The following is a 57200-nucleotide window of genomic DNA, read 5'->3' on the forward strand; positions in this document are numbered from 1 at the left end:
GGAGGACGCGCAGAGCGCCGCCCCGGCCCGCCCGCGCCGCCGTGCCGTGCGCAAGGCCACCGCGCCCGGCGCGTCCGAGGAGGCGGCCGTCGTGGTCGTCCCCGCGGCCGAGCCGGAGGCTCCGGCCGCGGGGGAGGACGTCGAGGAGGCGGCCCCGGCCAAGAAGACGGTCCGCAAGACGGCCAAGAAGGCCACGGCGAAGAAGGCCGCCACCAAGAAGACCGCGGCCAAGAAGACGGCCGCCAAGAAGGTGACGGCCAAGAAGGCGGCCAAGACCGCCAAGACGGCGGCGGCCAAGTCGGCGGCGAAGAAGACCACGGTCTCCGCGGCCGCCGACGAGTGACGTCCGCCTGACGCGGGGTGCGGCCGGTCCGATGTGACCGGCCGCACTGCGTCGGGGGACCGGCCCGGTTTGACCCCTTCGGCGGCGGCCCCGTAACCTTGACCGTCGGCGTGTCCGTGGACAGAGGCGCGCCACATCCTCGTAAACCTCTTCCTCCGGCGCGTTCCGCGTCCCGGAGAGGCCGTCCGCGCGTCGGGCGGCTGGACTGCGAGGGTGCCGACTCCGAGCGAGAGAGTGAGATCCGCGTGTACGCAATCGTGCGCAGCGGTGGTCGTCAGCACAAGGTTGCTGTCGGCGACATCGTTGAGGTTGACAAGATTTCCACCGCCAACGTGGGCGACACGGTCGAGCTCTCGACCCTGCTCGTCGTCGACGGCGAAGCTGTGACCAGTGACCCGTGGGTGCTGGCCGGTATCAAGGTCCAGGCCGAGGTCGTGGACCACCACAAGGGCCAGAAGATCGACATTCTGCGCTACAAGAACAAGACCGGCTACCGCCGTCGTCAGGGCCACCGCCAGCAGTACACGGCGATCAAGGTCACTGCGATCCCCGCGGCTGCGAAGTAAGGGACTGAGGAGACATGGCACACAAGAAGGGCGCATCGTCCACCCGGAACGGTCGCGACTCGAACGCCCAGCGGCTCGGCGTGAAGCGCTTCGGCGGTCAGGTCGTCAACGCGGGTGAGATCCTGGTCCGCCAGCGCGGCACCCACTTCCACCCCGGCTCCGGCGTCGGCCGCGGCGGCGACGACACGCTGTTCGCGCTCCAGCCCGGTGCGGTGGAGTTCGGCACCAGCCGTGGCCGCAAGGTCGTGAACATCGTTCCGGTCGCCTGAGTCCTCCTGACTCACGGCTCGACCGAACGCTTCGCGAGGCGGACCTCACTTCCCGGTCGGGAAGGCGGGTCCGCCTTTCGCGTGTTATCGAGAAGACAGTAAGCACTCCCTCGGCCCCCCGGACCGAGCGGACTCCCAGGAGGCACCGAACCATGACCACCTTCGTGGACCGCGTCGAGCTGCACGCCGCCGCGGGTAACGGAGGCCACGGCTGTGCCTCCGTGCACCGTGAGAAGTTCAAGCCGCTCGGCGGACCGGACGGCGGCAACGGCGGGCGCGGCGGGGACGTGATCCTCACCGTCGACCAGTCGGTCACCACGCTGCTCGACTACCACCACTCCCCGCACCGCAAGGCCACCAACGGCAAGCCCGGCGAGGGCGGCAACCGCTCCGGCAAGGAAGGCCAGGACCTGGTGCTGCCGGTGCCGGACGGCACGGTGGTGCTGGACGGGGCCGGCAACGTCCTCGCCGACCTGGTCGGGCACGGCACCTCGTTCGTCGCCGCGCAGGGCGGGCGGGGCGGCCTCGGCAACGCCGCGCTGGCCTCCGCGCGGCGCAAGGCGCCCGGTTTCGCGCTGCTCGGCGAGCCCGGCGACCTCCAGGACATCGTCCTCGAACTCAAGACGGTCGCCGACGTGGCCCTGGTCGGTTACCCGAGCGCCGGCAAGTCCTCGCTGATCTCGGTGCTGAGCGCCGCGAAGCCGAAGATCGCCGACTACCCCTTCACGACCCTCGTGCCCAACCTCGGTGTGGTGACGGCCGGTTCGACCGTGTACACCATCGCCGACGTCCCCGGGCTGATCCCCGGCGCGAGCCAGGGCCGTGGCCTGGGCCTGGAGTTCCTGCGGCACGTCGAGCGGTGCAGCGTGCTGGTGCACGTCCTGGACACCGCGACACTGGAGTCCGACCGCGACCCGGTCTCCGACCTGGACATCATCGAGGCGGAGTTGCGCGAGTACGGGGGCCTCGGCGACCGGCCCCGCATCGTCGTCCTCAACAAGATCGACGTACCTGACGGCAGGGACCTCGCCGAGATGGTGCGCCCGGACCTGGAGTCCCGCGGCTACCGCGTCTTCGAGGTGTCCGCCGTCGCCCACACCGGGCTGAGGGAGCTGTCGTTCGCGCTGGCGGACCTCGTGGGCAGGGCGCGTGCCGCGAAACCCGAGGAGGAGGCCACGCGCATCGTGATCCGGCCGAAGGCCGTGGACGACGCGGGCTTCACCGTCACCCGGGAGGAGATCGGCGGGGAGCCGCTGTTCCGGGTGCGCGGCGAGAAGCCGGAGCGCTGGGTGCGCCAGACCGACTTCAACAACGACGAGGCCGTGGGCTATCTCGCGGACCGGCTCAACCGCCTCGGGGTGGAGGAGGAGTTGATGAAGGCCGGGGCCCGCTCCGGGGACGGCGTGGCCATCGGCGCCGAGGACAACGCCGTGGTCTTCGACTGGGAGCCGTCGGTGATGGCCGGTGCGGAGATGCTGGGCCGCCGCGGTGAGGACCACCGGCTGGAGGAGGCCCGGCCGGCCGCGCAGCGACGGCGGGACCGGCAGGCGGAGAAGGACGAGGCGGCACAGGAGTTCGAGGGCTTCGAGCCCTTCTGAGCAGCGCGGACCGGGGACGTCGGGGCAGCCCCTCGGCGTCCCCGTGAGCGGCGGCGGGCGGCGCGGCACGGGTCCTGAATCCTGACGTTGTCCGCGACCGTTGTCCGCGACCGTTGTCCGCGACCGTTGTCCGCGGCCGCTGTCCGCGGCCGCCGTTCGCACGGCCGGAGTCGCCGTGCCCCGTCGCAAGGGGCCGCCCGCCACCCGAGCCCCGGGCGTCGCCGTCGTCGCGCCTGGCGAGAACACGAACGCCGCCCTTTCCGTGCGGGTGTTCCGCCCCTCGTCCGCGGGCATCACTTCGAGCGGCTCGCTCGCCTTCGGAGCCGCCCCCCGCGGCACGGCCGCCGCGCACACGGAGCCGGGCCCCGCGTGCGCCGCCGATCCGGCCGGGTTCCCGACCGATCCGGCCGGGTTCACGCGCGAGACGTACGGCAGAGAACGTACGACGCAACGTACGGCAGAACGTACGGCAGAACGAACGACAGACCCGTTGTGGCAAGGGCGCGGTGCCGTGCCGCAGCGGGTCTTCTGTTGTCTCCCTACTTGTCATGCACGCGAAGCTCGTAGTTCAGCAGCGGGACCGCCCTCGGGCGTGAGCATCCGAAGTGTCCAAGAGGCCAGCGAGACAAGGGAGTTCGTCGATGACCGGTCTGTCCGGATCCGTATCGCCCGACCGCCGCCGCTTCCTCACCGCCGGGGCCGCGGTGCTCGGCGCGGCGGCCTCCGCGCAGCTGTGGCTCCCGGGCGCCGCCCGCGCCGCCGAAGCCCCGCTGCCGGACGGGGTGTTCAGCCTCGGCATCGCCTCCGGCGACCCGCTGCCCGACGGCATCGTGCTCTGGACACGCCTCGCCCCGGACCCGCTGAACGGCGGGGGAATGCCGGACCGGACCGTCTCCGTGGAATGGGAGATCGCCGCGGACGAGCGGTTCCGCGCCCGGGTGCGCCGGGGAGTCGCCCAGGCCCGGCCCGAGCTGGGGCACAGCGTCCACGTGGACGTCCGCGGGCTGCGGCCCGGCCGTACGTACTGGTTCCGCTTCCGCGCCGGCGGGCAGCTGTCGCCCGTCGGCCGCACCCGTACCGCGCCCCACCCGGCGAGTTCGGGCGGCCGGCTGCGCATGGCGCTGGCCTCCTGCCAGAACTGGCAGCACGGCTGGTTCACGCCGTACGCCGACATGCTGGACCAGGACCCCGACGTGGTGTTGTTCGTCGGCGACTACATCTACGAGTCCACGCCGTCCTCGACGGGGGTGCGCCGCCACGAGGGCACCGGGGAGCCGTACACGCTCGCGCAGTACCGCAACCGCTACGCCCAGTACCGCGCCGACCCCGACCTCGCGGCGATGCACGCGGGCGCGCCCTGGGTGGTCAGCTTCGACGACCACGAGGTCGACAACGACTTCGCCGGCGAGATACCGCAGGACCCGGACAAGCAGTCGCCCGACGCCTTCGTGGCCCGGCTCACCGCGGCCTACCAGGCGTACTACGAGCACATGCCGGTCAGAGCGAGCGCCATCCCGAACGGGCCGAGCATCCGGATGCACCGCCGCCTGGAGTTCGGCCGGCTGGCCCGGCTCAACGTGCTGGACACCCGCCAGTTCCGCAGCGACCAGGCCACCACCCAGCAGGGCGCCCAGGACCCCTCGCTCACCATGCTCGGCGCCGCGCAGAAGGCGTGGCTGCTCGACGGGCTGCGGCGCTCGCCGGCCCGCTGGAACCTGATCGGCTCGCAGATCATGATGGCCGAGACCGATCTCCAGGTCGGCGAGGGCAAGCTCTGGTACTACGACGCCTGGGACGGCTACCAGGCCGAACGCAACGCGCTGATGAGGGAGTTGAAGCAGGTCCGCAACCCCGTCGTCCTCTCGGGCGACCGCCATCTGACGATGATCAGCGACCTCAAGGAGGACTACGCCGACCCCCGGTCCGACGTCGTCGGCGCGGAGTTCGTCGGCACGTCCATCTCCAGCAGCGGAGACCAGGACCAGGCCGCCTTCCGCAAGGAGTGGGACCCGCGCATGCCGGACAACCCGCACTGGAAGCTGCTCGACGCGCACCGCGGCTACCACCTCTTCGACATCCGGCGCGACGGCATCGACGCCCAGGTGCGCGTCGTCGACACGGTCCGCCGGCCGACGGCGACGGCCAGCACGCTGGCGCGGCTGCGGGTCGAGGCGGGGCGGCCGGGCGTCGAGACCGTGTGACGCGGGTGACGTTCGACGGGTGAGCCCGGGGTGCTTCCGCGCCCCGGGCTCACCCGTCGAACGCCGCCCGTGCCGAGACCGGAATGCCGCGGAATTCGCGGGGGAATTCCGCGCCCGCGCGCCGCCCGGGACCGAGCGGGGCAAGCGGCTCGCCCGCGGGAATTCGCGCCCGCGCGCCGTCCGGAGAGCCCGCTCGCGGCTCGTTCCCGGCGGCGCCCGCCGCGCGTTGACGGAGAACGCGTGTGCCTCCGGCCGCGACGATGTGAAGAGGTGCGCCCGGGGCGCGACTTGGTCGCTGCCCGCGCCGCCCGCGCCGCCCGCGCCGTTCGCACGGTCGGGCGCCGCCCGCGGAAACCCTCCGGCCCGTCGCGCGCCCCCGCGCGGCAGCACCGCCGCCGCATGTCGCGTACCGTTCACCGGACGTCGTCCGGAGATCTCGTACGGTTCCCGGGTGCCGCCGTCACCGGCGGCGCCCCCGGTGACCCTGTGCCGTTACTCACAGCAATGACCGGGAACCTCCGGAGTCCCGCTCGGCAAGGACCATGGGTGCAAGGTGAATGACAGGTGGCGCGCACATTTGCGGCTGAGGACGCTCACCTTGCACTGCGGTAACCCCAAGTGGGACCATTTCGAAGTTCCCAGTCGCCACAAGGTAGGTCACCTGTGTCCCAGCACATAGCCAAGCCCCGTACCACCGCAGTGATCCTGGCCGGTGGAACCGGTCAGCGCGTGGGTCTGTCGATCCCCAAGCAGCTGCTGAAGATCGCCGGCAAGGCAGTCATCGAGCACACGCTGACCACCTTCGAGAAGGCCGACTCGATCGACGACGTCATCGTGCTGATGGCCCCCGGTTACGTCCCGGACGTCGAGAAGATCGTCGCCAAGGCCGGGTTCACGAAGGTCAAGAAGGTCATCGAGGGCGGCTCCACCCGCAACGAGACCACCGAGCGCGCCATCGAGGCCCTCGGCGAGGGCCTGGCCGAGGGCGAGGACCTCAAGGTCCTCTTCCACGACGCCGTACGCCCCCTGCTGTCGCGCCGCGTGATCGACGACTGCGTGACCGCGCTGGAGCGCTTCCAGGCCGTCGACGTCGCCATCCCGTCCGCGGACACCATCATCGTGACGCGCACGCACGGTGAGGACGGCGAGTTCATCACCGAGATCCCGGACCGCTCCCGCCTGCGCCGCGGCCAGACCCCGCAGGCGTTCAAGCTGTCCACGATCAAGCGGGCCTACGAGGTCGCCGCGGGGGACCCCAACTTCCAGGCCACGGACGACTGCTCGGTCGTGCTCAAGTACCTGCCGGACGTGCCGATCCACGTCGTCGCGGGTGACGAGTACAACATGAAGGTCACCCAGCCCGTCGACGTCTTCATCGCCGACAAGCTCTTCCAGCTGGCCTCCACCGCCGCTCCCGAGCAGGTGGACGAGGCGGCCTACCGCGAACTGCTGACCGGCAGGACCGTCGTCGTCTTCGGCGGCTCGTACGGCATCGGCAAGGACATCGCCGAACTCGCCGAGTCCTACGGCGCCGCGGTGTACGCGCTGGGCCGCTCCACCACCGGCACCCACGTGGAGAACCCGGAGGAGGTCGACGACGCGCTGTCCAAGGCGTACGGCGAGACCGGGCGCATCGACTACGTGGTCAACACCGCCGGGGTGCTGCGCATCGGCAAGCTCGCCGAGACCGACAACGCCACCATCGAGGAGGCGCTGAAGGTGAACTACCTGGCGCCGGTGCAGATCGCCCGCTCCTCGTACAAGTACCTCGCCGAGACCAAGGGCCAGCTGCTGCTCTACACCTCCAGCAGCTACACCCGCGGCCGCGCCGAGTACAGCCTGTACTCCTCGACCAAGGCCGCCATGGTCAACCTCACCCAGGCGCTGTCCGACGAGTGGGCCGGCGACGGCATCCGCGTCAACTGCATCAACCCCGAGCGCACGGCGACCCCGATGCGCACCAAGGCGTTCGGCCAGGAGCCCTCGGGCAGCCTGCTGTCGTCCGAGGCCGTGGCCCGGACCTCCCTCGACGTCCTGCTGTCCGAGCTGACCGGACACGTCATCGACGTCCGACAGCAGGACCCGACGGCCGCCGCGGGCAAGGCGTCCGGCTTCGAGCAGGCGCTGGCGAGTGTCCTGGACCGCCAGGACGGCGTGGCATAATCAGCACCCAATAGCCTTATGGAATTCAGGCCCCTGCGATTCTTCTTTCACGAAGAATTCACAGGGGCCTGAGTCCTTGCCCCTCCAGACCGGCCCCTCTCCCTGAGCAGGTTCTCCGTGATATCCACCGCTATTCGCGTCGCCCGGGTGGGCAGCGCGGCCGAGCTGGCCGCGGCGGCCCTCATGATGCTGGGATTCCCGGCACTCATGCTGGCCGCGCTCGTCCCGAGCATCCCCGCCTTCGCGGCGGCGGCCGCCGTGACGTACCTGGCGGACCACTATCTGCACCGCAAGGGCAGCTATCTGGTCAACCGCCTGAGCAAGGTCCGGGCCGGTCTGTCGATCCGCTTCCTCATCCGGCAGCTCCTGCTCATCCTGCTGCTGGCCAGGCTCGGCTTCGCGAACGACCTGATCTCCTACGGCGCGATCGCCTGCTTCATCGCGTTCTACGGCCTCCAGGCCCCGCACGGCGCGCTGTCCACCCTGATCCGCAATCGCCGCCGTATGCCGGTCGCCACCCGCAACATCGACCTCGCCTCGCGCATCCGCATCCCGGACGCCCCGCCGCGCCTGCTGCTGCACCGCTCCGCCGAGAAGATGCTCCACCTCGACCTCGCGGCCGTCGCCGGCATCCTCGTCTCGGCCGCCGTGGAGTCGGCCGTGGCCGGTTTCGTCGGCATCGGCATCACCGTCGGCGTGGGCTGCCTGTACGTCGCGGCGCTCGTGCCGTACGTCCGCGGCCGCAAGACCCCGCCGAACGCCGAGAAGGTGCTGGCCGCCGTCGACGACTGGCTGCGCGCGTACCGGCCCGAGACGGTGCTGTACTTCTCCGGCTCCAAGGACTCCGTCTACCAGGTCAACATGTGGCTGGAGACCATGGAGCAGCTGGACTCCAGGCCGCTGATCATCCTGCGCGAGCGCGTCATCCTCGCCGGTCTCGCGCCCACCACCGTCCCCGTCATCTGCGTGCCCGGCGGTGTGCACCTGATGAACCTGGACCTCACCGACGTCCGCGTCGCCCTGTACGCCGCCAACGTCGGCAAGAACATCCACCTGCTGCGCGTGCCCACCATGAAGCACGTGTTCATCGGCCACGGCGACAGCGACAAGCTGGCCAGCGTCAACCCGTTCAGCAAGGTCTACGACGAGGTGTGGACCGCCGGCCGCGCCGGCCGCGACCGCTACGCCATAGCGGACGTCGGCGTCCGCGACGACGACATCGTCGAGGTCGGCCGCCCGCAGCTGGCGCCCATCCGGACCCGGCAGGGCGTGCCGCACGGACGCGTCCCCACCGTGCTGTACGCGCCCACCTGGGAGGGCTGGGACGGCAACCCCGGCAACACCTCGATCGTGCTCGCCGGCGAGCGCATCGTCCGCACGCTGGTGCGGGCCGACCCGCCGGTGCGCGTGCTGTACAAGCCGCACCCCTTCACCGGCACCGTGAGCAAGGAGGCGGGCGCCGCGCACGCGCGGATCACCGCCCTGGTCGAGAAGGCCGCCGCCGAGCGCGCCGCCGACGCGCGCTTCACCGTCGACACCGCAGCCCAGACCGCCGCGCGGGCCGAACTGGCCCGCGTGGAGGCCCGGCTCGCCGAGCTCATCGGCACCGCGGCAGGCGGCAACGGCAACGGCGGCGCGGGCGGCAACGGCTACGGACGGGGCGACGAGGCGGAGGCCACCCGGGACGGCCTGGTCGACCTCGCCCGGCACGAGGAGGCCGCGCGGCTGCGGACCGAGTGGAACGAGGTGTACTGGCGCTCCTTCCCCGGCCACGAGCACCGCGTCATCAGCGGCGCCGAGCCCCGCCTGTACGACTGCTTCAACGTCTCCGACGCGATGGTCTCCGACATCTCCAGCGTCGTCTCCGACTTCATCGCCAGCGGCAAGCCGTACGCCGTCACGGACTCCGCCGAGCTCGGGGTGGAGGAGTTCAAGCGGCAGAACACCGCGGTGCGCGCCGCGACGATCCTGTCCAACGACGCGGGCGGGCTGGGCGAACTGCTGGACGCCGTACGCGACCCGGCCGCGGACCCGCTGGCCGAGGCCCGCGGCGACCTCAAGCGGTATCTGCTCGGCCCCGACGAGCCGGCCTCCATCGTCCAGTTCAACACCGCGGTCGCGAACCTCGCGGGCAAGGCCGACACCCGCAACCTGGGCCAGGAGTCACGGGCGGCGGCCGGAACCGAGCCCGCGACCGTCCCCGCGCCGCGGCTGGCGGCGGCCGGAGACGATGTGACGGCCTGACCCGCGCAACCCGCGCACCCCGCGCACCCCGCGCACCCCGCGCACCCCGCGCACGCGGCCCCCGAGGAGCGCTCCTCGGGGGCCGCGTCGTTTTCCGACCGCTTTCTCACGCCGCTCCGGCGGGGGTCTCTTACCTTTCCCCGGCAAAGTGTCCCCATGTCACCCCCTGTTGTGATCTGACTCACCAAATGATGCCTCCGAGGCAACCCCTTGCCAGGTACGACCGTCTAACAAGTAGTGAATGAGGCGATACGGGGGAAATATCATAGTGATGAGGGGGAAACGTGACCGTCACGCAGCCTGATGTGACTGTGATCATCGGGGCGTACGAGGCGATGCCTTACCTGGTCGAGTGCCTGGCGTCGGTCGAGGCGCAGACCATCGATCCGGGGCGCATCGAGGTCATCACGGTCGACGACGGCTCGACGGACGGAACGGGTGAGTACCTGGAGGAGTTCGCGGCCCGCGCGGCCATGCCGGTCACCGTCATCCGGCAGGAGAACTCCGGAGGGCCCAGCGGCCCGCGCAACGTCGGGCTGGGGAAGGCGGCGGGGCGGTACGTCTTCTTCCTGGACGCCGACGACCGGCTGGGCCCGGAGGCCCTGGAGCGCATGGTCGCGATCGGCGACAGGAACGGCACCGACGTGGTGCTCGGCCGCATCGAGGGCGTCAACCGCGGTGCGCCCAAGTCCATGTGGGGCAGGACGCTGGAACGCACCGACGTCTACTCGTCCAACATCAAGTTCACCCTGAGCGCGCAGAAGCTGTTCCGCCGCGAGTTCCTGACCAGACATCACATGCGGTTCGACGAGTCCCTGTGGACCGGCGAGGACGCGGTCTTCACCATGGAGGCGTACCTGCGGGCGGACGGCGTCTCCGTGGTCGCCGACCACACCTGCTACTACCTGGTGGGCCGCGACGACGGCAAGCACGTGACGAAGAGCGGCGGTTACGCCCTGCGCTTCGACTCGGCGCGCGCCCTGATGAACCTGATAGCCGAGCTGGTGCCCCCGGGGGAGCGGCGCGACCAGCTCATGCTCCGGCCCTTCCTGGTCACCCTGCTGCCGCAGTTCGGCCCCCAGTACGCCAAGGACAGCGAGAAGGTCCGCCGGCACAAGCTCGAACTGGCGCAGCCCCTCATGGACGCCCACTGGAACGAGGGCGTCGCGGCGCAGATGAAGGTCGGCGAGCGCCTGCGGCTGCATCTGGTCGCCCGGCAACGCGCCGAACTGCTCCTGTCCGTCGTGGAGTTCGTCCGTGCCAAGAAGCAGCCGGCGGCGCTCCTGGAGCGCAGGGGCCGCCGGGTGTACATCGCCTACCCGCACTTCAGGGACGCGCGGGCGGGCGTCCCCGACGCGGTGTACCTCGCCGGGGCGCGCGAGGCCCGCGCCTTCCCCGGGTACCGCGAGGGCGGCACCCCCTCCGTGCTGCGCCGAGCCGTACGCAGGGCGCGCCGGGCGCTGCGCTCCTCGGGCTCGGCTACCCCGGGTGGGCGGGCTGCTGCGGCGTAGCGGAGCGGCGCTGGTCCGGGATCTCCGTGGCGGCCTCGGCGGCGAGCCGCTCGGCCATCCGGGCGCGGTGCTCCAGCGCGGCGGAGCACAGCGCCCGGACCGCGTCGCCGAAGCGCTCCTGTGACGAGGGCTCGTCCGGCCCGAGCAGATGGCGCTTCAGCTCGGCCCGCTCCTGCGCCCACGGGTCCTTCCCGGGCCGGCGCACGCTGTCGAGGAGGTCCGCCACCCCGGCCGCGTCCGGTGTCAGCACCGTCGCCGCGCGCACGGTCGGGAACGCCTTGCGGAACACGTCCTCGGCGAGTCCGCTGGTGTTGGCCACGGCGTACGGCTTGCCGCTGGCCAGGAAGTCGCTGATCACGCTCGACACATCGCTGACGAGCAGATCGGCCTGGTCGAAGCAGGCGTACAGGGCGGGCCGCACCTCGGTGACGACCTGGTGCCCGCCCTCGGGCAGCGACGCCCAGTACGCCTCCTCCCAGGCCGCCGCCGTGCGGGCCACCGCCTCCGCGCGCCCCGGCTCGGGCGCCGACTGCACCAGCATCCGCTCCATCGAGTCGGCGCCCGCCCGCGCGGTGATCGTCGTCAGGCGGTCCAGCTCGCGGGTGAGCCGGGCCAGTGCGCCGTCGCCGGGCCGCTCCCCGGCGGCCCGCCCGCGGTTCGCCGCCCGGATCAGCTCGCGGACGCGCAGATCGGCCGCCCCGGCCCGCGGATCCACCGAGCCCGTCAGCGGGTGCGGCTTGTACAGCAGCCGCACCGCCGGGTCCGCGAGCAGCGCCCGGACCAGGTTCTCCCCGGCCTCGACCAGGGAGGTGTTGCCGGGGTTGCCGTCCCAGCCCTCCCAGGTCGGCGCGTACAGCACCGTCGTCCACGCCCCCCGGGGCGGCCCCGCGTACGGCGCCAGGCCGTCCAGCTGCGGGCGGCCGATCTCGGCCACGTCCTTGTCCTCGACGCCCACCTCGGCGAGCGCGTACCGCTCGCGCGCCGCCGGACCCGCCACCCACACCTCGTCGTACGCCTTCGCGTACGGGTTGCACGACGACAGCTTGTCGCTCTCCCCGTGGTTGACGAACGTGTGCTTCAGCGTGGGGATGCGCAGCACCTGCGAGGTCTTGCCCGAGTTCGAGGGGTGGACGAGCGCCTGCAGCGAGCACTCCTCCAGCCGCATCAGCGTGGAGACCTTCGGCAGGCACAGGACCGGCACGTCGGTCGGCCCGATCTTCTGCACCATGAACCGCTCCCGCAGCACGATCAGCGGACGCCCCTCCAGCTTCGCCAGCGGCTCCAGCCACATGTTCGCCTGGTACGCGGAGGAGGCGCCGCCGGAGAAGTACAGGCCGACGGTCGGCCGGTACTCCGCCAGCCAGGCGTCCAGCCAGCGCAGCGCCTCGCGCTCGCCCGCCGGGCGCCGGCCCGGCAGCAGCCGTACGAGGAGGTCGTACAGGCCCGTCAAGGCCAGTCCCAGGGACAGCGCGACGCCCAGGCCCGCGCACCACGGCTCGTCCGTCGCCGCCGTGGCCAGCAGGCCCGCCGTGGCCGGCAGGCCGAAGGCGAGCAGACGGTGCCCGGGGCGGCGCAGCAGCAGCGGCGGGGCGGGGGACAGGCGCAGCGCGGAGGCGTCGATGTTGCGGGTGAGGAACGGCAGGGTGCGGGTGCGGCGGACCAGCACCGAGACGGCCTGGATCGCGCAGTGCAGCGCGTAGAAGGCGAGCAGGCCGCCCACGAGCGGGGCGTACAGCGTCTCGCGGTGCTGCTCGCCCAGCCGCAGCAGACCGACGACCAGCAGCAGGTCCCGCAGCACGTGCCGCACGGTGATGTCCGCGTGCGACTTGGCGAACACCGACAGCATGTCGCGCTGCCAGCGGTAGAGCACGCCCTCGACGGCCAGCGAGAGCACCGTCGCGGCCAGCAGCAGCGGGACGTGCGGACGCAGCGCGCCCACGGCCTGGCCGCAGAACGCCGCGACCAGCAGGAGCGTGACGAGGGCTTTCGCCGGGACGCGGGACGGGGGTGCGGGCAACTGCGGTCACTCCAGGGTCGGCGCGGGAGGTCGTCGTCCGGGTTAACGCGCGGCCGCGTCCGGACGACACGCACGTGTCCGCCGGGTGAGCGGTGGCCGGGCGCGGCGGTGCCCCGGCCGTCCGGAGGCTGGACCGATGCGCGCCTGGCGATCCGCTTCGCGTAGATTCGGGGCGAGGGAACCGGCACGCGCGCGAGGGGACGAGCACTGGTGGCAGGGGCAAGGCAGGGCGTGCGCGAGGCCCGCAGGGTCGTCGTCAAGGTGGGTTCCTCGTCGCTGACCACCGCGTCCGGCGGCCTGGACGCCGACCGGGTGGACGCCCTCGTCGACGTGCTGGCCAAGAGCCGCAGCGGGGGCGAGCGGGAGGTCGTCCTGGTCTCCTCCGGCGCCATCGCGGCCGGGCTCGCGCCGCTGGGGCTGCGCCGCCGCCCCAAGGACCTCGCCCGGCAGCAGGCCGCGGCCAGCGTCGGCCAGGGCCTCCTCGTCGCCCGCTACACCGCCTCCTTCGCCCGCCACGGCGTCCGCGTCGGCCAGATCCTGCTGACCAGCGACGACATGAGCCGGCGCGCCCATCACCGCAACGCCTCGCGCACCCTCGACAAGCTGCTCGCCATGGGCGCGTTCCCGATCGTCAACGAGAACGACACCGTCGCCACGGACGAGATCCGCTTCGGCGACAACGACCGGCTCGCCGCCCTCGTCGCCCACCTGGTCCGCGCCGACCTGCTGGTCCTGCTGTCCGACGTGGACGGCGTGTACGACGGGGATCCCAGCAGGCCGGGGACCTCGCGGATCGCGCAGGTGCGCACACCGGCCGACCTCGCCGGGGTCGACGTCGGCAGCGCGGGCAGGGCGGGCGTCGGCACCGGCGGCATGGTCACCAAGGTGGAGGCGGCCGCCATCGCGGCGGCCGCGGGCATCCCCGTGGTCCTGACCAGCGCGGTCCACGCCGCCGATGCGCTGTCCGGCGGCGACACCGGCACCTACTTCCACGCCACCGGCAAGCGTTCCGCGGACCGGCTGCTGTGGCTCCAGCACGCCTCCGCCCCGCAGGGCTCGCTGACCCTGGACGACGGGGCGGTGCGGGCGGTCGTCGAGCGCCGCACGTCGCTGCTGCCGGCCGGTATCGCCGCAGTCGAGGGCGAGTTCAGCGCGGGCGACCCGGTCGAGCTGCGCGACGGCGCGGGGCGCGCGGTCGCGCGCGGCCTCGTCAACTTCGACGCCAAGGAGATCCCGCAGCTGCTGGGCCGCTCGACGCGCGAGCTGGCACGGGAGCTGGGCGCGGAGTACGAGCGCGAGGTCGTCCACCGGGACGATCTGGTGATCCTCCAGCGGTGACGGACGCCTGACCGGGCGGCGACGCGACGAGGCCGCGCGCTCCGTCCCGAGGCCGCGCGCTCCGTCCCGCTGCCCGCGGCTCCCGCTCCCGGCTGAAGGTGTCCTTCCGGGGTACGCCCCCGGGCCTCCGGCCGAAAACAGGGGGAACGGCCCGTCAAGCGGGACGCCCTGAGGAGGACGTTCCGCAAAAGCGCCCCGCGAGCCCTTGCGGCCTGCTCAACTTTGTCTCACGGACACATTCCGCACGGCCCCCGGGTCGGTCACTGCGTCAAGGAGGCCGTCGTGAGACGAGTACGCCCCGGGGCGGCGTCCCGCGGTGCCGGCGGGGTCTCGTCCCGGGCGGCCGGCGAGGAGCGGGCCCTGACGAGCGTCGCGGCCGGCGACCGCTGCGAGAAGCCCGGGGAACTGCCCCGCCTGTGGCACGTCACCCTCAGCGTCTCCGGCCGGGAGGCCCCGCTGACGGAGGTGCGCCGCGCCCTCGAACAGCTGGCCCATGACCACCCCTTTCTGCTGACCAGCCGGTACGCCCGCGACCACGCCGAGATCCGGTACTGGGAGGAGGCCCGCGACCTGCACGACGCGGCCGCCGTCGCCCTGCGGCTGTGGGGCGAGCACCGGCAGAGCGCGGGACTGCCGCCCTGGGAGATCGTCGGCCTGGAGGTCATCGACCGCGAGACGTACCACCACCGGGTCGCGGAGGGGTACGGCCCGGCCCCGGCGACGCCGGTCGGCATCCACCCCTTCTGACCCGTCTCGGGGTGTGGAACACGCGCTGAACGCCTCCGGCGGGCGCACTACCCTTCATGGCATGACCTCGCTCTCGCCGTACGACGCCATGACCCCGGTCACCCAGGCCGCCTACCGCGCCAAGGCGGCCGCCGCCGACCTCGCCCCGCTGCCGCGGGCCGAGAAGGACGACGCGCTCCTCGCCATCGCGGACGCCCTGGAGGTCCGTACGAGCGAGATCGTCGAGGCCAACGCCAAGGACGTCGCCAGGGCCCGCGAGGCCGGCACCGGCGAGGCGATCGTCGACCGGCTGACGCTGACGCCGGAGCGGGTCCGCGCCATCGCCTCGGACGTGCGCGACGTCGTCGCCCTGCCCGACCCGGTCGGCGAGGTCGTGCGCGGCTCGACCCTCCCCAACGGCATCGACCTGCGCCAGGTCCGTGTCCCGCTCGGCGTCGTCGGCATCATCTACGAGGCCCGCCCGAACGTCACCGTGGACGCCGCCGCCCTCTGCCTGAAGTCCGGCAACGCCGTGCTGCTGCGCGGCTCGGCCTCGGCCTACGAGTCGAACTCCGCCCTCGTGCGGGTGCTCCGCGACGCCGTCGGCGGGGCCGGGCTGCCCGCCGACGCCGTCCAGCTCGTGCCCGGCGAGAGCCGGGAGAGCGTGCGCGAGCTGATGCGCGCCCGCGGCCTGGTCGACGTGCTGATCCCGCGCGGCGGCGCCTCCCTGATCCAGACGGTCGTGACCGAGTCGATCGTGCCCGTCATCGAGACCGGCACCGGCAACTGCCACGTCTACGTCGACGCCCACGCCGACCTCGACATGGCGATCGACATCCTGATCAACTCCAAGGCCCAGCGCGTCAGCGTCTGCAACGCCGCCGAGACCCTGCTGGTCCACCAGGACATCGCCCCCGAGTTCCTGCCGCGCGCCCTGGAGGCCCTGGCGAAGGCCGGTGTCACCGTGCACGCGGACGACCGGGTGATGGCGTACGCGAAGGACTCCGAGGCCACGGTCGTCGAGGCGACCGCGGAGGACTGGGAGACCGAGTACCTCTCGTACGACATCGCCACCGCGGTCGTGGACTCCCTGGACAAGGCCGTCGAGCACATCCGGCTGTGGACCTCCGGTCACACCGAGGCGATCGTCACCACCTCGCAGCAGGCGGCCCGCCGCTTCACCCAGCTGGTCGATTCCACGACGGTCGCCGTGAACGCCTCCACCCGGTTCACCGACGGCGGCCAGTTCGGCTTCGGCGCGGAGATCGGCATCTCCACCCAGAAGCTGCACGCCCGCGGACCGATGGGGCTGCCCGAGCTGACCAGCACGAAGTACATCGTCACCGGTGACGGGCACATCCGGCGCTGAACCAGACGCTCCGGTTCCGGGGGCGGCGGTGGTGCGGCGGCGGTCCGCCCGGCGCGGGGCGCACGGCCAGGGCATATGCGTCCGACACGCGCCCCCGGGCCACCACCGTGCACCGGCGGGAGCCTCCGGGAAGGCGGATGAATTTTCCTACCGCCTGCCCAAATTGACCCCCCAGGTCTACTCTGGATGCGTGCCGGAGGACGTGGGGGGCATGCCGTTCCCTGACGGCTGGGAGCCCGACGACGACCACGACCACGGGGTGTCGGACGAAGAGTTCGCCTCCGTGGTGTTCGACGAGGACTTCGTACGGGCGGCCGTGGTCCACGAGCCGACCGCCGTGGAACGCCTCCTGGCCGCCGCGCAGGCCAGAGCCGAGGCATCGGAGGCGGAGGCCCGCCGGGCCCACGGCAGGGGCGAGCGCCACGACGACAGGTTCGGCGGCGCCGGATTCGGCCATGATCCCGACTACGACGAGCTGGACGACACCGACATCCTCGAAGGTCCCTACGGCGCCCCCGGGGCCTACGGCAGACAGGTCCGCTGGCACCGCCCGGTCGCCTGGATCCTCGCCGCCGTGATGGGAATCGGCATGGTCGCGCTGGCCTTCACCGCGGTCTACCGGGGCGCCTCGTCCGGCAGCGGCGACCCCGTTCCGCCGCCGGCGTCCACCGGGCTGGAGCAGGGTGGGGGAGTGGCGCCCTCGGCCTCCGCCGACCACTCCCGGCCCTCCGTCCCGGTCATTCCGCGTACGCCCTGATCAGGGGCCCGCGTCCGGGCCGCCGCGGGTCGCCCGCCTCGATGAGGACCTGTCAGAAGTTGTCGCGCGGGCGGGCGTTTACCCGGCCTCGCCGCGACCTACCCTGAAGATATGGGACGGCCAGGAGACCCGCCCGAGGGGACACCCGAGGGCGCCCCCGGAGGCGCCGAGGACGAGTACCGATCCGTCGTCTTCGACGAGTCGTTCATCCGCGCTGCCCGCCTCCAGGAGTTCTCCGCGCAGGAGCGCATGGACGACCACGCGCCCGCCGTGCGCAGCCGCGCCCCCCTGCGGCGCGGCCTGTCCCGCCAGGCCCTCGTCCTCGTCCTCCTGATCGCCGCGGCCTTCGGCACGGCGATCTACATGGGCGTACGCCATCCGTACCAGACCCCCGCGCGTGCCGGACGGCCCGCCGAGCCGCTGCGGACGACCATGATCCCGCTCGCGCCCCGGGGCAGGGTGCCCGGGACGGCCGACACCGACCTGCTGTACGCGCGCAGCCCGGCCGCCCGGTTCCGCATCGGCGCCGAGGGCATCCCGCTGCCGCCCGCACGGCCCACGGCGCACTTCTCGGACAGCCAGGTGACCAACGCCCTCACCATCGCCAAGGACTACATCGTGCGCTCCTCGCTGTACCCCGAGGTGCTGACGGGCGACCGGGTCCGCGAGGTGCGGGTACTGCTGGACTCCGACCAGCTGGACCAGTTCGACAACAGCTTCCGCCGGCCCGCGGCCGACGGGCGGCATGCGCCGACCGGGTGGCTGGTGCGCTTCGACCCCGCGCGGGTCGCGCTGGCCGACCCCAAGGTCCGGGTGCGGGGCACGCTCCGGGTGACCGAGACGGACGCGTCGACGCTGGAGATCAGCGCCGACCACACCTTCGTCTACGCCCTGCGGCCGGCCGGCCGGGCCACCGGGGGCAGGTCCGCCGAGGCGTCGCTGTTCACCGTGCGCCGCGAACTGCACTTCCGGTTCGACCGGGAGGACCTGCGCCTGCACCAGGCCCAACTGGTCGGCGCCACCGTGCAGGCGGGGCCGCTGTCCTGCGCCCAGGACTCCGCCGCCCGGCTGCGCCCGCTGCTGGCGGGCGAGACGGCCGGGGACGGCGGCCCCGCGGGGAGCGACCCCTACGCCACGGACGGCGCCACCGCCCTGTGCGGATCGCTGGCCCCGGGGGCCCAGCCGAAGGTGTGAACGGGCCGCGGGGGCGGCCCGCGGCTCCCGTCAGCTGCCGCCGTTCTCCCGCGCGGTCCCGTTTCCGTCCTCGCGCGCCGACCCGTCCTTGGGTGCCGCGCCCGCGAAGCCGCCGAAGCCCCGGCGGACCCGGCCGCCCAGGTCGCCCGCCCCGCCGGCGATGTCCGTGACCAGCTTCATCAGCGGGTCCTTCGAGGACTTCATCTGCGTGGCGTAGTGGGAGGCCGACTCGCGGAAGGAGTCCGTGACGGAGGTGTCCTTGTCCTCGCTGCGGCGCGGGTAGTGGCCGTCCATGAGCCGCTGGTGGTCGCGGGACTCGGCCCACTTCTTCAGCTCGGCCGCGCGGACCGTGGTGAAGGGGTGGGAGCGCGGCAGCACGTTGAGGATCTTCAGGACCGAGTCGCGCAGGTCGCCGCCCTCCTCGTACTCCTCGGCCTGCTTCAGGAAGGCGTTCACGTTCATCTCGTGCAGGTGGTTGCCGCCCGCGATCTTCATCAGGCCGCGCATCGACGCCTCAAGGTCCTGGCCCACCAGCAGCCCGGCCCGGTCGGCGGACAGCTCCGACTTGCGGAACCACTCCCGCAGCGCCGTCACGATCGCCATCACCGCGAGGTTGCCCAGCGGGATCCAGGCGACGCGGACCGCGAGGCTCGTCAGGAAGAGCAGGATCGTGCGGTACACCGAGTGGCCGGAGAGGGCGTGGCCCACCTCGTGGCCCACCACCGCCCGCATCTCCTCCTCGTCGAGCAGCTCGACCAGACCCGTGGTGACCACGATGATCGGCTCGTCAAGGCCGATGCACATCGCGTTCGGAACGGGGTCCTGGTTGACGTACATCGGCGGGACCTTCTCCAGGTCCAGGATGTGGCACGCGTCCCGCAGCATCACGTCGAGGTGGGCGAACTGCTGGTCGGACACCCGAACCGAGTCGGACAGGAACAGCAGCCTGAGGCTGCGCTCCGGCAGCAGACTGCTGAGCGCCTTGAACACGGTGTCGAAACCGCTGAGCTTGCGCAGGGCGACCAGGGCCGAGCGGTCGGCCGGGTGCTCGTAGGCGCGCGAGGAGATCCCCGGGAAACGCCTGCGCTGCCGGCTCGGCACGCGCTCGTGCTGCTCGTGGCCGTCGGACATACTTCCCCCAGGTGCGTGTGTGAGGGCCCGTCACGGGCCCGTGGACCTGCCTAGTGCGCCCCCGAAGCAGGGCCCAGCCTAGGCGGAGTTACCGTGGACGGGCACTACAGCGAAGGAGTTCCACGTCATGGAGCACACCCCCCGGACCGCCTGGCTCGCCCAGGCCGCGAACGCAGCCGGCCAGCAAGGGCCGGGAAACCTGCTCCGGATCGTACTTGTCGTGATGATCGTGGGGTGTGTGCTGACCGCGTGGTTCCTGCTGCGGGGCTACAGGCGGAAGGACGAGTGAGCCGGCGGGAAAGTTCCCCGGCCCCGCCGACGGCGGAGTCGGCGTGATCGCCGTCATGGCACCCGTTTACGATGGGGGCGACGTCTTTATACCGCCCACACGCGATAGGTCACGCCGAAGATGAGCATCCAGAGCGCAGCCGCCCAGTTGGCCACCCTCGCCTCCGAGGGCGGGGGACAGGGCGGCAACCACGAGAGCCTCAACCCGCTGATCACCGGTGGCGGCGCGTTCGTCATCCTGATGCTTCTGCTGTGGATCACCACCCGCCTCAACCGCGACCGCTGAGTCCCGGCCGGGACTCAGGCCCCGCGCCCGGACACCTGTTCGCCCGAGTGCCCCGACGGGGCCGGTAGGGTCTGCACGCATGGGACAGCAGGACATGCCTACCGGCCCCGGACACGGTCCGACGCACTCCGGCAAGCGCCGTCTCGGCGTCATGGGCGGAACGTTCGACCCGATCCACCACGGCCACCTCGTCGCGGCCAGCGAGGTCGCCGCCCAGTTCCACCTGGACGAGGTCGTGTTCGTGCCGACCGGCCAGCCCTGGCAGAAGAGCGACCGGCATGTCTCCCCCGCCGAGGACCGCTATCTGATGACGGTCATCGCCACGGCGGAGAACCCGCAGTTCTCCGTGAGCCGCATCGACATCGACCGCGGCGGCCCGACGTACACGGTGGACACCCTGCGCGACCTGAGGGCGCTCAACCCCGACACCGACCTGTTCTTCATCACCGGCGCGGACGCCCTCGGGCAGATCCTCACCTGGCGGGACTCGGCCGAGCTGTTCTCCCTCGCCCACTTCGTCGGGGTCACCCGGCCCGGCCACCACCTCGACGACTCCGGACTGCCCGAGGGCGGCGTGTCGCTGGTGGAGGTGCCCGCACTGGCCATCTCGTCCACCGATTGCCGCGCGAGAGTCGCGAAGAAGGACCCCATCTGGTATCTGGTGCCGGACGGAGTCGTGCGCTACATCGACAAGCGCGAGCTGTATCGCGGCGAGTGAGCCGAGAGGGGCGACGGTGAACGACCGACACGACGCGGGGTACGGGGACGGCCAGTACGAACTCGTCGGGTACGACACGTACGGGCAGCCCGTCTACCGGCAGGTGACCCGGCCCCCGCAGCCCCGGCAGCACCACACCCCCTCCCCGCGGCAGGACCACGGCCACGACCCGTACGCGGGCGACGCTCCGCGGCAGGGCGGGCCGTACGACCCCTACGGCGGCCCGGACACCGGCGAGACCGCCCGGCAGCAGCCCCCGCCGCAGGCACCGCCCCACGACGGCCGCGGCACCGGTGCGCACCACCACCCCCGCCGGCCCGGCGGGCACGCGGCGCCCCCGGACCCCCACGGCCGCGCCCCCGCCGCCGGCCGGCAGCCGGGGGCCGCCGGGCAGACCGCCCACATCCCCCAGCAGGCGGGGCCCGTCGGGGAACCGCCGCCCCGGGACCAGGGCCGGGCCGACCGCGACCACCCCACCGAGCAGTTCGCCTTCGTGGAGGAGCCCGACGGGGACTCCGAGGACGTCATCGACTGGCTGAAGTTCACCGAGAACCGCACCGAGCGGCGCGAGGAGGCGAAGCGCCGGGCACGCGCGCGTGTCGTCGCGCTCGCGGTCGTCCTCGCGCTCGTCGCGGCGGGCGGGGTCGGCTACCTCTGGTTCGCCGGGAGGCTGCCCGGCCTCACCGCGTCGAAGGACACCGCGGACACCGCCGACACCGCCGCACCGGCCGGCGCCCAGAAGCGCGACGTGATCGTCGTCCATCTGCACAACACCGCCCAGGGCGGCACCTCCACGGCGCTGCTGGTCGACAACACCACCACCCGGCAGGGCACCACGGTCCTGGTGCCCAACTCCCTGTCCGTCAGCGGCGACGACGGCACCGCCACCACCCTCGCCAAGTCGGTCGACGACGACGGCTCCGCCGGCACGCGCGACGCCCTCGACACCGTGCTCGGCACCGAGATCCAGGGCACCTGGCGGCTGGACACCCCCTACCTCCAGAACCTCGTGGACCTGATCGGCAACATCGAGGTCGACACCGACACCGACGTCCCCGACCCGGCCGCCGGGTCCAAGGGTGCCCCGCCCCTCGTCCGCGAGGGCAAGGCGCGCACCCTCGGCGGCAGGACGGCCGTCGCCTACGCCACCTACCAGGGCCCGAACGAGGACCAGAACGCCCAGCTCCAGCGGTTCGGGCAGGTCATGCAGGCCGTCCTGCGCAAGCTCACCTCGGACGCGCAGGGCGCGACCACCACCGTGCAGACCCTGGGCATGATCATCGAGCCGCCGCTGACCGACAAGGACCTCGGCGCCTTCCTCTCCCGGCTCGCCGACCTCGCCAAGGGCGGCGACTACCGGACCGCCATGCTGCCCGTCCGGGCCGACGGCACCCTGAGCGCGCGGGACGGCGCCTCCGTCGTGAAGAACGTCCTCGGCGGCACCGCCAAGAGCCCCGCCGCGGACGCCGCCGTCCGCGTCTCCGTGCGCAACGCCAGCGGGGTCGGGGAGAACACCGGCAAGGCGCGCGTGGTGCTGCTCAACGGCGGTTTCACCTTCCTGGAGGGCGGCACCGCCGCCAGCGCTGCCGTCTCCGAGGTCGCCTACGCCGACGCCGCCGGCAAGGCCGACGCCACCGAGGTCGCCAAGACGATGGGCCTTCCCGCCTCCGCCGTCACCAAGGGCGACGTCTCCGCAGGCGCCGACGTCTCGGTGGTCCTCGGCCGGGACTTCAAGCCCGGCTCCTCCTGACCGCCCGTACATCGCCGCAGGCCACCCCGCGTGAACGCAGAATCACGTGGGGTCCTGTCACCGGTCCGTGAGACCCTTGGGGGCAAGTGAAGCCAAGTGCCCGCCCGACCGAAAGCCTTGTGGTGACCGCTACCGACCGTTCCCTCGAGCTCGTCAACACCGCCGCGCAGGCCGCGGCCGACAAGCTCGCGCACGACATCATCGCCTACGACGTCAGCGACGTCCTGTCGATCACGGACGCCTTCCTGCTGGCCTCCGCGCCCAACGACCGCCAGGTCAAGTCGATCGTCGACGAGATCGAGGAGCGGCTCCAGAAGGAGCTCGGCGTCAAGCCGGTGCGCCGCGAGGGCGACCGCGAGGCCCGCTGGGTGCTGCTCGACTACGTCGACATCGTCGTCCACGTCCAGCACAGCGAGGAGCGCGTCTTCTACGCCCTGGAGCGGCTGTGGAAGGACTGCCCCGAGATCGAGCTGCCCGAGGACGCGCGGGCCACCCGCGGCAAGGGCGCCGAGCACGCCCGGCTCCGGGCCGCCGAGGAGGCGGCCGAGCTGGACGGTGAGTGGCGATGAGTGCCACCGGTGAGGTGACGTCCGGCCGGTCCGGCCGGGGCCGTCGCGTCATCCTGTGGCGGCACGGCCAGACCTCGTGGAACGTGGAGCGCCGCTTCCAGGGCACCACGGACGTCGCCCTCACCGAGACCGGAGTCCTCCAGGCCCGGCGCGCCGCCCGGCTGCTCGCCGGCCTCAGGCCCGACGCGATCATCGCCTCCGACCTTCGGCGGGCCGCCGACACCGCGGCCGAGCTGGCGGTGCTCACCGGTCTGGAGGTGACGCACGACGAGGCCCTGCGGGAGACCTACGCGGGCGTCTGGCAGGGGCTGACGCACCAGGAGATCATCGCCCGCCACGGCGACGAGTACGCCGCCTGGAAGCGCGGCGAGCCCGTGCGCCGCGGCGGCGGCGAGCTGGAGACCGAGGTCGCCGACCGGGCCGCGCCCGTGGTGCTCCGGCACGCCGACAAGCTCCCGGACGACGGCACGCTCCTCGTGGTCAGCCACGGCGGCACCATCCGTACGACCATCGGCCGCCTCCTGGGCCTGGAGCCCCGCCACTGGGAGAGCCTGGGCGGGCTGTCCAACTGCTGCTGGTCCGTCCTCGGCGAGGGAGCCCGCGGCTGGCGCCTGCTGGAGCACAACGCCGGCACCCTGCCGGAGCCGGTGCTCGGCGACGACGACTGACGCCCCCGGCCCCCGCGGGGGCCGCCCCTGACCCGGATTTCACTTTCCGGCAGGTCGCAGGCTAAAGTTCTTCTTGTTCGCCCCGCCGGGCGGGAAGAACGCAAGGGGCTATAGCTCAGTTGGTAGAGCGCCTGCATGGCATGCAGGAGGTCAGGAGTTCAATTCTCCTTAGCTCCACAGCGAGACAACAAGATCCCGCCGATCACCTCGATCGGCGGGATCTTCTGGTATCGGCACCTGGCGTCCGCGTCAACGGGCGGGCCGGCGCGGAGGGTTCGAGCGGACGAGCGGCCCGCGGCGAACTGTTCGGGTTCGGCTTGAATGACTTGCGCCCCGGAGGCGGATGCCGGCGGAGATTCCGCTCCCTTCCCTGCATGCGGCCCCCGCCCCCCTCGTGTGCCACGACCTACGGCCGCGAGGTGTCGTCGCCGCCTGCGGCCGCCCCCGGCGCCCCTTCGCCCCACTGGAGGCCCCGTCGGTCGAGGCCTGGTCGAGAGCCGGTCGAGGAGGCAGTGCGGCTGGGGGGAAGCTGTTGTGCCGGGGCGGTCTGACGAGGATGCTCAAAGCGCGCCGCCCGGCTGACGCCCCGCACGCGGTTCGGTCAACTCGCTTGATGCGCAGGAGTGTTGTTCTGCCCTGCACGTGATACTCAAACTGTAATACGGTGGTGTGGTTGCCACCCTGGACGGAGTGAGTGCATGGATGGGCAGGACGACGTGCTGGACAGCTCGACGGGATGGGTCGCCACTCATGTGCGGCGCTACCTGGCGAGCGACGGGGCCAGCGGGCACATCTGGTACGGGAAGCCGACGCTCGTGCTGACCACACGGGGACGCACGTCCGGGGCGCTGCGGCGGACCGGGCTGATATACGGGGAGGACGGGGCGGACTTCGTCGTCGTCGGGTCCAACGGCGGGGCCGACCATCATCCGCAGTGGTACCTGAACCTGCTCGCCGAGCCGCGGGCCCGGATCCAGGTGACGGCGGACGTGTACGAGGTCGTCGCACGCGAGGCCGAGGGGGAGGAGCGCGGGCGGCTCTGGGACGCGATGGCGGAGATCTTCCCGCAGTACAAGAGCTACCGGAAGAAGACCGAGCGCAGGATTCCCGTCATGGTGCTGGAGCCGCGGGAGTCCTGAGCCGATGACGTGCGGCGACGGGAGGGCTGGGGAGCCCCCCGTCGCAGGGTGAGGCGGGCCGGCGCGGTCAGGGCCCTGTCCTTCGGGGGAGTCACCGTGCCGGTTCCCCCTGTTCGATGTCCGTACGTCGTAAGGGGTGTGTGGTGGGGAGATTCAGCCGCCGGGGGTTCCTGACCGCGGCAGCCGCGGGAACCGCGACCGTGACGGGGGCCGCGGCCGCGTCCGCCGAGGCTGGCAGACCGCCCAGGTCCGCGCTGTGCGTGCCCGAGCCGCGGATCACGACCGTGGAGGCGGGCGACGCCCGGTATCACGAACTGGTCGCCAGGGGGTTCAACGCGCGGTTCGTCGCGGCGCCCGACCGGGTGCACGTGGTGCACTCGGCCGGACAGGTCGCCCAGGTCCTGACCGCCGCGGTCCGGTCCGGCAAGCAGGTCGCCGTGCGCAGCGGCGGGCACTGCTTCGAGAACTTCGCCGACCACCGTGACGTCAAGGTGCTCATCGACACCTCACCGATGCGCGCGGTCTATTTCGACCGGGAGCGGCGGGCGTTCGCCGTCGAACCGGCCGCGACGCTCGCCGAGGTGTACCGCACGCTGCACTACGACTACGGAGTCACACTGCCCGCCGGAGTGTGCCCGCAGGTCGGGGCCGGCGGCCACGTCGCCGGCGGTGGGTACGGTCCGCTGACCCGCCGCGACGGTGCCGTCGTCGACCACCTGTACGGCGTCGAGGTCGTCGTGGTGGACGCGTCGGGCCAGGCCCGGGTCGTCACGGCCACCCGTGAGGCCGACGACCCGAACCGGGAACTGTGGTGGGCCCACACCGGCGGTGGCGGCGGCAACTTCGGCGTCGTCACCCGCTATCTCTTCCGGTCGCCGGGGGCGCAGGGGGACCAACCCGAACGCCTCCTCCCGAAGCCGCCGACCCGGCTCTGCTCGACCTTCGTCACCTGGCCGTGGGCCGACGTCGACCTGACCAGCTTCACCCGGCTCGTACAGAACTACAGCCGCTGGTTCGAGGATTACCACGCCGATCAGCGGTACAGCAGCCTCTACAGCACGCTGCACCTCAACACCCATGCCGTCGGCTCGATCTCGATGGAGATCCGCTTCGACGGCGGCCGGGCCGACGCGGAAGACCTCATCGACCGGTTCGTCGCGGCGGTCAACAAGGGCACCGGCCTGACGCCCGCGATCGAGCATCAGGACGACCTGTGGCTCCAGGCGACCCTGGGTGCCCGCTTCGACACCGGCGGGTACGACCGGCACAAGTCCAAGAGCGCCTACCTGAGGCGCACCTGGACCGCCGAGCGGATCGCGACCGTGCATCGCCATGTGACCGACCAGGCCTTCCAGGGATGGGGCTCGGTCGACCTCTACTCGTACGGCGGCCGGGTGAACACCGTGCCGTCCGACGCCACCGCCCTGCCACAGCGCGACTCGATCCTCAAGGCATGGTTCTCCGTGACGTGGATGGACCCCGCCGCGGACGATCTGCACCTGAAGTGGATCCGCGAGCTGTACCGCGACGTCTTCCGTGACACGGGTGGCGTCCCCGTGCCCGGTGCCGATCACGACGGTTGCTACATCAACTACCCGGACACCGACACCGCCGACCCCGCCTGGAACACCTCCGGTGTGCCCTGGACGACCCTCTATTACAAGGGCGGCTACCCCAGGCTTCAGCGGGTCAAGGCCGGCTGGGACCCACGGGACGTCTTCCGCCACCCTCTCTCCGTCCGGCTGCCTTGACCCGCATACGAACGGAAGGATCCGGATCGTGGAGTCATGCCCGCCCGTCGGCACGCACCTCAGTCTCGGCGGTGACCTCACCGTCCGCCGCCTGGGTTTCGGGGCGCTGCGGCTGACCGGTCCCCACCACTGGGGTCCCCCGGCCGAGCCCGAAAAGGCGATGGAGGTCGCCAGGGAGGCGGTCGCGCTCGGCGTGACCTTCATCGACACCGCGGACGTCTACGGGCTCGGCGCCAACGAGGAGCTGCTCGCCGCCGCCCTCCACCCTTATGCCCCCGGCCTCGTCGTCTCGACCAAGGCGGGTGGGGTCCGGCCCGGACCCCACCGGTGGCGGGCCCTCGGCCGCCCCGACTACCTGCGTCAGCAGGCCGAACTGAGCCTGCGCCGGCTGCGCCTGGAACGCGTCGAGCTGTTCCAGCTGCACCGGGTCGACCCGCAGGTCTCGCTGGAGGACCAGGTGGGCGCGCTCAAAGAGCTCCAGGACGAGGGGAAGGTCCGGCACATCGGACTCTCCGAGGTGACCGTGGAGCAGATCGAACGGGCCCGAGCCGTCGCCCCGATCGCCAGCGTCCAGAACAAGTACGGCCTCGGGGAACGCCGTTACGATCCCGAGCTGGCCCACTGCGAGCGGGAGGGAATCGCGTTCATCGCCTGGAAACCGCTGGCCGGGGCTGCCCGTCCGGCCGCCGACAGCGCCCTGGCCAGGGTTGCCGCGGAGACCGGCGCGACGCCGGCACAGGTGGCGCTCGCCTGGCTGCTGCATTGCTCGCCGGTCATGATGCCGATCCCCGGCACCTCCTCGCTGGGCCACCTGCGGGCGAACATGGCCGCCGAGGGCATCGCCCTGGACGAGAAGCAGATGGCCTTGCTCGAAGAGGGGTGACCGTGGTGGCCGGAGAGCCCGGCAGGACGGGGTTCGTCCGCCGGGCTCTCCCGCCCCTCCGGTTCAGGGGCGCATCTCGTCCGCCACGGACATCACGTAGGAGCCGTAGCCGGAGCGGGAGAGTTTGGCACCCAGCCGGTGGCACGCCTCAGCGTCGATGAAGCCCATCCGCAGCGCGACCTCCTCCAGACAGGCGATCCGCACTCCCTGCCGGTCCTCCATCGTCTGCACGTATTGGCCCGCCTGGAGCAGCGACTCCGGCGTGCCGGCGTCGAGCCAGGCGAACCCCCTTCCGAAGGAGACGAGTTGGGCGCGTCCCGCGTTCAGGTAGACCTGGTTGACCTCGGTGATCTCCAGCTCGCCGCGGGGGGAGGGACGGATCTGACGGGCGATCTCCACGACGTCGTTGCTGTACAGGTAGAGGCCGGTGATGGCGAGGTTGGACCGAGGCTTCTCCGGCTTCTCGGCGAGCGACACCAGCCGCCCGTCCTCGTCGACCTCGCCGACGCCGTACCGCTCGGGATCGGTCACCGGGTAGCCGAACAGGACACAGCCGTCGAGGTGCTGCCGGTGGGTGGCGAGCAGGTCGTAGAAGCCGTTCCCGTGGAAGATGTTGTCGCCGAGCACGAGCGCGACGTCGTCGTCCCCGATGTGGTCGGCGCCGATGAGGAACGCCTGCGCCAGCCCTTCCGGGACGGGCTGTTCCGCGTATGTGAGGGAGAGCCCCAACTGGTTTCCGTCGCCCAGCAGTTGCCTGATCTGTGGAATGTCACCGGGCAGCGCGACGATCAGGATCTCCCGTATGTCAGCGAGCATGAGTGCCGAGAGCGGGTAGTAGATCAGCGGCTTGTCGTTCACCGGAAGCAATTGTTTTGAAACAGCGAGGGTGATGGGATGCAAACGGCTTCCGTAGCCGCCTGCGAGAATGATTCCCTTCATTTCTCCTCCTCTTCCTTGAATTCTCTCTGCGACCCTAGGTGGCAGTGTTTCGGAAAACAATTGTGATCATGTCAGAGTCAACCGCAGTACGAGGGTGGGGGTCGTTTTGCTCGCTTCTGTCTGGCAGCCTCCATCGGTTCTCGAGTCTGCCGCTTCTGCTTCTGCTTAAGGTTCGATGTGTACGGCGCGACCCCCAATGCAATTTCGACTGAGAGGGAAGGTAGGGGCGATGGCGAAGGAGCTGACGGCCGAGCGACTCTTCGGCATCCTGCGCGAGTGCGCGGGGGAAGAGGAATCCGTGACGGGAAGGGAAGGCGTGCTCGACGCGGACTTCACCGAGCTGGGCTACGACTCCCTGGCTCTCCTGGAGACCGCCGCAAGGGTTTCCCAGGAGTGCAGGGTGGAGATCCCGGAGGAGGAGCTGGCGGACGTACGCACGCCGGCCGCTTTCCTGGCAGCCGTCAACCGGCTGCTGGCCGTGGCGTGACGCCCACCCGGTCCCGCCGCGGACGCGGACGTCCCTGACGCCCGGCGGGCCCTGCACCGGGCGCGGCATCGTGAGCCCTCTCCGGAATCCCATTTCCAGCCAGGTCGTGGGAACGCTTGGAAGGGAGCGCCACGTTGAAGATCCTGGTACGCATCGTCTGTCGCTGACTTAGTGGGGGAGACCAATTGTGAAGCTAGGTGTCTTAGGGCCGCTGTCCGTGCAGGTCGGCGACTACTCACACACACCGAGCGCACCCAAGATGAGGAGTGTCCTGGCGACCCTCCTCGTACATGCCGACCAGGTCGTTCCCGTGTCGTCGCTGATACGGGAAGTGTGGGACGAGGATCCGCCCGTCAGTTGCCTGACCACCCTGCAGACGTACATCCTCAACCTGCGCAAGCTGCTCGCCGCGGCCGCCGGACTGACCACCCGGCAAGTCGCCTCCGAGATGCTCGTGACCCGCTCCGGCGGCTATCTCTTCCATTCCGGTCACGGCGATCTGGACGTGCACCGTTTCCACGAACTTGTCGCGGCCGGACGCCAGGCTCTGTCCGCGGGGGACGACAAGACCGCTCTCGCCACCCTCACCGGAGCCCTCCAGATCTGGCGCGGGCCGGCCCTCGTCGACGTGACCGCCGGCCGCATCGTCGAAGGGCGCCGTCAGCAGTTCGAGGAGTCCCGGCTCGTCGTCCTCGAGTACCTCGTCGACACGCAGTTGCGGCTCGGCATGTACCGCGAGGTCCTCACGGAGCTGGCCGCCCTGACCGCCGACAACCTCTACCACGAGGGACTGCACGCCCAGTACATGCGCGCCCTCTACCTCAACGGGCGGCGAGCCCAGGCCCTGGAGGTCTTCCAGAGGCTCCGGGTCAACCTGGTGAACCATCTCGGCCTCGAGCCCGGGTTCACGGCCCAGGAACTGCATCGGTCCATTCTCAACGCCGAACCGATCGACGCCCAGGGCGGCCTGCGCCGCCCCACCGGCGACATCGTGCGCATGTCCTCCTCGGGTGCCTCGCGCGTGTACTGACACCCCGGAGGACACCCGGTGGGGGCCGGGCGCTCCTGGTTCGTCGGCTTCCGTCGTTTCGCCCCGCCGACCGATCGGTCGGCGGGGCGAAGTGCTGTGAGGCGCCTGCCCCGGGTGCGGCCGACCCCTCCGGGCGTACCGTGAGGCTCCGTTCAGGCCGCGACCGAGGCCAGCACGAACCGCACCGGCGTCGGCAGGCGCAGGGGGCCGTCACCGCGCAGCCGGTCCAACTCCGCGATCAGCCGGGTCCGCAGCTGCGCGCTCTCGTACTTCGGCAGATGCTGCCAGAGCAGCCGCATGCCCTGTGTGTGCGACCAGTCCACCCACGCCGTGCCATCCGCGGCCAGCAGTTCGACGTGCTCATCGGCGATCTCCACATCCGCGAAGCCGGCCCGGACCATCGTCCGGGTCAGCTCGTCCCTGTCCCCGAGCCAGCTGTTGAACCGGCGCTTCAGCGCCTCCGGCTGCCACTCCCGCGGCAGGTTCCGCAACAGCCGCTCCGGGATGAGCTCGGTGAAGACGGGCGGCAGGAACGGAAAGGTGTCGTCCGTGAAGACCGGGCTGGTGAAGGCGATCCGGCCAGCCGGGCGCAACAACCGCGCGTACCCGTGCAGCGCCTTCGGCGCGTCCGGGAGAAAGATCACGCTGTAGCTCCCTGTGACCACGTCGAACGAGGCCGGCGGGAAGTCGGGGTGCTCGCCGTCCATGACCCGCACCTCGACATGGCCGGCGCCCAGTGAGGCCGCTCGCCCGCGGGCCGCCTCCACCATTGCGGGCGCGATGTCGATGCCGAGCGCGTGCCCCGAGGGGCCGACCCGGTCGGCGGCCTCGAACAGCACCGCGCCGCGACCGCAGCCCACGTCCAGGACCCGCTCGCCCGGACACGGCGACACCCGTTCCACGAGTCGCCTTCCCATGGGCGTGAAGAATTCGACGCCCATCTGGTCATAGGTGGCGGCGGCCTTGTTGAACGCTTCGGTCACCGTTGACTTGTACTTCGTGTTGTCCATGGGTCCTCTCCACCGGAGATAGCCGACCCGACCACCATGTCCATCGCTTCTGGAACGGGGGTCGACCCGTGCTCGGCGCTCGCTCGAATTCCGCTTTCCTTTCGGTCGACGAGCCTCGAATCGGATTGTTACGGGCGGTCCGGGAAGTCAGGATGAGTCCACCGCCCTTTCTACCGACGAGGAGGTCCGCCATGACCGATCGCATCGACATAGTGCGCCGGATGGTGAATGCGTACAACACCGGTGACGTCGACGACGTGGCTGAGTTCATTCACGACGAGTACCTCAACCCCGGAGCCCTGGAGCACATGCCCACGCTCCGCGGACCCGAGGCATTCTCCCTCGCCGTCAAGTGGCTCAAGATCACCTTCTCCGAGGAGGCTTTCCTGGAGGAGGTCTCCTACGAGGAGAACGGCGACTGGGTCCGAGCCAAACTCGCCCTCTACGGCCGTCAGGTCGGCGAACTTGTCGGAATGCCGGCCACCGGCCGCCGTTTCTCCGGCGAACAGATCCATCTGATCCGGATCGTCGACGGCAGGATCCGGGACCACCGCGACTGGCCGGACTACCTCGGCACCTACCGCCAGCTCGGGGAGCCCTGGCCGACCCAGGAGGGCTGGCGGCCCTGACTCCGTCCCGCGTGCCCCGCGCACTCTCCGCACCCAGGGAAGGAACAAGGTGAGCTCCACGCCCTCCGCCGACCGGCCCACGGAGACGGAACGCGACGACGGCGCCGGCCCGTCCGTGCCACCGGGCCCCACCGACCAGGATCTTCAGGTCCTGCTCAAGCAGCTCGGCAACCTGGTCACCCCCATGGCCGTCCGGGTCGCGGCCACCCTCCGGCTCGTCGACCACCTCCGCGACGGTGCCACCACGGTCGGCCTCCTGGCTGCCCGGACCGGTGCGCACGAGCCGACCCTCGCCCGTCTCGTCCGCCACCTCACCGCCGTCGGCGTCCTGGCGGGCGACGGCGAGGACGGCACGCTGCGGCCCACCAGGGTCGGCCTGCTGCTCGCCGACGACCACCCGGCCCAGCAGCGCTCCTGGCTCGACCTGCACGGCGCCGTCGCGCACGCCGACCTCGCCTTCACCGGACTCCTCGATGCGGTCCGCACCGGTCGGCCCGCCTACCAGCACCGGTACGGGCGTCCGTTCTGGGAGGACCTCTCGGACAAGCAGGAGCTGGCGGACTCCTTCGACGCCCTCATGTCCTGCGACGAGGACCTCGCCTACGACGCTCCGGCCGCCGCCCTCGACTGGACCGCCACCCGGCACGTCCTCGATGTCGGCGGCGGCAACGGCGCCCTGCTCATCGCCGTCGCCCGGGCCGCGCCGGAGGTCCGCGGCACCCTTGTGGAACTGCCTGGGCCGGCCGCGCGGGCCCGCAGGCGCTTCACCGAAGCCGGACTCGACGACCGGTTCACCGTCGTCGACGGCAGCTTCTTCGATCCGCTGCCGGCCACCGCCGACACCGTCGTTCTCTCCTTCGTCCTCCTCAACTGGTCCGACGAGGAGGCGTCCGCCGTGCTCCGACGCGGCGTCGAGGCCCTGGAACCGGGCGGCCGGCTCGTCGTCCTCGACCGTGCCGACCGCGCGGGGGACGGCGCGGACCGCTTCTTCTCGACCCTGCTCGACCTTCGGATGCTCGTCTTCATGGGCGGCCGGGTCCGTACCCGTGACGAGGTGATCCGGCTCGCCGCCGACGCCGGGCTCGTCCTCGCCGCGGAGAGCGGCAGCGGCTCCCGCACCCTGCCCTTCGACTTCTCGATCCTCGAGTTCGTCCTCGCCCCCGTGCCGCCCCCCTCAGCCAAGGAGGAGTAACGCCATGCCCGAACGCCTCGTCCCCAGCGGTGACATCGAACTGTGGAGCGACGACTTCGGTGACCCCGCCGACCCTGCGCTGCTGCTCGTCATGGGCGGTAACCTGTCCGCGTACGGCTGGCCCGACGAGTTCGCCCGACGGCTCGCCGACGGCGGGCTGCACGTCATCCGCTACGACCACCGGGACACCGGCCGCTCCACCACCCGCGACTTCGCGGAGTACCCCTACGGCTTCGACGAGATGGCCGCCGACGCGGTCGCCGTGCTCGACGGATGGGGTGTGGAGCGGGCGCACGTCCTGGGTCTCTCTATGGGGGCCACCATCTGCCAGCTCCTGGCCCTCGATCACCACGACCGGCTCCTGAGCCTCGCGCTGATGCTCGGCGGCGGCCTCGACATCGACTTCGACGACAACATCGAGCGCGTCATGCGAGGCGAACCGACCGGGGACGGACTGCCCGGTCCGCAGGCGCCGTTCCTGGAGGCCCTGACGCTCATGTCCCAGTCGGCCGAGGGCAGGTCTGAGGAGATCGCAAAGCGGGTCCGCAAGTGGCGCATCCTCAGCGGTGACGCCCTCCCCTTCGACGACGCCGATTACGCGCGATGGGAGGAGCGGGCCGTCGACCACGCGGGCGGCGTCCTCACCGAGCCACACGCGCACTACCAGCTCACCCTGCCGCCGCTCACCCGGGCCGCCGAGCTGAGCCGGGTCACCGTGCCCGCCCTGGTCATCCAGGCCGAACGCGACCCCGTCGCCCCGCCGCCGCACGGCAAGCACCTCGCCGACCTCATCCCCTCCGCGCGGCTGGTCGAGATTCCCGGCATGGGCCACGCCCTGCCGTCCTCCGTCCACGAGCCGTTGGCCGAGGCCCTCCTCACGCATGCCCGCGCCGCCCGATGACCGGGCCGGAGCCGGTGGGAGCAGGACACACCATGTACGGGCGGGACCTCGCCCGGGTCTACGACCTGGTGCACCAAGAGCGCGGAAAGGACTACCGCGTCGAGGCGGAGGCGGTGGCGGCCGCCGCGCGCCGGCACCGCCCCGACGCTGGCCGGCTGCTCGATGTCGCCTGTGGCACCGGCGGCCATCTGCGCCACTTCGCCGAGCTCTTCGACCATGCGGAGGGGCTGGAGCTGTCGGAGCCGATGGCCGCCGCCGCCCGGGCGGCACTGCCCGGTACGACCGTCCACCCGGGCGACATGCGCGACTTCCGGCTCGACGCCGAGTTCTCGGTGATCACCTGCATGTTCGGCTCCATCGGCTACATGAAGTCCTCCACCGAACTCGGTCTCGCGCTGGGCACGTTCGCCCGGCACCTCGAACCCGGCGGGGTGGTCGTCGTCGACCCCTGGTGGTTCGACGAGACCTTCCTCGACGGACATGTCTCCGCCGACGTGGTCAGTGTCGACGGCGTGACCGTCTCCCGGGTCTCGCACTCCGCCCGCCGGGGCCGCGCCTCGCACATGGACGTGCACGTCGTCGTCGCCGAACCAGGTCTCGGTGTACGGCACTTCGTCGACCGGCACGTCATCTCCCTGTTCGCCAGGACGGAGTACGAGGCCGCCTTCCGGGCGGCCGGCCTCCGGGTCGAGTACCTGCCCGGACAGCCGTCCGGGCGGGGCCTGTTCGTCGGCGTCCGGACATGACCGGGGCGGTGGGCGCCGCCCGCGCACATGAAGACAACGAACACGAGAGGAGCGACATGAGCGACCGAGAGTTCGATGTCCTGGTGGTGGGTGCGGGCCTCGGCGGCCTGTCCACGGCGATGTTCCTCGCCCGGCAGGGTGTCCGCGTACTCGTGGTGGAACGGAGGTCCGGCCTCTCACCGTACCCGCGCGCCGCCGGACAGAATCCGCGCACCATGGAGCTGCTGCGGATCGGCGGCGTCGCCGACGAGGTCACCCGGGTCGACGACATCCGCGGCGCACAGGGCGACTTCGTCATCCGGATCGGCAGGACCGTGCGTGGCGAACCCGTCCGCACGGTGTCGGAGAGCTTCGACGCCATGGTCGCCGCCACCGCCCCCTGCACCCCCGCAGGCTGGGCCATGCTCTCCCAGGACAAGCTGGAGCCGATTCTCCTCTCCCAGGCCGAACGGCACGGCGGCTCCCTCCGTTTCGATACCCGGCTGGTCTCGTTCCGGCAGGACGACGACGGGGTGACAGCCGCCCTGGAGGGCCCCGACGGGGCGTACGACCTGCGCGTCCGCCATCTCGTCGCCGCCGACGGCAGCCGCAGCGCCGTCCGTGAATCCCTCGGCATCGGACGGTACGGGCACGGCACCCTCACCCTCATGGTCGGCGTCATCTTCGACGCGGATCTGACCGGCCTGCTGGAGGCCAGCGCCACCGGCTGGTACTACCTCCACCACCCCGAGTTCACCGGAACATTCGGCCCCACCGACCGCCCCGACCGCTTCACCCTCTTCGTCGAGTACGACCCCGAGAAGGGCGAGAGCCCCGCGGACTTCACCCCGCGGCGGTGCACCGAACTCATCCGGCTCGCCCTGGAGTCACCCGGCCTGGAGCCGGAGATCGTCGACATCCAGGGATGGGAGATGGCCGCCCGGATCGCCGAGCGGTGGCGCGACGGGCGGGTGTTCCTCGTCGGCGACGCCGCCAAGGTCACCCCGCCCACCGGAGGCATGAGCGGCAACGCGGCCGTCGCTGACGGCTTCGACCTGGCGTGGAAGCTCGGTGCCGTGCTGAACGGCCAGGCCGGGCCCGGCCTTCTCGACACCTACGAGGAGGAACGGCGGACCGCCGCCGAACTCGTCGTCGCCGAGGCACTCGCCATCTACGCGGAGCGGATGGCCCCGCACATGGCCGACGTGTGGGAGAAGTCCGTGGGCTACGCCGAGACCCTTCTCGGTTTCCGGTACCGCTCCGCCGCCGTCCTCGCCGACGACGACGACCCGGCCCGGGTGGAGAACCCGCTGGAGCCGACCGGCCGTCCGGGCTTCCGCGGCCCGCACGTCCCGGTGCTCCGGGACGGCGAACCCGTCTCCACGATCGACCTCTTCGGCGACGGCTGGACCTTGATCGCCGGCGAGTCCGGGGACACCTGGGGCCGTGCCGCCGCCGACCTCGCGACCGAACTCGGCATTGTGACCAAGGCGTTCAGGGTCGGCCTCGACATCACCGATCCGGACGACCAGGTGCCCGGCCGTTACGGCATCGGCAAGTCCGGTGCCTGTCTCGTCCGCCCAGACGGCGTCGTGGCGTGGCGCACCGACGAAGCGCCCGCCGACACCACCGCCGTCCTCGGCGCAGTCCTGCGGCGGATTCTCGACCGGTGACGGCGAGCGGTGGCCCGGGGCGGAGGAACCCGCCCCGGGCCACCGCCCGGAAGGGACGGGCGGGCGTACACCTGCCGGTCCGTCGCTTTCAGCGTGCGCCAGGTCCCCCGACGAGCAGCCGGGACGCGGACGACGGCACGCCGACCGTCCGCGCGACCTCGCGTACCCGGTCCACGAGCAGGGCCTGCCGCAGCGTCGCCGTCCTCTCCCCGGCCGGTCGAGCCTCGCCCAGCGATGCCCGTACGAACGCGTCCATGGCGTTGAAGACCTGGTCGTCCTGCGGCAGCGCCCGCTCCGTCACCATGTCCTGCTGCTCGATCCGCACGACCGGTCGCAGCTGTTCCGGCGGCGTGAACGCCCGCCGCACACTTACCCGCCCCCGGTCCCCCCAGAGCGCGTACATCGACCGGTACGCGTGCTCGAACCCGAAGTCCAGCTGTGCCGTCACCCCGCGCTCGTCGCACAGCAGCACGCTGCCCGCGACGTCCACGCCGGTCGCCTCGTCCACCCGCAGGAAGGCGCCGAGCACTTCCAGTTCCCCGGTCAGATGCAGCTGAGCCGCCCGCAGCGGGTACACCCCCACGTCGAGCAGCGCCCCACCGCCCAGCTCCGGGCGGTAGCGGAACGAGTCCGGCGCCAGCGGGGGCACCGCGAACGTTCCCGAGAACTGCCGCAGCCCGCCGACCGAGGCGTCCAGCATCGCCCGTACCGCGGCGTGCTGCGAATGGTGCAGGAACATGAAGTTCTCGGCCACGACGAGCCCGAGCCGCGACGCGAGCGTGAGCAGTTCCAGCGTCTTCCCGTACGCGTCCGACATCGGCTTCTCGACGAGGACGTGCTTGCCCGACCGCAGTGCCCGCATCGCCCACTCATGGTGCATCCCCGGTGGCAACGGGATGTATACGGCGTCCAGGTCCTCCCGCTCCAGCAGCGCCTCGTACCCCCCGGCCCCCCCGATCCCCTCGCAGCCGAAAGCAGCCCCGACCTCCGCGGCCCTGGCCTCGTCCCGGCTGGCCACCGCGACGAGGTCGACCTGATCGTGTGCGGCGAGAACGGGCATGATCCGGCGGATCGCGATGTTCGCGGTGCCGATCACGCCCATTCTGAGCGTCCGTTGCCGACGGTGCTCTGGCATAGCGGTCCTCATCACGTCGCGGGAGTCCAATGGGGTCCCCACCGTAGATCGGGACGATCAAACGCCGCTTGAGGAACGGTGGACCCGTCAGCTGCCCCGAATGCCGGAAATCGGCTTCGAGCGTTCTTCTAATCCGGCCCCGTACGTTGCCTGGGTAATCGGATACGGAGGTGGCTCGGTGACAGCGGCGATCAGTGAGCTGGGACGCGAACTACAGCTCGTACACGCGGCACAGTGGCTCTACTCGGTGAACGGCGAACCGTTCGTGCCCGGCGACGGGGACCCGTACGCCTGTCTGGTGCGCGGCTTCGACGACCACACCGCACGACTTCACGCGGCCTGTGCGGAGCGCGGACCGCTGTGGCGCAGCCGGCTCGGTACCTGGGTCGCCGGATCGGCCGCCCTGCCCGCACTGCTCGGCCACCCCGCTCTCGTGGTGGCGGCGGCCGTTCCGCAGGCCGAACCCTGGCTGCCCGCTCCGGACCGGCAGCGGGCCGCCGCCCGTGGCCTCGCTCACCGGGGAGGCCGGGGCACCGTCCGCGCCGCCGCGACGGTCCTGCGACGGCTGATCGCTGAGGCCGTGGCTGGCCTCCGCCCGGGACCAGCCGATCTGATCACCGCGGTGGCGGCCCCGCTCGCCGCCACCGGTTACGCCGCCCTGCTCGGTGTGGCCGAGGACCGGCACGCGGAGTTCGCCGCCGCTGTCGCGGACACCGCGCCGGCCGTGGACGCCCTGCTCTGCCCGCAAAGCCTGGCGGCCACCGTACGGGCCGCCGCCGGTGTGCGCGGACTGCGGGAACTCCTGGCCTCGTCGGGACACGGCGAGGCCGGACTCGTCCTCGCCGTCGCCGGTACCCGGGCCGCCACCGACCTCCTCGGCGAGGCGCTGTTGCGCCTCGCCGACCGGCCCGGGGAGTGGGCACGAGCAGGGAGCGACCCGGCAGCCGCCGCAGCGGCCGTCCGTGCCGCCACCCCCACGCACGGGCCCTGGCACCTCCACCCCCTGACCGCCCTCACCCCGCTGGAGGCGGCGGGTGTCCGCATCGGTGCCGGGGACCGGGTCACCCTCGTCCCCGAACCGGGAGGCACGGCGCCCGCCCCCTACGCGAGGCTGCTTCTCCCGGGCGCCCGCGCCGTCGCCGAGGAGGCGCTGCGCCACCTCGCCGTCCGCTTCCCGCACGTCCGCTCCGACGGTGCGCCGGTCCGCGCGCGCCGGGCCCCCGTCACCCGCCGCCTGATCCGGGTGCCCGCACTGCTCGGCGAGGAGGAGACCCGATGAAGGTCCTATTCACGTCCCTGGCCCACCACACCCACTACCACCCCCTGGTGCCGCTCGCCTGGGCCCTGCGCACCGCGGGCCACGAGGTCCGGATCGCCAGCCAGCCCGAGCTGACCGATGTCATCACCGGCACCGGCCTCACCGCCGTCCCGGTCGAGTGGTCGCTCGGACCGGTCGAGGAGATGGGCCTGCTCGGCGCCCTCCACGACGAGGCGTCCGCGCACGTCCAGGGATTCGACTTCGCCGCACGCGGCGACCATCCCTGGACCTGGGAGCAGCTCCTCGCCCTCGAGAACGTCATGGTGCCGACCCTGTACGGCGCCCTCAACAACGACGTCATGGTCGACTCACTGGTCTCCTTCGCCCGCTCCTGGGAGCCCGACCTCATCGTCTGGGAGACCTTCACCCTGGCCGGTGCCCTCGCCGCCCGCGCCACCGGGGCCGCCCACTGCAGGCTCGTCTCCGGTCCCGACATCAGTGTCCGTGCCCGCCAGGAGTTCCTGCGCCTGGCCGCCGAGCAGGAGCCCGAGCACCGTGAGGATCCCACCGCCGAGTGGCTGGAGCGTACCCTCGCCCGGATCGGCTCGCCGGACGGCTACACCGCGACCATGGTCACCGGCGAGTGGACGGTGAACACCACCCCGCCCAGCACCCAGCTCGACCTGGGCCTGCCGACCGTCCAGGTCCGGCACGTCGCCTACAACGGCCCCGCCGTCGTCCCCGACTGGCTGCGGACCGTTCCGGAGCGCCCCCGCGTCTGCGTGACGCTCGGGTCGTCCGCCGCTGACACCGGCGTCGACATGCGCAAGCTCCTCGGCGGCCTCGCCGAACTCGACGCCGAGATCGTCGCGACCGCCGACGAGGAGAGCATGGCGGCCGAGGACCTCCCGGACAATGTCCGCCTCGTCGACTTCGTCCCGCTCAACGACCTGCTGCCCACGTGCGCCGCCGTCGTGCACCACGGCGGCGTCGGCACGAAGGCGACCGCGGAACTGCACGCCGTTCCGCAGCTGATCCTCGCCTTCGGCTGGGACACCGAGGTCATGGGCCGCGGCCTCGAGGAGATCGGGGCGGGCATCTGCCTGCCCAGCACCGAGCACCTCCCGGAAGCGGTCCGCACCCAGGTCCGCCGGCTCCTCACCGAGCCGTCGTACGCGGAAGGCGCCCGTCGGCTCCAGGAGGAGCTGCTCGCCGTGCCCAGCCCGAACGAGATCGTCCCGGTCATCGAGCGACTGGTCGCCGAGCACCGCGCCGGCGCCGGACCGGTGCCCCGTGACACCTACCACAGCTGAGGCGGAGATGCCAGAGATGCCGGAGATGCCGGACACCAAGTCACAGGTCCTGAACCTGGCCCGAACGTTCCACAAGGAACAGGAGCCCGCCGCCTTCGAAGCCGGGGTCACCCCGATCCTGTCGGCCGGGGCGGTTCTCGACGAGGAGGACCGGATCGCGCTCGTCGAGGCGGCGCTCGAACTGCGCATCGCCGCCGGAGTGCGGACCCGGAAGTTCGAGAGCGAGTTCGCCCGCTACTTCCGGCGCCGCAAGGCACACATGGTCAACTCGGGCTCGTCGGCGAACCTGCTGGCGGTCACGGCGCTGACGTCGCCCAAGCTGCAGGACGCGCGGCTGCGCCCCGGCGACGAGGCCATCACCGTCGGGGCGGGCTTCCCCACCACCATCAACCCGCTGGTCCAGAACGGGCTGAAGCCCGTCTTCGTCGACATCGAGCTGGGCACTTACAACGCCTCTCTCGAACAGATCGAGGCGGCGATCACCCCGCGCACCCGCCTGATCATGATCGCCCACGCGCTCGGCAACCCGTTCCCCGTCGCCGAGGTCGCCGAACTCGCCACACGGCACGACATCTTCCTGGTGGAGGACAACTGCGACGCGGTCGGCTCCACCTACCAGGGCAGGCTCACCGGCACCTTCGGCGACCTGTCGACGGTCAGCTTCTACCCCGCGCATCACATCACCGCCGGGGAGGGCGGGTGCGTCCTCACCTCCAGCCTCGCACTCGCCCGGATCGTCGAGTCGCTGCGGGACTGGGGCCGGGACTGCTGGTGTGAACCGGGCACCGACAACACCTGCCTGAAGCGGTTCGACTACCAGCTCGGGACGCTGCCGGCCGGCTATGACCACAAGTACATCTTCTCCCACGTTGGCTACAACCTGAAAGCCACCGACCTCCAAGGGGCGCTGGCGCTCAGCCAGATGCGCCGGATCGACGACTTCGGCGCGGCCCGCCGGCGCAACTGGCAGCGGCTCCACGCCGGCCTGGCCGACGTGCCGGGACTGCTGCTGCCGCGTGCCACCCCCGGCAGCGACCCGAGCTGGTTCGGCTTCGTCCTCACCGTGCTGCCCGACGCCGGTTTCACCCGCCGCGATCTGGTCGACTTCCTGGAGTCGCGCCGGATCGGCACCCGGCGGCTCTTCGGCGGCAACATCACCCGCCATCCCGCCTACGAGGACGTGGACTACCGGATCGTGGACGGGCTGACCAACTGCGACATCGTCACCGATGACACCTTCTGGATCGGCGTCCACCCGGGACTCACACCGCAGATGGTCGACTACGTCATCGAGTCCGTCACCGAGTTCTGCACGCGAAAGGGCTGAGCACGTCATGACCGAACGCACCCGCAGGACCGCTGTCGTCACCGGCGCCACCAGCGGCATCGGGCTCGCTGTGGCCCGCCTCCTGGCCGCCGACGGCCATCGCGTCTTCCTCTGCGCCCGGGACGCCGACCGTGTCGCGCTGACCGTGAAAGAACTGCGCGCCGAGGGCCACGAGGTGGACGGTGCCTCCTGCGACGTACGGGAGTCCACCGGGACCGGTCAGTTGGTCGAGGCAGCCGTGGCGCGCTACGGGCCGGTCGGCATCCTGGTCAACAACGCCGGCCGCAGCGGCGGCGGTGCGACCCACACGCTCACCGACGAGCTCTGGGACGACGTGATGGCCACCAACCTCGACAGCGTCTTCCGCCTCAGCCGCGCCGTGCTCACGACAGGTGGGATGCGGGACATCGGCTGGGGCCGGATCGTCAACATCGCTTCCACCGGGGGCAAGCAGGGCGTCGTCCTCGGCGCCCCCTACTCAGCCTCCAAGCACGGCGTCGTCGGCTTCACCAAGGCGCTCGGCCTGGAGTTGGCCAAGACCGGGATCACCGTCAACGCGGTCTGCCCGGGATACGTCGAGACGCCGATGGCGGTCCGGGTCCGCCAGGGGTACGCCGCCGCCTGGGAGATCACCGAGGACGATGTCCTCGGCCGCTTCCGGGCCAAGATCCCGCTCGGCCGCTACACCACCCCCGAGGAGGTGGCGGGCATGGTCGGCTACCTGGTGACCGACGCGGCCGCTCCCGTCACCGCGCAGGCGATCAACGTCTGCGGCGGCCTCGGAAACTACTGAGGAGTGAGCCATGCCCGACGAGAACGCGCAGCTCCCTGCCGCCCCCGCCGTGCACGGGACGGTCCATGAGATCGAGGTGGACGCCCCTGCCGAGGCGGTCTACGACCTGGTGGCGGACGCCGCCCGCTGGCCGGTGCACTTCCCGCCCACCCTCCATGTCGACGTCCTGGAGGGTGGTGCGGGTAAGGACGGAGTGGAGCGCCTGCGGATCTGGGCGACCGCCAACGGTGCCGTCAAGAACTGGACCTCCCTTCGTGAACTCGACCGCGCGGCACTGATGGTGACGTTTCGTCAGGAACGCTCCCAGGCGCCGGTGGCGAGCATGGGCGGCACCTGGCGCATCGAACCGCTGGGGGAGTGCCGTGCCCGCGTGCGCTTCACCCACAGCTTCACCGCGGTCGGCGATGACCCCGAGAACGTGGCCTGGATCCGCCGCGCCGTCGACACCAACACCGGCGCCGAGCTCCAGGCGCTGCGCGCCGCCGCCGAGACGGCCGCCGACAGCCTCGTCCTCACCTTCGACGACACCGCGCGCGTCGACGGATCAGCCAAGGACGCCTACGAGTTCATCCGTGCCGCCGACCGGTGGACCGAGCGGCTGCCGCACGTCGCCCGGGTCTCCCTCACCGAGGAGGTCCCCGGCGAACAGGTCCTGGAGATGGACACCCGTACCCCCGACGGCTCCACCCACACCACCCGGTCCGTGCGGATCTGCTTCCCGGCCGAGCGGATCGTCTACAAGCAGACCCTCACCCCCGCGCTCATGCATGCCCACACCGGTGAGTGGATCTTCCAGGAGGACTGCGACGGCTGCGTCGTCACCTCCCGGCACACCGTCCGGATCGCTCCCGGCGCCGTGCGGGACGTCCTCGGCCCGGACGGCGACGTCGCCCGCGCACGGGAGTTCGTCCGTGAGGCCCTCGGCCGCAACAGCCGGGCCACCCTCGGTCACGCGGCGGCCCACGCGAGCGTGCTGCGCGCCGCCGGACCCGTCAGCCAGGAGGTGTACGTCTCGGTGCAGCGGTTCTACGCCGAGCAGATGCGTCACCTCGACGAGGGCCGCGCGCGGGAGTGGGCGGCCACGTTCACCGAGGACGGCGTCTTCGGCCAGAACTCCGGTGCGGAGCCGGTCCGCGGCCGGACGGCCATCACCGCCGCGGTCCGCGCCAACCAGGCGCGGCTCGCGGCGGACCCGCAGCAGCGCCGGCATGTCTTCGCCATGCTCACCGTGGACCCGGCGGGTGACGGGGCGGTCCGTGCCCGCTCCTACGCGCAGGTCCTGGTGACCCCGCCCGGCGGCCCGACCACCCTGCGGCTGAGCGCCGTCTGCGAGGACGAGCTGGTCCCGGTCGCCGGCGGCGGCTGGGCGGTCCGGCACCGCCGGGTCGACCACGACGGGGTCTGACCCTCGACAGGCCCTCGGGGGCCGTGGCGCTCACCCGCGCCACGGCCCCCGAGCCGTTCTTCGCCGCGGGGGCCGCGGACGCTGTCCGGGACAGGAGCCGTCCGCGGGGCGCGTCAGGCCGTCGGGAGGGGGCGGCCCAGGAGCAGCCGCAGGTGCTCCGCCGTGTGTGAGTGCGGCGCGTGCAGGAGCTCGGCGGGCGTGCCGGTGAAGACGACCTCGCCGCCTGTGTTGCCGCCCTCGGGACCGAGGTCGATGACCCAGTCCGCCTGGGAGACAACGGCGAGGTCGTGCTCGATGACGACGACGGTGTTGCCCCGGTCCACGATCCGGTTGAGCAGGCCGAGCAGCATGTCGATGTCTGAGAGGTGCAGGCCGGTGGTCGGCTCGTCGAGGATGTAGACAGTGCCGGTGCCGGAGAGCCGGTCGGCGAGCTTGAGCCGCTGGCGCTCGCCGCCGGACAGGGTCGCCAGTGACTGGCCGAGGCCGAGGTAGCCGATGCCGGTCTCCGTCAGGGCGCCGACGCGGGTGCGCAGCGGACCCGAGGGGAAGAACCCGGCGGCCTCCTCCGCCGACATCTCCAGTACCTCGGCGATGTTCGCGCCGCGCACCCGGTGGCGGAGCACCGACTCCTTGAAGCGGCGTCCCTGGCAGCTCTCGCAGTGGGTGGTGACCGGGTCCATGTAGGCGACCTCGGTGATGAGGACGCCACGGCCCTCGCACTCCTCGCAGGCGCCCTTGGAGTTGAAGCTGAAGAGGCCGGCGTCCTCGCCGCTCGCCTTGGCGAAGAGCTTCCGGATCGGGTCCATCAGCTTGAGGTAGCTGGCCGGGGTGGAGCGGGAGGACCGCGGGATGGACGACTGGTCGACGAACACCGCCTTCGGGTACAGCCCGCGGAACGCGTGGGCGATCAGCGAGCTCTTGCCGGCGCCGGCGACCCCGGTGACGGCGGTGAGGACACCGACCGGGATCTCGGTGGAGACGTTCTTCAGGTTGTGCACGGTGGCGTCGCGGACCGGCAGGGTCCGGCTGAAGGGGCGCGAGGTCTCCTTGAGTCCGCCGATCCGACGCAGGCCCTGCCCGGTCAGGGTGTCGGCCTCCCTCAGTTCGGCGTGGCAGCCCTCGAAGACGACCGTGCCGCCGTGTACACCGGCGCGCGGACCGATCTCGACGATGTGGTCGGCGACGGCCATCACGTCGGGGTCGTGCTCGACGACGAGGACGGTGTTGCCCTTGTCGCGCAGCGCCCGGATCAGCTCGTTGAGCTGGCTGACGTCGCGCGGGTGCAGACCGACGCTGGGTTCGTCGAAGATGTAGGTGAGGCCGGTGAGTTCGCTGCCGAGGTGGTTGACCAGTTTGAGGCGCTGGCCCTCGCCGCCGGAGAGGCTGGAGGTGGAGCGGTCCAGGGTGAGGTAGCCCAGGCCGATCGACGCGATCTGCTCCAGCGTCTCGCGGATGGTGGTGACGAGGGGCGTGTCCAGCTGTTCCTGGAGCGCGGCGACAACCTCGATCAGGTCGCTGACCTGCATCTGGGACCAGTCGGCGATGTTCCGGCCGCCGATCCGGGTGGCCAGCGCCTTCTGGTTGAGGCGAGCGCCGTCGCAGGTGGGGCAGCGGCCCTCGGTGAAGAACTCGGCCGCCGCGTCACGGGCTGCCTTGCTCATGCCGGCGGAGTCCCGCTTGAGATGACGGCGGACGAAGCTGTCGACGAGCCCCTCGTACCTGAGGGCCAGGACGTTGCCGTTGGGGTAGGTGATCTCGACGGTGCCGCCACTGCCGTAGAGGAGGGTGTGCAGCTCCTCCTCGGTGTAGTCGGCGATCCTCTTTTCGGCGTCGATGCGCTCGTAGCGGGCGTAGAACTGCCAGCTGGTGCTGCCGACCGTGTGTCCGGGCACGAGGATTGCGCCCTCCGCCACGGACCGTGAACGGTCGATCATCAGCTCGGGGTTGGGGCGGCGGGCGCGGCCGAGTCCCTCGCACTCGGGGCACATGCCCTTGGGATCGTTGAAGGAGTACAGCCAGGTCTGGCCGAGACCGTCGTTGCCGTGGTTGGCGAACAGCACGCGCATCACGGTGTAGACGTCGGTGACGGTGCCGACGGTCGAGCGGGCGTTGCCGCCGAGGGGGCGCTGGTCGACGACGACCGGAGTCGTGATCTTCGTGACCGCGTCGACGTGCGGACGCTCGAACTTGGGGAGGTCGTGCCGGATGTTCCACGGGAAGGTGGCGTTGAGCTGCCGCTGGGCCTCCACTGCTACGGTGTCGAAGACCAGGGAGGACTTACCGGATCCGGAGACGCCGACGAAGACCGTGATCCGGTTCTTGGGGATGACGAGCGAGACGTTCCTGAGGTTGTTCTCCCGGGCACCGACGACCTGGATGCCCTCGTCGGGTGCGGTGGGCGGCGTCTGGTTCACGAATGGTCCTCTCTGCGGCAGATGACGTGGCGTCGTCCTGGGACGGGCGCTCTGAAGTGCGGCATCGTCGGCCCCTCGGACTCACCGCAGCTGGGCGCGGACGGCCTTCAGCAGATCGCCGTCCTCGGGGCCGACCGTGGGCGCGAAACGGCCCACCGGGTGGCCGACGCCGGAGACGAGGAACTTCTCGAAGTTCCAGCGCACGTCACCGGTGTGGCCCTCCGCGTCGGCGAGTGGCGTCAGGGCTGTGTAGAGCGGGTGCCGGCCGGCCCCGTTGACCTCGGTCTTCTCCGTGTGGGGGAAGGTGATCCGGCGTACGGCGCACTGAGCGGTGATCTCCTCTGCGGTGCCCGGCTCCTGCTCGCCGAACTGGTTGCAGGGCACGCCGACCACGACCAGGCCGTCCGCCCGGTGACGCTGCGCGAGCGCCTCCAGCGCGGGGTACTGGTCGGCGGCGAGCGCGCATCCGGAGGCGACGTTGACGATGAGCAGGGGGTTGCCCCGGTGGCGGGCGAGCAGGTCGGTGGTCCCGTCGAGTCCGGCGATGGGGATGTCGAAGAGTGTCATGTCCCGCACGCTAGGACGCCCCGATCCGAGGTCGGTCGACTCCGCCTCGCGGGGCTCTCGGCCCCTGCTCGGCGGGGCCTCCCGTGCCCGTGCCGGGGCCCGGGAGGCAGAGGAGGGATGCGAGCCGGTTCGGGGGTTGCCCGGCCCGCACCCCGGTCGGATTCCGCTACCGGCTCAGGGCGCGGTACTTGCGGACGGCAAGCGGGAAGAACACCAGGAAGATCAGGAGCGGCCAGACGAACGACATCAGCATGGCGTTCTCCGCGATCCAGGAGGTGCCCCCGACGCCCGGGTTGCCGAAGAGCTCACGAGTGGCATGGGCGGTGGAGGAGAGGGGGTTCCATTCGGCGATCGTGCCGAGCCAGCCCGGCATCATCTCCGGGGAGGCGAAGGTGTTGGCGACGATGCCCAGCGGGAAGAGGAGCGTGTAGACGGCGGAGGCCCCCTCCGGTGAGGTGATGACGAGGCCGAGGTAGATGCCGACCCAGAGCAGGGCGAACCGGAGCAGCAGGAGCAGGGCGAAGCCGCCGAGTGCCGGGGCGAAGCCGTCCTGCCAGGACCAGCCGGCGATGACGCCGCATCCCATCAGGATGACGAGGACCACACTGCTGTAGAGCATGTTCACGATGGACTGGCCGAGCACGACCGACCCGGCCGACATCGGCATGGAGCGGAAGCGGTCCGTGACGCCCTTGGACGCGTCGGCCGTGACCCCGGCCATGGTCTCGCCGATGCCGAAGGCCATCGACATGACGAACATGCCGGGCATCAGGTAGTCCATGTAGTCCCCGCCACCCTCGACCTGCATCCCGCTGCCGAAGATGCCGCCGAAGAGCAGCACCATCAGGATCGGGAAGGCGAGCCCGGCGAGGACCTGGGTGGGGTTGCGCGCCCAGTGGGAGAGCCCGCGCAGAGTGAGGGTCCAGGAGTCGGCGAGGACCCAGCCCAGCTTGGCGATCGGATTGGTCGGCACCTCGGGGGTGGTGATCGCGGTCATGAGGGGGTGACCTCCTTGTCGCGCGACTCGGCGGAGACGGCTGTTCCGTGGCCGGTCAGGCTGAGGAAGACCTCGTCGAGGGTCGGGCGGCGCAGGGCGATGTCCTCCGCCTCGATGCCGTTCTCGTCGAGGGTGCGGGCGACCGAGGTGAGGGCCGCGACACGGTCCTTGACGACGGCGCCGACGCGGCGGTTGTCACGGTCGACGTCGGGGGCGGCGCCCAGGAGCGAGCCGATGATCCGGCCGGCCGGTTCGAGGTCGTGCGGTCTGCGGAGGACGACCTCGATGCGGTCGCCGCCGAGGTGGTTCTTGAGCTGGTCGGGAGTGCCGGTCCGGACGACCCGGCCGCCGTCGATCAAGGAGATCATGTCGGCGAGCTGGTCGGCCTCTTCGAGGTACTGCGTGGTAAGCAGCACGGTGCGCCCGTCGGCGACGAGGCCGCGGACGGATTCCCAGACGTCGTTGCGCCCCCGGGGGTCGAGCCCGGTGGTGGGCTCGTCGAGGAAGAGGACGCCAGGGGCGAGGATGAGGCTGGCGGCGAGGTCGAGGCGGCGGCGCATGCCTCCGGAGTACTGCTTCGCCGGCTTGTTGCCGGCTTCGGTGAGACTGAAACGCTCGAGGAGTTCGTCGGCGCGGCGCTGCGCGTTCCGCTTGCCGATGTGGTAGAGGCGGCCGAACATCACCAGGTTCTGGCGGCCGCTCAGGTCCTCGTCGACGGCGGCGTGCTGGCCCAGTAGGCCGATCCGCTGCCGGACCTGGGCGGCCTGGGCGGAGACGTCGAAGCCGGCCACGCGGGCCGTTCCCCCGTCGGCCTTCAGAAGGGTGGACAGGACGCGGATCGCGGTGGTCTTGCCGGCGCCGTTCGGGCCGAGCAGTCCGTAGACCACCCCCCGCGGCACCTCTAAGTCGAACCCGGAGAGGGCCTCCTTGTCGCCGTACTTCTTCCTCAGAGCCTCGGTCCGGACCGCCAGTTCGGCGTCAGCCATGCCCACCCCTTCTTGCCGGCGCTCGCTTGTAGGAGCTCAAATTTGGGTACTCCGCGAGCATAGGGGAGGCCGCCCCGGATATTCAAGTTTTAGCAAGGGGTGGGCGGGCGGGCTCCGCCAGCCTCCCAGTGATCACGGTGAGTGGCGTACCAGGCCACCGTCGCGGCCAGTTCGGTGTCGAGTGAACGGCGGGGGGCGTATCCGAGCTCGCGCCGGATCTTGGCATCGTCCACCGCGTACCGGAAGTCGTGCCCCTTGCGGTCCTCGACCCGCTCCACCAGTTCCCAGTCCCGTTCGCACAGGTCGAGCAGCCGAGCGGTCATCTCCCGGTTGGTGAGCGTGGTACCGCCCCCCACGTTGTAGATCTCCCCGGCCCGGCCCCGGTCCAGCACGAGTCGCACCGCCTGGCAGTGGTCGTCCACGTGCAGCCACTCCCGCAGGTGCGACCCGTCCCCGTACAGGGGCACCGGCAGTCCGTCGAGGAGCCGGGTGACGAATCGCGGGATCAGCTTCTCCGGATGCTGCCCGGGTCCGTAGTTGTTGGCGCACCGCGTGATCCGTACGTCGAGTCCGTGGGTACGGGCGTAGGCGCGGGCGAAGAGGTCTGCGGACGCCTTCGACGCCGCGTAGGGCGAGTTGGGGAGCAGGGGCTCCTCCTCGGTCCAGCGTCCCTCGGTGATCGACCCGTACACCTCGTCCGTGGAGACGTGCACGAAGACCCGGACGCCGTGTCGCAGGGCGGCGTCGAGCAGAGCCTGGGTGCCGAGCACATTGGTGCGCACGAAAGCCTCGGCGCCCTCCACCGAGCGGTCCACGTGCGACTCCGCGGCGAAGTGCACCACGGCGTCGTGCCCCGGCACGACCTTGTCCAGGAGGGCCGTGTCGCAGACGTCACCGCGGACGAAGTCGAGCCGCGGGTGCCCGACCGGCAGGTTGTGCAGGGTGCCCGCGTAGGTCAGCCGGTCCAGGGCCGTGACCCGGTCGTCCCCGTGCCCGGGAAAGCCGCCTCCCAGCAGCGTACGCGTGAAGTGGGAGCCGATGAAGCCGGCCGCGCCGGTCACCAGGATGTCCACGCCGTTCCCTCCTGTCGTACGGCGGTGCGGGCGATGCCGTCCGGCACGCCCGCACCGCCGTGAGTGCGTCATCGCGCGGCGGTCGCCGCACGATGACGTGCTGTCAGTTTCTCGATGGCCGGCACCACTTCATTGGGGGTCGGCGTCAGGAGCATCGACCGCCGCAGGCGCCGCGCCCCGTCCCGGAAGGACGGGTCGTCCAGCACCCGGACGAGCTTGTCGCGGAGTACCTCCACGGTCAGCCCCTCCGAGTGCAGGTGCAGCCCCGCACCCAGGTCCTCCAGGCGCTGCGCCCGGTAGATGGCGTCCCACATCCAGCCCAGCGCCACCTGCGGCACCCCGTAGGCGGCGGCCGTCGCCCAGGTGCCCGCCCCGCCGTGGTGCACGATCGCCGCGCACGTGGGCAGCAGCGCCAGCATGGCGACGTGATCGACCACCCTGACGTTGTCCGGGACCTTGGAGACCCCGGCCAGCTCGGTCTCGCCCAGGGTGGCGACGACCTCCACGTCCAGGTCACCGACCGAGGTGAGCACCTCGTCGAGATCGATGGCGTTCGGGAACTCCGTGTCCCGGATCGTCAGCCCCAGGGTCAGACAGACCCGGCGCCGCTCCGGCGGCTCTCGCAGCCACTCCGGGACCACGGCGGGACCGGGACCGTTGTACGGCACGTACCGCATGGGCAGCCGGGGCAGGCCCAGCTCCATCCGCACCCCGGCGGGCATCTGGTCGACCGACCACTGGCCGGTCACGACGTCGGGGTCGAACGTGCTCCCGTGCCGGTCGAGGGTGTAGGCGAGCCATTCCTCCATCGGGTCGTCGCGCAGCTCCGGCGGCAGCCCGGCCTGACGGCCGCGCAGCTCCAGATGGGTGCGGGCGAACAGGTCTGGGAAGGCCAGCAGCCGGGCGTGCGCCGCCCCCGCGGCCTTCGCCGCGACGGCCCCGGCGAAGGTGAACGGCTCCCAGAGGACGAGGTCGGGACGCCAGAACCGGGAGAACTCCACCAGCCCGTCGATCATCGACTCGTTGTTGATCTGCGGGTAGAAGGTCGACGTCAGGATCGCGTTGGAGGCCCGCAGGTAGTCGGTGCTCAGCCGCTCGTGCCGGTTCTCCAGGTAGTCGCGGTCCAGATGGTGGAGCAGCATCCCGTGCCCGACGGTACGGATGACGTCGTCCATGCGGTGGTCGTCGCCCACCGGGACGGCGGTCAGGCCCGCCCGGGTGATGGACCCGATCGCATCGGGCTGGCTGGCCACCCGCACCTCGTGGCCCGCGGTGCGCAGCGCCCACGCCAGCGGCACGATGCCGTTGAGATGGGCGTCCTGGGCGAACGCGGTCAGCAGAACGCGCATCGGGTGCTCCCTTCGACGACGTCGGTGGCGACCGTGGCGCGGATCATGCGGCGGGGAAGCGCAGCACGCCGCGCAGGACGGCGGAGCGGGCCCGGCGCAGCACTTCGGCGCCGATCTGCAGGGCCGGTCGCCGCTCGGCGAGGACCCGGACGGCCGCCTCGGTCTGCATCCGGACCAGGTTGGCGGTGACGGCGTCGGCGGGGCCGCCGGTACGGGTCAGCGAGCGGCCCTCGGGGCGCTCCGGATCGAAAGCGTCGGGCTCCGGGAAGACCTCCGGATCACGGTTGGCCGCGTCGACGAGGACGACGATCCGCCGGCCCTCCTCGACGGTCTGCCCGTCGAACTCGACGGACTCGCGGGCGATCCGGCTCTCGAACCGGAGCGGCGGCGCGAGGCGCAGCGCCTCCCGGACCGCCGCCGCCGCGAAGGACGGGTCGCGCGTCAGACGCTCCCACTGCGCGGGATGGGCCAGCAGGGTCTCCACGGCGTTGCACACGGCGGTCGCGGTGGCCTCGACGCCGACGACCACGGCCAGTACACCGATGGTGACGGCGTCCTGCGGGTCCGCTCCGGCCAGCCCGACGAGGCCGCTGGCGCGGTCGGAGGCGACGAGGGAGGCCAGCTCGTCGGAGAGCGCGGTCTCCGCCTCCAGGAAGGCGCGTGCGACGGGGAGCTGCTGTGGACAGTGTCCGGCGTCGAAGGCGGTGGCCAGGCCGACGTGCAGCTCGGCGATCCGCTCCCGGCCGCCGGGCGGCAGACCGAGCAGTTCCGCGACCACCGTGAGCGCGGCGGGGACGGCGACGTCCCGGTAGAGGTCGAAGCGGGCGTCGGCGGCCGCGACCGCCTCCCGGTAGACGCGTTCCACGTCGGCGGCGCGGTCGGCCAGGGCGCCCGCGCCGAGGAGCGGGGCGGCGATCCGCGCGAGCCGCTCGTACGCGGCGGGTTCGAGGTTGAGCCGGGCGTCGTCGACGGGGACGACGTGGCAGAGCAGCGGGTTCTCCCAGACGTCGACGCCAGGGTGGTGCTGCGGGCCCTCCTCCGGATGGCGCGCGGAGAAGCGGGGGTCGTCGAGGATCCGCGCGCCCAGCGTGTGGCTCGCGGTGACCCACGCGCCGGACGCGCTCTCGTGCAGGCCCTGCTCGCGGGCGCGTTCTCCGTGGCTGAGCGGGTCGTCGTCGCCGGCGCGGAGGATCCGGGCGAAGGGGTCGCCCTGGGCGCCGAAGATGAACTGGACGCCTCGGATGGTCAGCAGGTGGCGGCCCAGCTCGCTGTTGGTCTGCTCGGTCAGCATGACACCGTCCTGGGAAGGGACCCTGGGGTCCGTGGCGGGGCAGGTCTGGTGCGTGGCGCGTCGGTCCGGCACGTTGGCCGGCGGGTGCTCTTGGTCCGGTGCGTCCACGCCGTACACGGGGGAGATGGCAGGAAGGCCGCTGCCGACGCTAACGGCGCCGCCTCCAGGGGCACTCGACGAGGGCTACACCCTGCCGACTCGGCGTTCCGCCCCGGGCCGGAACTGTTCGGCCGCTGCGCGCACGGAGGCGAGGTCGGCCTCGGGAGGGCCGGGGGCGGCCGGCAGCAGAGGGACGACGGCGGACCGGCCTGAGCGGACTGCGGGGTGGCGGCGGGCCAGCTGGGAGAGGCCCTGGCCGGGCCCGGCCTCGACGAGGACCAGGTCCCGTCCGTCGAGGAGGGCGTCGAGGGCCGGCCGGAAGAGGACCGGTTCGAGGGGCTGTCGTGACCAGAAGCCGGGCTCCTTCGCCTCGGCGGCGGTCAACGGGCTCGCCGTGTAGCCGGACATCACGGGGATGACGGGGTCGCCGACCGGCAGGGTGGCGATCCGTTCGTCCGCACCCTCCATGGCGCGGGCGAGCACCGGGCTGTGGAAGGCGGTGGAGGCCGCCACCGGTTGCACCACGAAGCCGGCGGTCCGCAGCGTTTCGGTGGTGGCGCGCAGCGGTCCGGCGAATCCGGCGAGAACGGTCTGGCGCACGGCGTTGACGGCCGCGACGACGACCTCGCCGCCGAGCAGCGGGGCGAGTTCCTCCAGGGAGGCGGCAACCGCGACCATGCCGCCGGACGGGGCGTCCGCGAGCCGGGTGACCCGGTCGTGGACGAGGGCGGCGGCGTCCCGCAGGGTGAAGATCCCGGCGAGGACGGCGGCAGCGACCTCGCCGATGCTGTGGCCGAGCAGGGCGACGGGACGGACTCCCCAGTCGAGGACGAGCTGGCCGAGGGCGTAGTCGACGGCGAAGAGGAGCGGCTGGGAACGGGTGACGTGGTCCATGACCGCGCTGTCGTACCCGTGGAGCCAGTCCTCGAGCAGGTCGGCCTTCCGGTGGCCGAGCGGGCCGTGGGCGGTGAGCGCGGCGAGAGCCTCGTCCACGGCGTCGGTGAAGGCGGGTTCGACACCGTGGAGTCCGGCGGCCATGCGGACGTGCTGGGAGCCCTGGCCGGGCAGCAACAGGGCAATGGGACGCTCGTCGGGCGATCCCGGGGCCTTCGCCGAGCGGTCGGTCATCGGTTCCTCCAGGGCGGCGGGGTGCGGATCTCGACGACGGCGCAGGACCAGCTGAAGCCGGCGCCGACGCCGAAGAGGAGGCAGGTGTCGCCGGGTCGCAGCGTGCCTTCGGTGGCGAGGTGGTCGAGTCCGGCGAAGGGATCGCCCGCGCCGAGGTGGCCGACGGTGCGGCTCCAGGACCAGGTGGTGCGGTCGGGATCGATGCCGAACCTGGCGAGGTAGGCGACGTGGAGCCGGCGGTGGCCGAGGTGGGGCAGGACGAAGCGGTCGATGTCGCCGAGGCCGAGACCGGCCTCGGCGAGTGCCTGCTTGACCACCGTCTCCTGGCCGGCCGAGACCCGGGCGACGGCCGGCGAAGTGCCGTAGCGGGCGAGGAAGTCCCGCTTGTGCGCCTCCAGGTCGACGACGGGCCGATGGCCGAGCGGGGCGGCCGCGAAGGGGTCGTCGCCGCGGTGCATGCCTTCCAGATCGGGGGTGGAGACGCTGGCGACGGAGCGGACCCGGGCGAAGCCGGGGTGCCGGGAGACGACGAGTGCGGTGCCGCCGTCGGCGTACACGGTGCCGGGATCGCTGCGCCAGCGGTCGAAGCCGGGCGGGCAGAAGCGGTCGCCCGTGGTGAGGAGAGCGCCGGACCGGCCGGGACCGGCGGTGAGATATGCCCAAGCCAGGTCGAGGGCGGCCATGCCGCCGTTGGAGACCTGGCCGACCTCTATCGCCGGGCAGTGGTTCCCGACCGAGTGGTGCTGGACGTACGAGGCGGGCGCCCAGATGTCGAAGCCCTGGTGGTAGAAGCTGGCGTGCAGCACCAGGTCGATGTCGGCGGGGCCGGCGCCTGCCCGGCCGAGCGCGGTACGGGCGGCCCGCGCGGCCATCTGGGGGCCGGCGTCGCCAGCGGAGACGGTGACGGATTCCATGCGGATGGCGCGGGCGACGGCCGGGTCGCAGCGGCCGTCGGCGACGGCGTCGGCGATCCGTTCGGCGGGGGGCAGCCAGGTACCGGTGGCCTGGATGTACAGCTCTCCGGTGTTCACGCGGCGGCTCCGGCGGCGACGGCGCGGTCCGCGGAGCGGACGACCAGGGCGCTGTTGAAGCCGTGGTGGCCGCGCGCGAGGACGAGGGCAGCGGTGCCGGTGAGGGGGCGCGGCCGGTTCGTGACCAGGTCGAGGCCGTACGCCTCGGGCACCCGGTCGACGTAGGTGGTGGGTGGGGCGAGGCCGTCGCGCAGGGCGAGCAGGGCGGTGACGACGTCGAGCGGTCCGGCGCCGGAGTAGAGGCGGCCGGTGCCCGTCTTGGGCACGGTGACGGGGACGCCGCGGGGGCCGAAGACCTCGGTGAGTACAGCGGCCTCGGCGGCGTCCGCTTCGGGCCGGCCCGCGCCGTCGGCGAGGACGAGGGCGATCTCCCCCGGCTCCGTACCGGCGTCGGCGAGGGCCTGTTCGACGGCGCGCCGCAGGTTCGGCGGGCGGCCGGACCCGGGACGAGGGTCGAAGGTGGAGCCGAAGCCTGCGATCTCGCCGTACGGGTGACGGCCGCGGTCCCGCGCGTGCCCGGCACTCTCCAGGACGAGCATGGCGCCGCCCTCGCCGGGGAGGTGCCCACTGGCGCGGTCGTCGAAGGGGCGGTACGCCCCGGGGCTCAGTCGGCCGCCGGCGAGCTGGGCCGCCATGCCGTACGGACAGAGCGAGCAGTCCGTGCCGCCGGAGAGCATCAGCCGGGTGCCGGAGCGCACCTGGCGCCGGGCGTGGGCGAGGGCGTCGAGGCCGCCGGCCTGTTCGCCGACGTAGACGCTGGTGGGGCCGCTGAGCCCGTGCCGGATGGAGATCTGGCCGGTGTTGACGGCGTAGAACCAGGCGAAGGACATGTAGGCGCTGACCTTCTTGGGGGACTCCCCCCACAGGTGCTGGAGTTCACGCTGTCCGAAGCCGAAGCCGCCGGAAGCGCCGGCGGTGACGACGCCCCGGTCCAGCGCGGGTATGGCGTCCAGGTCGACGGCCGCGTCGGCGAGGGCCCAGTCGGCGGCGGCGAGGGCGAACTGGGTCATGCGGTCGGTCTGCGGGACGAGCCGGCCGGGCAGGTGGTCGGCCGGCTCGAAGCCGGTGACCTCGCCGGCGTGCCGGGTGGGGTAGCGGGTGGGGTCGAAGGCGCGGATCCGGCGGATGCCTGACTCGCCGCGGAGGGTGGCCGCCCAGTAGCGGTCGAGTCCGAGGCCGGTGGGGGCGACGACGCCCATCCCGGTGACGACGACGGTCATGCGGTCCTCCCCTCGGGGAGCCGCAGGACCATGGCGCTCTGGAAGCCGCCGAAGCCGCTGCCCACCGTGAGAGCGGCGTCCGTACGGGTCTCCCGGGCGTGCAACGGCACGTAGTCCAGGTCGAGTTCGGGGTCGGGGTGGTGGAGGTTGGCGGTGGGGGGGATGACACCGAGTGAGAGGGCGAGAGCGGTGGCGGCGACCTCGATGGAGCCGATGGCGCCCAGGGAGTGGCCGATCATCGACTTGATGGAGCTGACCGGGACGCGGGCCGCGTGGCTGCCCAGGGCGCGCTTGAGGGCGGCTGTCTCGTGCACGTCGTTCTGCCGGGTGGCGGTGCCGTGGGCGTTGACGTAGCCGAGGGCGTCCGCGGGGAGCCGGGCCTCGGCGAGGGCGTCGGTGACGGCGGCGGCCAGTTCCCGTCCGTCGGGGCGGAGCCCGGTCATGTGGTACGCGTTGCCGTGGGAGGCGTAGCCGGCGATCTCGGCGTGGACGCGGGCGCCCCGGCGGCGGGCGGCGGTCAGCTCCTCCAGGACCAGGACGGCGGCGCCCTCGCCGAGGACGAAGCCGTTGCGGGTGCGGTCGAAGGGGCGGAGCGCGGTCGCCGGGTCGTCGTTGCGTGGCGAGGTGGCACGGATGGCGTCGAAGCAGGCGACGGTGATCGGGGAGATCGGGGCGTCGGTCGCTCCGGCGATCATCACGTCGGCGGAGCCCTCGCGGATGAGCGCGGCGGCGTGGCCGATCGAGTCGAGGCCGGAGGTGCAGCCGGCCGAGACGACCGTGCAGGACCCTTCGGCACCGGCGGCCCAGGCGAGTTCGGCCGCCATGGAGCTCGGCACGAACTGGTCGTAGAGGCGGCTTCCCGCGGCGGTGTGGTCGACCAGCCACTCCTTGCCGCCGCCGCTGAGGGCGAGGTACTCCTGCTCCAGCTTCTGGGTGCAGCCGACAGCACTGCCGAGGCTGACGCCGGTGCGGTGGGCCTGCGCGGGGTCGGTGGCGTGGCCGCTGTCGCCGAGGGCCTCGCGCAGCGCGGCGAGCGCGAACTGGGCGGCGCGGTCCAGTTGTTCGACATGCTCCCCGACGAGGCCGTGTTCGAGCGGGTCGAAGTCGCACTCCGCCGCGATCCGGGAGCGGAAGGGGGCGGGGTCGAAGAGACTGATCGTCCGGGTGGCAGTGCGGCCTGCGGTGAGGGTGTCCCAGAACTGCTTGGTCCCGATGCCGCCGGGGGCGATCACGCCGATGCCGGTGATGGCGACGCGCCGCGTCATCGGGTCTCCGCGGTGACGGTGCGGCGCTCGACGTAGAGGTTGGCGCTGCTGGTGCTGATCGCCCGCAGGGCCTGGGCGTGCGGCACGAATCCTGCGTCGGTGACGGCGGCGCGGAAGGCGGCCGGGTCGGCCCAGCGGGCGATGTTGACGTACCGGTCGGGCTCGTCCACGTGGCGGACGAGACTGTAGCCGAGGAAGCCAGGCCGGTCCTCGAGGAACCGGGCGGTACGGGCGAAGACCTCCTCGAACTCCTCGGGCGTGGTGTGGAGGGTGAAGCTGTTGACGAAGGTGGCCGGCCCGCTCGTGGTGGGGCCGGGCTGCTCAGCTGACATGGCAGCGCTCTCCTCATCGTCCGGGAGTCCGGCGGCGACTGTGCCGGGGACGGGACTGCCACCCTCGGCGACATGGCTCGCGGGGCCCTAGCGGAGACCTAGAAGACGGCTGGATGACGCCCTTGCGTCAGCGGCGGGTACGGCCCGCGGAG

The 57200-nt window shown here is 71.9% G+C and carries 52 protein-coding genes and 1 tRNA gene (1 of these 53 running past the window's edge); 35 read left to right on the forward strand and 18 right to left on the reverse strand.

Going from position 1 to position 57200, the window contains the following annotated elements:
* From SZN_RS41890 to SZN_RS06980, 8 genes are all read left to right on the forward strand, one after another.
* A partial coding sequence (locus tag SZN_RS41890; RefSeq protein ID WP_007492761.1) for a hypothetical protein occupies positions 1-343 on the forward strand: 343 nt, incomplete at its 5' end.
* Positions 344-588: 245 nt separating this feature from the next.
* Positions 589-909, forward strand: a complete 321-nt coding sequence (gene rplU, locus SZN_RS06950; protein WP_043728995.1) for a 50S ribosomal protein L21 — start codon at positions 589-591, stop codon at positions 907-909.
* Between the two features lie 14 nt (positions 910-923).
* Entirely contained in the window at positions 924-1178 is a 255-nt protein-coding gene (rpmA, locus tag SZN_RS06955) for a 50S ribosomal protein L27 (RefSeq protein ID WP_007492765.1), read from the forward strand.
* A gap of 152 nt (positions 1179-1330) precedes the next feature.
* On the forward strand, positions 1331-2776 hold the full coding sequence (obgE, locus tag SZN_RS06960; protein ID WP_007492767.1) for a GTPase ObgE: 1446 nt from the start codon (positions 1331-1333) through the stop codon (positions 2774-2776).
* A gap of 641 nt (positions 2777-3417) precedes the next feature.
* Positions 3418-4977 (forward strand): alkaline phosphatase D family protein, encoded by a 1560-nt coding sequence (locus tag SZN_RS06965; RefSeq protein ID WP_007492769.1) that lies wholly within the window; start codon positions 3418-3420, stop codon positions 4975-4977.
* Positions 4978-5640: 663 nt separating this feature from the next.
* The gene (locus tag SZN_RS06970) at positions 5641-7140 is read left to right on the forward strand and encodes a bifunctional cytidylyltransferase/SDR family oxidoreductase (RefSeq protein WP_043729000.1); all 1500 of its coding nucleotides are present in this window, start codon (positions 5641-5643) and stop codon (positions 7138-7140) included.
* A gap of 147 nt (positions 7141-7287) precedes the next feature.
* Positions 7288-9384: a hypothetical protein gene (locus SZN_RS06975; RefSeq protein WP_007492771.1), complete on the forward strand. Its 2097-nt coding sequence runs from the start codon at positions 7288-7290 to the stop codon at positions 9382-9384.
* 284 nt (positions 9385-9668) lie between these two features.
* Positions 9669-10895 carry a glycosyltransferase family 2 protein gene (locus tag SZN_RS06980; protein ID WP_043729004.1) on the forward strand — a complete coding sequence of 409 codons (1227 nt, stop codon included), beginning with the start codon at positions 9669-9671 and terminating at the stop codon, positions 10893-10895.
* Here SZN_RS06980 and SZN_RS06985 read toward each other — a convergent pair.
* Positions 10864-12912, reverse strand: coding sequence for a hypothetical protein (locus SZN_RS06985; RefSeq protein WP_007492773.1), 2049 nt, complete (start codon positions 12910-12912; stop codon positions 10864-10866). The two genes, SZN_RS06980 and SZN_RS06985, sit on opposite strands and share 32 nt — an antisense overlap.
* A 210-nt stretch (positions 12913-13122) precedes the next feature.
* Here SZN_RS06985 and proB point away from each other — a divergent pair, with 210 nt between their 5' ends.
* From proB to SZN_RS07010, 5 genes are all read left to right on the forward strand, one after another.
* Positions 13123-14250 carry a glutamate 5-kinase gene (gene proB, locus SZN_RS06990; protein ID WP_078508481.1) on the forward strand — a complete coding sequence of 376 codons (1128 nt, stop codon included), beginning with the start codon at positions 13123-13125 and terminating at the stop codon, positions 14248-14250.
* Positions 14251-14532: 282 nt separating this feature from the next.
* Positions 14533-14997, forward strand: coding sequence for a hypothetical protein (locus tag SZN_RS06995; protein WP_007492775.1), 465 nt, complete (start codon positions 14533-14535; stop codon positions 14995-14997).
* 61 nt (positions 14998-15058) lie between these two features.
* Positions 15059-16345 (forward strand): glutamate-5-semialdehyde dehydrogenase, encoded by a 1287-nt coding sequence (locus SZN_RS07000; protein ID WP_007492776.1) that lies wholly within the window; start codon positions 15059-15061, stop codon positions 16343-16345.
* 190 nt (positions 16346-16535) lie between these two features.
* Positions 16536-17102 carry an SCO2584 family spore wall biosynthesis protein gene (locus tag SZN_RS07005; RefSeq protein WP_043729011.1) on the forward strand — a complete coding sequence of 189 codons (567 nt, stop codon included), beginning with the start codon at positions 16536-16538 and terminating at the stop codon, positions 17100-17102.
* A 111-nt stretch (positions 17103-17213) separates the two neighbouring features.
* Complete coding sequence (locus SZN_RS07010; protein WP_007492778.1) at positions 17214-18296, forward strand: SCO2583 family membrane protein; 1083 nt, start codon at positions 17214-17216, stop codon at positions 18294-18296.
* Positions 18297-18326: 30 nt separating this feature from the next.
* On the opposite strand, the gene SZN_RS07015 is transcribed toward SZN_RS07010, so the two are convergent.
* Positions 18327-19427, reverse strand: a complete 1101-nt coding sequence (locus SZN_RS07015; protein WP_007492780.1) for a M48 family metallopeptidase — start codon at positions 19425-19427, stop codon at positions 18327-18329.
* A gap of 127 nt (positions 19428-19554) precedes the next feature.
* Here SZN_RS07015 and SZN_RS41285 point away from each other — a divergent pair, with 127 nt between their 5' ends.
* The 10 genes from SZN_RS41285 (at position 19555) to SZN_RS07065 (ending at position 27479) form a co-directional block, all read left to right on the forward strand.
* The gene (locus tag SZN_RS41285; RefSeq protein ID WP_007492781.1) at positions 19555-19716 is read left to right on the forward strand and encodes a hypothetical protein; all 162 of its coding nucleotides are present in this window, start codon (positions 19555-19557) and stop codon (positions 19714-19716) included.
* A gap of 120 nt (positions 19717-19836) precedes the next feature.
* Complete coding sequence (locus tag SZN_RS41290) at positions 19837-20001, forward strand: hypothetical protein (protein ID WP_043729014.1); 165 nt, start codon at positions 19837-19839, stop codon at positions 19999-20001.
* Positions 20002-20080: 79 nt separating this feature from the next.
* On the forward strand, positions 20081-20719 hold the full coding sequence (gene nadD, locus SZN_RS07030; RefSeq protein ID WP_007492783.1) for a nicotinate-nucleotide adenylyltransferase: 639 nt from the start codon (positions 20081-20083) through the stop codon (positions 20717-20719).
* Between the two features lie 16 nt (positions 20720-20735).
* Positions 20736-22469, forward strand: a complete 1734-nt coding sequence (locus SZN_RS07035; protein WP_007492784.1) for an LCP family protein — start codon at positions 20736-20738, stop codon at positions 22467-22469.
* A gap of 122 nt (positions 22470-22591) precedes the next feature.
* A complete protein-coding gene (gene rsfS / locus SZN_RS07040; protein WP_043729043.1) occupies positions 22592-23038 on the forward strand; it encodes a ribosome silencing factor in 447 nt (148 codons plus the stop codon).
* Positions 23035-23706: a histidine phosphatase family protein gene (locus tag SZN_RS07045; RefSeq protein WP_043729047.1), complete on the forward strand. Its 672-nt coding sequence runs from the start codon at positions 23035-23037 to the stop codon at positions 23704-23706. Before rsfS ends, SZN_RS07045 begins: the two co-directional genes overlap by 4 nt.
* Before the next feature lie 104 nt (positions 23707-23810).
* A tRNA-Ala gene (locus SZN_RS07050) sits at positions 23811-23883 on the forward strand.
* A 521-nt stretch (positions 23884-24404) separates the two neighbouring features.
* Positions 24405-24845, forward strand: coding sequence for a nitroreductase family deazaflavin-dependent oxidoreductase (locus tag SZN_RS07055; RefSeq protein ID WP_007492788.1), 441 nt, complete (start codon positions 24405-24407; stop codon positions 24843-24845).
* Positions 24846-25120: 275 nt separating this feature from the next.
* A complete protein-coding gene (locus SZN_RS07060) occupies positions 25121-26596 on the forward strand; it encodes an FAD-binding oxidoreductase (RefSeq protein WP_043729050.1) in 1476 nt (491 codons plus the stop codon).
* Between the two features lie 28 nt (positions 26597-26624).
* Complete coding sequence (locus SZN_RS07065) at positions 26625-27479, forward strand: aldo/keto reductase (protein WP_007492792.1); 855 nt, start codon at positions 26625-26627, stop codon at positions 27477-27479.
* 63 nt (positions 27480-27542) lie between these two features.
* Here SZN_RS07065 and rfbA read toward each other — a convergent pair whose 3' ends face one another.
* Complete coding sequence (gene rfbA / locus SZN_RS07070) at positions 27543-28418, reverse strand: glucose-1-phosphate thymidylyltransferase RfbA (RefSeq protein ID WP_043729017.1); 876 nt, start codon at positions 28416-28418, stop codon at positions 27543-27545.
* Positions 28419-28647: 229 nt separating this feature from the next.
* Here rfbA and SZN_RS07075 point away from each other — a divergent pair, with 229 nt between their 5' ends.
* Both SZN_RS07075 and SZN_RS07080 read left to right on the forward strand, forming a co-directional pair.
* Positions 28648-28905 carry an acyl carrier protein gene (locus tag SZN_RS07075; RefSeq protein ID WP_007492795.1) on the forward strand — a complete coding sequence of 86 codons (258 nt, stop codon included), beginning with the start codon at positions 28648-28650 and terminating at the stop codon, positions 28903-28905.
* A 259-nt stretch (positions 28906-29164) separates the two neighbouring features.
* A complete protein-coding gene (locus SZN_RS07080) occupies positions 29165-29935 on the forward strand; it encodes an AfsR/SARP family transcriptional regulator (RefSeq protein ID WP_007492796.1) in 771 nt (256 codons plus the stop codon).
* 152 nt (positions 29936-30087) lie between these two features.
* On the opposite strand, the gene SZN_RS07085 is transcribed toward SZN_RS07080, so the two are convergent.
* Positions 30088-30945: a class I SAM-dependent methyltransferase gene (locus SZN_RS07085; protein ID WP_007492797.1), complete on the reverse strand. Its 858-nt coding sequence runs from the start codon at positions 30943-30945 to the stop codon at positions 30088-30090.
* A gap of 191 nt (positions 30946-31136) precedes the next feature.
* On the opposite strand from SZN_RS07085, the gene SZN_RS07090 reads away from it, so the two are divergent.
* From SZN_RS07090 to rdmE, 5 genes are read left to right on the forward strand one after another with little or no spacing between them, the layout of a single operon-like run.
* Complete coding sequence (locus SZN_RS07090; protein WP_007492798.1) at positions 31137-31574, forward strand: ester cyclase; 438 nt, start codon at positions 31137-31139, stop codon at positions 31572-31574.
* 49 nt (positions 31575-31623) lie between these two features.
* Complete coding sequence (locus tag SZN_RS07095; protein ID WP_007492799.1) at positions 31624-32766, forward strand: methyltransferase; 1143 nt, start codon at positions 31624-31626, stop codon at positions 32764-32766.
* A gap of 4 nt (positions 32767-32770) precedes the next feature.
* The gene (gene rdmC, locus SZN_RS07100; protein ID WP_007492800.1) at positions 32771-33667 is read left to right on the forward strand and encodes an anthracycline biosynthesis tailoring methylesterase RdmC; all 897 of its coding nucleotides are present in this window, start codon (positions 32771-32773) and stop codon (positions 33665-33667) included.
* 32 nt (positions 33668-33699) lie between these two features.
* Positions 33700-34413: a class I SAM-dependent methyltransferase gene (locus tag SZN_RS07105; protein ID WP_007492801.1), complete on the forward strand. Its 714-nt coding sequence runs from the start codon at positions 33700-33702 to the stop codon at positions 34411-34413.
* 56 nt (positions 34414-34469) lie between these two features.
* The gene (gene rdmE / locus SZN_RS07110; RefSeq protein ID WP_007492802.1) at positions 34470-36065 is read left to right on the forward strand and encodes an aklavinone 12-hydroxylase RdmE; all 1596 of its coding nucleotides are present in this window, start codon (positions 34470-34472) and stop codon (positions 36063-36065) included.
* 88 nt (positions 36066-36153) lie between these two features.
* Here rdmE and SZN_RS07115 read toward each other — a convergent pair whose 3' ends face one another.
* Positions 36154-37167: a Gfo/Idh/MocA family protein gene (locus SZN_RS07115; RefSeq protein WP_007492804.1), complete on the reverse strand. Its 1014-nt coding sequence runs from the start codon at positions 37165-37167 to the stop codon at positions 36154-36156.
* A 211-nt stretch (positions 37168-37378) separates the two neighbouring features.
* Between SZN_RS07115 and SZN_RS07120 the strand changes: the two genes are divergently transcribed.
* The 5 genes from SZN_RS07120 to SZN_RS07140 are packed head-to-tail and all read left to right on the forward strand — an operon-like array spanning position 37379 to position 43296.
* Entirely contained in the window at positions 37379-38479 is a 1101-nt protein-coding gene (locus tag SZN_RS07120) for a cytochrome P450 family protein (protein ID WP_007492805.1), read from the forward strand.
* Complete coding sequence (locus SZN_RS07125) at positions 38476-39771, forward strand: activator-dependent family glycosyltransferase (protein ID WP_007492806.1); 1296 nt, start codon at positions 38476-38478, stop codon at positions 39769-39771. Before SZN_RS07120 ends, SZN_RS07125 begins: the two co-directional genes overlap by 4 nt.
* A 25-nt stretch (positions 39772-39796) precedes the next feature.
* Entirely contained in the window at positions 39797-41098 is a 1302-nt protein-coding gene (rfbH, locus tag SZN_RS07130; RefSeq protein ID WP_043729060.1) for a lipopolysaccharide biosynthesis protein RfbH, read from the forward strand.
* 7 nt (positions 41099-41105) lie between these two features.
* Positions 41106-41891 carry an SDR family NAD(P)-dependent oxidoreductase gene (locus SZN_RS07135; protein ID WP_007492808.1) on the forward strand — a complete coding sequence of 262 codons (786 nt, stop codon included), beginning with the start codon at positions 41106-41108 and terminating at the stop codon, positions 41889-41891.
* Positions 41892-41901: 10 nt separating this feature from the next.
* Positions 41902-43296: a nuclear transport factor 2 family protein gene (locus tag SZN_RS07140; RefSeq protein WP_007492809.1), complete on the forward strand. Its 1395-nt coding sequence runs from the start codon at positions 41902-41904 to the stop codon at positions 43294-43296.
* Between the two features lie 113 nt (positions 43297-43409).
* Here SZN_RS07140 and SZN_RS07145 read toward each other — a convergent pair whose 3' ends face one another.
* The 13 genes from SZN_RS07145 to SZN_RS07205 form a co-directional block, all read right to left on the reverse strand.
* On the reverse strand, positions 43410-45710 hold the full coding sequence (locus tag SZN_RS07145) for an ATP-binding cassette domain-containing protein (protein ID WP_007492810.1): 2301 nt from the start codon (positions 45708-45710) through the stop codon (positions 43410-43412).
* Positions 45711-45791: 81 nt separating this feature from the next.
* Positions 45792-46277, reverse strand: coding sequence for a glutathione peroxidase (locus SZN_RS07150; RefSeq protein ID WP_007492812.1), 486 nt, complete (start codon positions 46275-46277; stop codon positions 45792-45794).
* Positions 46278-46443: 166 nt separating this feature from the next.
* Positions 46444-47274: an ABC transporter permease gene (locus SZN_RS07155; RefSeq protein WP_007492815.1), complete on the reverse strand. Its 831-nt coding sequence runs from the start codon at positions 47272-47274 to the stop codon at positions 46444-46446.
* Positions 47271-48260 (reverse strand): daunorubicin resistance protein DrrA family ABC transporter ATP-binding protein, encoded by a 990-nt coding sequence (locus SZN_RS07160; RefSeq protein WP_007492817.1) that lies wholly within the window; start codon positions 48258-48260, stop codon positions 47271-47273. The genes SZN_RS07155 and SZN_RS07160 overlap by 4 nt, the downstream gene beginning before the upstream one ends.
* 89 nt (positions 48261-48349) lie before the next feature.
* Complete coding sequence (gene rfbB / locus SZN_RS07165; RefSeq protein ID WP_007492819.1) at positions 48350-49333, reverse strand: dTDP-glucose 4,6-dehydratase; 984 nt, start codon at positions 49331-49333, stop codon at positions 48350-48352.
* Positions 49334-49401: 68 nt separating this feature from the next.
* Positions 49402-50682: an activator-dependent family glycosyltransferase gene (locus SZN_RS07170; RefSeq protein WP_007492821.1), complete on the reverse strand. Its 1281-nt coding sequence runs from the start codon at positions 50680-50682 to the stop codon at positions 49402-49404.
* Positions 50683-50725: 43 nt separating this feature from the next.
* A complete protein-coding gene (locus SZN_RS07175) occupies positions 50726-51973 on the reverse strand; it encodes a cytochrome P450 family protein (RefSeq protein ID WP_007492822.1) in 1248 nt (415 codons plus the stop codon).
* 183 nt (positions 51974-52156) lie between these two features.
* The gene (locus SZN_RS07180; protein ID WP_007492824.1) at positions 52157-53200 is read right to left on the reverse strand and encodes an acyltransferase domain-containing protein; all 1044 of its coding nucleotides are present in this window, start codon (positions 53198-53200) and stop codon (positions 52157-52159) included.
* Entirely contained in the window at positions 53197-54231 is a 1035-nt protein-coding gene (locus tag SZN_RS07185; RefSeq protein WP_007492826.1) for a ketoacyl-ACP synthase III family protein, read from the reverse strand. The genes SZN_RS07180 and SZN_RS07185 overlap by 4 nt, the downstream gene beginning before the upstream one ends.
* Positions 54228-55451: a ketosynthase chain-length factor gene (locus SZN_RS07190; RefSeq protein WP_007492829.1), complete on the reverse strand. Its 1224-nt coding sequence runs from the start codon at positions 55449-55451 to the stop codon at positions 54228-54230. Before SZN_RS07190 ends, SZN_RS07185 begins: the two co-directional genes overlap by 4 nt.
* A complete protein-coding gene (locus tag SZN_RS07195) occupies positions 55448-56716 on the reverse strand; it encodes a beta-ketoacyl-[acyl-carrier-protein] synthase family protein (protein WP_007492831.1) in 1269 nt (422 codons plus the stop codon). The genes SZN_RS07190 and SZN_RS07195 overlap by 4 nt, the downstream gene beginning before the upstream one ends.
* Positions 56713-57048, reverse strand: coding sequence for an antibiotic biosynthesis monooxygenase family protein (locus SZN_RS07200; protein ID WP_007492833.1), 336 nt, complete (start codon positions 57046-57048; stop codon positions 56713-56715). The genes SZN_RS07195 and SZN_RS07200 overlap by 4 nt, the downstream gene beginning before the upstream one ends.
* Positions 57049-57175: 127 nt before the next feature.
* A protein-coding gene (locus SZN_RS07205; RefSeq protein WP_244313316.1) for a hypothetical protein crosses the window boundary here: on the reverse strand, positions 57176-57200 show its final stretch. The gene runs 881 nt beyond the window's last position; only the last 25 of its 906 coding nucleotides appear in the window; its start codon lies off the right edge, out of view; its stop codon occupies positions 57176-57178.

This window comes from Streptomyces zinciresistens K42, assembly GCF_000225525.1.
Taxonomy (GTDB): Bacteria; Actinomycetota; Actinomycetes; order Streptomycetales; family Streptomycetaceae; genus Streptomyces; species Streptomyces zinciresistens.

What these genes read in the sequence shown, in the direction of transcription:
- rpmA (WP_007492765.1), top strand. Translation starts at nt 924, where the DNA reads ATGGCACACAAGAAGGGCGCATCGTCCACCCGGAACGGTCGCGACTCG.
- obgE (WP_007492767.1), top strand. Translation starts at nt 1,331, where the DNA reads ATGACCACCTTCGTGGACCGCGTCGAGCTGCACGCCGCCGCGGGTAAC.
- SZN_RS06965 (WP_007492769.1), top strand. Translation starts at nt 3,418, where the DNA reads ATGACCGGTCTGTCCGGATCCGTATCGCCCGACCGCCGCCGCTTCCTC.
- SZN_RS07000 (WP_007492776.1), top strand. Translation starts at nt 15,059, where the DNA reads ATGACCTCGCTCTCGCCGTACGACGCCATGACCCCGGTCACCCAGGCC.
- SZN_RS07010 (WP_007492778.1), top strand. Translation starts at nt 17,214, where the DNA reads ATGGGACGGCCAGGAGACCCGCCCGAGGGGACACCCGAGGGCGCCCCC.
- SZN_RS07015 (WP_007492780.1), bottom strand. Translation starts at nt 19,427, where the DNA reads ATGTCCGACGGCCACGAGCAGCACGAGCGCGTGCCGAGCCGGCAGCGC.
- SZN_RS41285 (WP_007492781.1), top strand. Translation starts at nt 19,555, where the DNA reads ATGGAGCACACCCCCCGGACCGCCTGGCTCGCCCAGGCCGCGAACGCA.
- SZN_RS41290 (WP_043729014.1), top strand. Translation starts at nt 19,837, where the DNA reads ATGAGCATCCAGAGCGCAGCCGCCCAGTTGGCCACCCTCGCCTCCGAG.
- nadD (WP_007492783.1), top strand. Translation starts at nt 20,081, where the DNA reads ATGGGACAGCAGGACATGCCTACCGGCCCCGGACACGGTCCGACGCAC.
- SZN_RS07045 (WP_043729047.1), top strand. Translation starts at nt 23,035, where the DNA reads ATGAGTGCCACCGGTGAGGTGACGTCCGGCCGGTCCGGCCGGGGCCGT.
- SZN_RS07055 (WP_007492788.1), top strand. Translation starts at nt 24,405, where the DNA reads ATGGATGGGCAGGACGACGTGCTGGACAGCTCGACGGGATGGGTCGCC.
- rfbA (WP_043729017.1), bottom strand. Translation starts at nt 28,418, where the DNA reads ATGAAGGGAATCATTCTCGCAGGCGGCTACGGAAGCCGTTTGCATCCC.
- SZN_RS07075 (WP_007492795.1), top strand. Translation starts at nt 28,648, where the DNA reads ATGGCGAAGGAGCTGACGGCCGAGCGACTCTTCGGCATCCTGCGCGAG.
- SZN_RS07080 (WP_007492796.1), top strand. Translation starts at nt 29,165, where the DNA reads ATGAGGAGTGTCCTGGCGACCCTCCTCGTACATGCCGACCAGGTCGTT.
- SZN_RS07085 (WP_007492797.1), bottom strand. Translation starts at nt 30,945, where the DNA reads ATGGACAACACGAAGTACAAGTCAACGGTGACCGAAGCGTTCAACAAG.
- SZN_RS07090 (WP_007492798.1), top strand. Translation starts at nt 31,137, where the DNA reads ATGACCGATCGCATCGACATAGTGCGCCGGATGGTGAATGCGTACAAC.
- rdmC (WP_007492800.1), top strand. Translation starts at nt 32,771, where the DNA reads ATGCCCGAACGCCTCGTCCCCAGCGGTGACATCGAACTGTGGAGCGAC.
- SZN_RS07105 (WP_007492801.1), top strand. Translation starts at nt 33,700, where the DNA reads ATGTACGGGCGGGACCTCGCCCGGGTCTACGACCTGGTGCACCAAGAG.
- rdmE (WP_007492802.1), top strand. Translation starts at nt 34,470, where the DNA reads ATGAGCGACCGAGAGTTCGATGTCCTGGTGGTGGGTGCGGGCCTCGGC.
- SZN_RS07115 (WP_007492804.1), bottom strand. Translation starts at nt 37,167, where the DNA reads ATGGGCGTGATCGGCACCGCGAACATCGCGATCCGCCGGATCATGCCC.
- SZN_RS07125 (WP_007492806.1), top strand. Translation starts at nt 38,476, where the DNA reads ATGAAGGTCCTATTCACGTCCCTGGCCCACCACACCCACTACCACCCC.
- rfbH (WP_043729060.1), top strand. Translation starts at nt 39,797, where the DNA reads ATGCCGGACACCAAGTCACAGGTCCTGAACCTGGCCCGAACGTTCCAC.
- SZN_RS07135 (WP_007492808.1), top strand. Translation starts at nt 41,106, where the DNA reads ATGACCGAACGCACCCGCAGGACCGCTGTCGTCACCGGCGCCACCAGC.
- SZN_RS07140 (WP_007492809.1), top strand. Translation starts at nt 41,902, where the DNA reads ATGCCCGACGAGAACGCGCAGCTCCCTGCCGCCCCCGCCGTGCACGGG.
- SZN_RS07150 (WP_007492812.1), bottom strand. Translation starts at nt 46,277, where the DNA reads ATGACACTCTTCGACATCCCCATCGCCGGACTCGACGGGACCACCGAC.
- SZN_RS07155 (WP_007492815.1), bottom strand. Translation starts at nt 47,274, where the DNA reads ATGACCGCGATCACCACCCCCGAGGTGCCGACCAATCCGATCGCCAAG.
- SZN_RS07160 (WP_007492817.1), bottom strand. Translation starts at nt 48,260, where the DNA reads ATGGCTGACGCCGAACTGGCGGTCCGGACCGAGGCTCTGAGGAAGAAG.
- SZN_RS07170 (WP_007492821.1), bottom strand. Translation starts at nt 50,682, where the DNA reads ATGCGCGTTCTGCTGACCGCGTTCGCCCAGGACGCCCATCTCAACGGC.
- SZN_RS07175 (WP_007492822.1), bottom strand. Translation starts at nt 51,973, where the DNA reads ATGCTGACCGAGCAGACCAACAGCGAGCTGGGCCGCCACCTGCTGACC.
- SZN_RS07180 (WP_007492824.1), bottom strand. Translation starts at nt 53,200, where the DNA reads ATGACCGACCGCTCGGCGAAGGCCCCGGGATCGCCCGACGAGCGTCCC.
- SZN_RS07190 (WP_007492829.1), bottom strand. Translation starts at nt 55,451, where the DNA reads ATGACCGTCGTCGTCACCGGGATGGGCGTCGTCGCCCCCACCGGCCTC.
- SZN_RS07195 (WP_007492831.1), bottom strand. Translation starts at nt 56,716, where the DNA reads ATGACGCGGCGCGTCGCCATCACCGGCATCGGCGTGATCGCCCCCGGC.
- SZN_RS07200 (WP_007492833.1), bottom strand. Translation starts at nt 57,048, where the DNA reads ATGTCAGCTGAGCAGCCCGGCCCCACCACGAGCGGGCCGGCCACCTTC.